This is a genomic window from Streptomyces sp. NPDC029138 (assembly GCF_055564375.1).
Genome location: NZ_JBVHWM010000078.1, coordinates 1 through 44,782, shown reverse-complemented (window position 1 = coordinate 44,782; position 44,782 = coordinate 1). Strand labels below are relative to the sequence as shown.

General features: G+C 71.2%; 36 protein-coding genes and 1 tRNA gene. 20 read left to right on the top strand and 17 right to left on the bottom strand.

Annotation, left to right across the window (positions count from 1 at the left end; all coding sequences use genetic code 11):
* Positions 1-155: 155 nt before the first annotated feature.
* The 5 genes from ACZ4WH_RS38060 to ACZ4WH_RS38040 all read right to left on the bottom strand — a co-directional run bounded on the left by ACZ4WH_RS38060 (position 156) and on the right by ACZ4WH_RS38040 (position 8,097).
* Complete coding sequence (locus tag ACZ4WH_RS38060; protein WP_468189611.1) at positions 156-1,571, bottom strand: S28 family serine protease; 1,416 nt, start codon at positions 1,569-1,571, stop codon at positions 156-158.
* 110 nt (positions 1,572-1,681) lie between these two features.
* On the bottom strand, positions 1,682-2,086 hold the full coding sequence (locus ACZ4WH_RS38055) for a hypothetical protein (RefSeq protein ID WP_468189609.1): 405 nt from the start codon (positions 2,084-2,086) through the stop codon (positions 1,682-1,684).
* 136 nt (positions 2,087-2,222) lie between these two features.
* On the bottom strand, positions 2,223-5,942 hold the full coding sequence (locus ACZ4WH_RS38050; RefSeq protein ID WP_468189607.1) for an ABC transporter ATP-binding protein: 3,720 nt from the start codon (positions 5,940-5,942) through the stop codon (positions 2,223-2,225).
* A gap of 149 nt (positions 5,943-6,091) precedes the next feature.
* Complete coding sequence (locus ACZ4WH_RS38045) at positions 6,092-7,120, bottom strand: esterase-like activity of phytase family protein (RefSeq protein ID WP_468189605.1); 1,029 nt, start codon at positions 7,118-7,120, stop codon at positions 6,092-6,094.
* Between the two features lie 53 nt (positions 7,121-7,173).
* Entirely contained in the window at positions 7,174-8,097 is a 924-nt protein-coding gene (locus tag ACZ4WH_RS38040) for a serine hydrolase (RefSeq protein WP_468189603.1), read from the bottom strand.
* Positions 8,098-8,407: 310 nt separating this feature from the next.
* Here ACZ4WH_RS38040 and ACZ4WH_RS38035 point away from each other — a divergent pair, with 310 nt between their 5' ends.
* Positions 8,408-8,767 (top strand): peptidase inhibitor family I36 protein, encoded by a 360-nt coding sequence (locus ACZ4WH_RS38035; RefSeq protein WP_468189601.1) that lies wholly within the window; start codon positions 8,408-8,410, stop codon positions 8,765-8,767.
* Positions 8,768-8,792: 25 nt separating this feature from the next.
* Here ACZ4WH_RS38035 and ACZ4WH_RS38030 read toward each other — a convergent pair whose 3' ends face one another.
* The 3 genes from ACZ4WH_RS38030 to ACZ4WH_RS38020 are packed head-to-tail and all read right to left on the bottom strand — an operon-like array spanning position 8,793 to position 12,975.
* Positions 8,793-10,481 (bottom strand): thiamine pyrophosphate-binding protein, encoded by a 1,689-nt coding sequence (locus ACZ4WH_RS38030; RefSeq protein WP_468189599.1) that lies wholly within the window; start codon positions 10,479-10,481, stop codon positions 8,793-8,795.
* On the bottom strand, positions 10,478-11,458 hold the full coding sequence (gene speB / locus ACZ4WH_RS38025; RefSeq protein ID WP_468189598.1) for an agmatinase: 981 nt from the start codon (positions 11,456-11,458) through the stop codon (positions 10,478-10,480). The genes ACZ4WH_RS38030 and speB overlap by 4 nt, the downstream gene beginning before the upstream one ends.
* Before the next feature lie 56 nt (positions 11,459-11,514).
* The gene (locus ACZ4WH_RS38020; RefSeq protein WP_468189597.1) at positions 11,515-12,975 is read right to left on the bottom strand and encodes a sodium:solute symporter family protein; all 1,461 of its coding nucleotides are present in this window, start codon (positions 12,973-12,975) and stop codon (positions 11,515-11,517) included.
* A 190-nt stretch (positions 12,976-13,165) separates the two neighbouring features.
* On the opposite strand from ACZ4WH_RS38020, the gene ACZ4WH_RS38015 reads away from it, so the two are divergent.
* Complete coding sequence (locus tag ACZ4WH_RS38015) at positions 13,166-14,875, top strand: PucR family transcriptional regulator ligand-binding domain-containing protein (RefSeq protein WP_468189596.1); 1,710 nt, start codon at positions 13,166-13,168, stop codon at positions 14,873-14,875.
* A gap of 78 nt (positions 14,876-14,953) precedes the next feature.
* Positions 14,954-15,742: a phosphatase gene (locus tag ACZ4WH_RS38010; protein ID WP_468189595.1), complete on the top strand. Its 789-nt coding sequence runs from the start codon at positions 14,954-14,956 to the stop codon at positions 15,740-15,742.
* A 174-nt stretch (positions 15,743-15,916) separates the two neighbouring features.
* On the opposite strand, the gene ACZ4WH_RS38005 is transcribed toward ACZ4WH_RS38010, so the two are convergent.
* The 4 genes from ACZ4WH_RS38005 to ACZ4WH_RS37990 all read right to left on the bottom strand — a co-directional run bounded on the left by ACZ4WH_RS38005 (position 15,917) and on the right by ACZ4WH_RS37990 (position 19,460).
* On the bottom strand, positions 15,917-16,312 hold the full coding sequence (locus ACZ4WH_RS38005; RefSeq protein ID WP_468189594.1) for a hypothetical protein: 396 nt from the start codon (positions 16,310-16,312) through the stop codon (positions 15,917-15,919).
* A gap of 246 nt (positions 16,313-16,558) precedes the next feature.
* Positions 16,559-17,440 (bottom strand): acyl-CoA thioesterase, encoded by an 882-nt coding sequence (locus ACZ4WH_RS38000; RefSeq protein ID WP_468189592.1) that lies wholly within the window; start codon positions 17,438-17,440, stop codon positions 16,559-16,561.
* A 47-nt stretch (positions 17,441-17,487) separates the two neighbouring features.
* The gene (locus ACZ4WH_RS37995) at positions 17,488-18,645 is read right to left on the bottom strand and encodes an acyl-CoA dehydrogenase family protein (RefSeq protein WP_468189590.1); all 1,158 of its coding nucleotides are present in this window, start codon (positions 18,643-18,645) and stop codon (positions 17,488-17,490) included.
* A 218-nt stretch (positions 18,646-18,863) separates the two neighbouring features.
* On the bottom strand, positions 18,864-19,460 hold the full coding sequence (locus ACZ4WH_RS37990; RefSeq protein WP_468189588.1) for an SACE_7040 family transcriptional regulator: 597 nt from the start codon (positions 19,458-19,460) through the stop codon (positions 18,864-18,866).
* Positions 19,461-19,557: 97 nt separating this feature from the next.
* Between ACZ4WH_RS37990 and ACZ4WH_RS37985 the strand changes: the two genes are divergently transcribed.
* The 10 genes from ACZ4WH_RS37985 (at position 19,558) to ACZ4WH_RS37940 (ending at position 32,516) form a co-directional block, all read left to right on the top strand.
* The gene (locus ACZ4WH_RS37985; RefSeq protein WP_468189586.1) at positions 19,558-21,174 is read left to right on the top strand and encodes a carboxyl transferase domain-containing protein; all 1,617 of its coding nucleotides are present in this window, start codon (positions 19,558-19,560) and stop codon (positions 21,172-21,174) included.
* An 11-nt stretch (positions 21,175-21,185) separates the two neighbouring features.
* Positions 21,186-23,099 (top strand): acetyl/propionyl/methylcrotonyl-CoA carboxylase subunit alpha, encoded by a 1,914-nt coding sequence (locus ACZ4WH_RS37980; protein WP_468189584.1) that lies wholly within the window; start codon positions 21,186-21,188, stop codon positions 23,097-23,099.
* Positions 23,096-24,040, top strand: coding sequence for a hydroxymethylglutaryl-CoA lyase (locus tag ACZ4WH_RS37975; RefSeq protein ID WP_468189582.1), 945 nt, complete (start codon positions 23,096-23,098; stop codon positions 24,038-24,040). The genes ACZ4WH_RS37980 and ACZ4WH_RS37975 overlap by 4 nt, the downstream gene beginning before the upstream one ends.
* 5 nt (positions 24,041-24,045) lie before the next feature.
* Positions 24,046-25,206: an acyl-CoA dehydrogenase family protein gene (locus ACZ4WH_RS37970; RefSeq protein ID WP_468189581.1), complete on the top strand. Its 1,161-nt coding sequence runs from the start codon at positions 24,046-24,048 to the stop codon at positions 25,204-25,206.
* 151 nt (positions 25,207-25,357) lie between these two features.
* Positions 25,358-26,404 (top strand): ABC transporter substrate-binding protein, encoded by a 1,047-nt coding sequence (locus ACZ4WH_RS37965; RefSeq protein WP_468189579.1) that lies wholly within the window; start codon positions 25,358-25,360, stop codon positions 26,402-26,404.
* Between the two features lie 143 nt (positions 26,405-26,547).
* Positions 26,548-27,390, top strand: coding sequence for a siderophore-interacting protein (locus tag ACZ4WH_RS37960; protein WP_468189577.1), 843 nt, complete (start codon positions 26,548-26,550; stop codon positions 27,388-27,390).
* Positions 27,391-27,501: 111 nt separating this feature from the next.
* Entirely contained in the window at positions 27,502-28,944 is a 1,443-nt protein-coding gene (desA, locus tag ACZ4WH_RS37955) for a lysine decarboxylase DesA (protein WP_468189575.1), read from the top strand.
* Positions 28,928-30,214 (top strand): lysine N(6)-hydroxylase/L-ornithine N(5)-oxygenase family protein, encoded by a 1,287-nt coding sequence (locus tag ACZ4WH_RS37950; RefSeq protein WP_468189573.1) that lies wholly within the window; start codon positions 28,928-28,930, stop codon positions 30,212-30,214. Before desA ends, ACZ4WH_RS37950 begins: the two co-directional genes overlap by 17 nt.
* Positions 30,211-30,750, top strand: coding sequence for a GNAT family N-acetyltransferase (locus tag ACZ4WH_RS37945; RefSeq protein ID WP_468189571.1), 540 nt, complete (start codon positions 30,211-30,213; stop codon positions 30,748-30,750). The genes ACZ4WH_RS37950 and ACZ4WH_RS37945 overlap by 4 nt, the downstream gene beginning before the upstream one ends.
* Positions 30,747-32,516, top strand: coding sequence for an IucA/IucC family protein (locus tag ACZ4WH_RS37940; protein ID WP_468189569.1), 1,770 nt, complete (start codon positions 30,747-30,749; stop codon positions 32,514-32,516). Before ACZ4WH_RS37945 ends, ACZ4WH_RS37940 begins: the two co-directional genes overlap by 4 nt.
* Before the next feature lie 64 nt (positions 32,517-32,580).
* Here ACZ4WH_RS37940 and ACZ4WH_RS37935 read toward each other — a convergent pair whose 3' ends face one another.
* Complete coding sequence (locus ACZ4WH_RS37935; RefSeq protein ID WP_468189567.1) at positions 32,581-34,182, bottom strand: beta-N-acetylhexosaminidase; 1,602 nt, start codon at positions 34,180-34,182, stop codon at positions 32,581-32,583.
* A 79-nt stretch (positions 34,183-34,261) separates the two neighbouring features.
* Between ACZ4WH_RS37935 and ACZ4WH_RS37930 the strand changes: the two genes are divergently transcribed.
* Positions 34,262-35,131: a DUF4429 domain-containing protein gene (locus ACZ4WH_RS37930; RefSeq protein WP_468189566.1), complete on the top strand. Its 870-nt coding sequence runs from the start codon at positions 34,262-34,264 to the stop codon at positions 35,129-35,131.
* Between the two features lie 22 nt (positions 35,132-35,153).
* Here ACZ4WH_RS37930 and ACZ4WH_RS37925 read toward each other — a convergent pair whose 3' ends face one another.
* Positions 35,154-36,719: a purple acid phosphatase family protein gene (locus ACZ4WH_RS37925; protein WP_468189564.1), complete on the bottom strand. Its 1,566-nt coding sequence runs from the start codon at positions 36,717-36,719 to the stop codon at positions 35,154-35,156.
* Positions 36,720-36,884: 165 nt separating this feature from the next.
* Here ACZ4WH_RS37925 and ACZ4WH_RS37920 point away from each other — a divergent pair, with 165 nt between their 5' ends.
* Positions 36,885-37,142, top strand: a complete 258-nt coding sequence (locus ACZ4WH_RS37920) for a hypothetical protein (protein ID WP_468189562.1) — start codon at positions 36,885-36,887, stop codon at positions 37,140-37,142.
* 62 nt (positions 37,143-37,204) lie between these two features.
* Positions 37,205-39,022, top strand: coding sequence for a glutamine--fructose-6-phosphate transaminase (isomerizing) (gene glmS / locus ACZ4WH_RS37915; RefSeq protein WP_468189560.1), 1,818 nt, complete (start codon positions 37,205-37,207; stop codon positions 39,020-39,022).
* 122 nt (positions 39,023-39,144) lie between these two features.
* On the opposite strand, the gene ACZ4WH_RS37910 is transcribed toward glmS, so the two are convergent.
* On the bottom strand, positions 39,145-39,699 hold the full coding sequence (locus ACZ4WH_RS37910; RefSeq protein ID WP_468189558.1) for a hypothetical protein: 555 nt from the start codon (positions 39,697-39,699) through the stop codon (positions 39,145-39,147).
* A gap of 140 nt (positions 39,700-39,839) precedes the next feature.
* Positions 39,840-40,367: a universal stress protein gene (locus ACZ4WH_RS37905; RefSeq protein WP_468189556.1), complete on the bottom strand. Its 528-nt coding sequence runs from the start codon at positions 40,365-40,367 to the stop codon at positions 39,840-39,842.
* Between the two features lie 326 nt (positions 40,368-40,693).
* Between ACZ4WH_RS37905 and ACZ4WH_RS37900 the strand changes: the two genes are divergently transcribed.
* The 4 genes from ACZ4WH_RS37900 (at position 40,694) to ACZ4WH_RS37885 (ending at position 43,472) form a co-directional block, all read left to right on the top strand.
* Entirely contained in the window at positions 40,694-40,963 is a 270-nt protein-coding gene (locus ACZ4WH_RS37900) for a hypothetical protein (protein ID WP_468189555.1), read from the top strand.
* Positions 40,964-41,341: 378 nt separating this feature from the next.
* Positions 41,342-42,559, top strand: a complete 1,218-nt coding sequence (locus tag ACZ4WH_RS37895) for a helix-turn-helix domain-containing protein (protein WP_468189553.1) — start codon at positions 41,342-41,344, stop codon at positions 42,557-42,559.
* 134 nt (positions 42,560-42,693) lie between these two features.
* On the top strand, positions 42,694-43,296 hold the full coding sequence (orn, locus tag ACZ4WH_RS37890) for an oligoribonuclease (RefSeq protein WP_468189551.1): 603 nt from the start codon (positions 42,694-42,696) through the stop codon (positions 43,294-43,296).
* A 103-nt stretch (positions 43,297-43,399) separates the two neighbouring features.
* Positions 43,400-43,472: transfer RNA gene (locus tag ACZ4WH_RS37885), tRNA-His, on the top strand.
* Positions 43,473-43,542: 70 nt separating this feature from the next.
* Here ACZ4WH_RS37885 and ACZ4WH_RS37880 read toward each other — a convergent pair.
* The gene (locus tag ACZ4WH_RS37880) at positions 43,543-44,598 is read right to left on the bottom strand and encodes a LacI family DNA-binding transcriptional regulator (protein WP_468189549.1); all 1,056 of its coding nucleotides are present in this window, start codon (positions 44,596-44,598) and stop codon (positions 43,543-43,545) included.
* Positions 44,599-44,782: the final 184 nt, after the last annotated feature.

Here is a 44,782-nt window from a genome sequence, read left to right as displayed (position 1 = left end):
CCGCCCACTGTTCGTCAGAAAGATCCCCTCGCCCCACATCGAGATCATCACGGCACGGGACGAGGAACGGAGCCGACTTTCAAAACACGGCCTAGAGGCGCCGCCCGCCCGCAGGGCCGGTCAGCGGACCCCGTCTGCTGACCGGCCGCTCATGCTCACGGCCGCAGCGCCGGCTCCCTCTCCGTGTCCCGCGCGTCCAGCTTCGCGTCGTACTTCGCCAGGGGCTTCCCCTGGGCCACCATGGACGAGGAAGCGCCTGCCCACTTCAGGATGCGGGACGTGGCCAGGGACTTCTCCTCGGGGACCAGGCCCGCCACGTTGGCGCCGTGGTTCGCTCCCGGGGCCGTGAAGACGTACGCGTCACGGGCGCCCGCGCCGAGGCGGAAGCGTTCCGAGCCCCAGGGGTCGTTCTGGCCGTAGACGAAGAGCATGTGGTCGGCGTGGTGGCGGACCCATGTGTCCACGTCCCGCATCGCGTCGGGCCGGAAGCGCATCGGGATGGAGCGGGGGACGAAGTTGCGCGGGGGCTGGTAGCCGTAGCGGATCAACTTCCGTTCGATGTGGGGGAAGTGGATCGTCGGGGCACCCAGCTGCGTGCCCGCCTGGTAGTAGTACGGCGTGTACGTCTCCAGGCCCTGGTCGGTGTAGGCGGAGAAACCGGAGATCGTGTCGACCGAGTTCCAGATCTCCTCGTCGGTCGCGGTCGCCGCGTCCGCCGGGACGGTGTCACAGTCCTTCAGGAGGCTGTACTGCCAGAAGCCCCACACGTAGTCGAGGACGACCGCCTCGTACGCCTTGTCGAGGCTGCCGATGGTGGTGAAGGTGTAGCCGTTCTCGGCGGCGTACGCCGCGTACTTCTTCTCCAGCGGCTCGCGCCGCACCAGCGCCTCCCGCTGGACCGCGTTCAGCCGGTCCCGGCACTCCTTGGTGCCGACCCGCTCGAAGAAGCGGTCGTACGCCGAGTCCTCCTTGTTCACGACGTCGTTGGGGGCGACGTAGGCCACCACGCCGTCCATGTCGCGGGGGTAGAAGCGCTCGTAGTACGTGGCCGTCATGCCGCCCTTGGAGCCGCCGGTGGCCAGCCAGTTGGCGGAGTAGACCGGCTTCAGGGCCTCGTACACGCGGTGCTGGTCGCTGGCCGCCTGCCAGATGTCGAGCTTGGACCAGTCGGCCGGGGCCGGGCGGGACGGGGTGAAGAAGCGGTATTCCAGGGAGACCTGGTTGCCGTCCACGATCTGGGTGGGCTCGCGGCGCGAGGGGGTCGTGGAGACGTTGTAGCCGCTGGTGTAGAAGACCGTGGGGCGGGTCGTGTCCCTGTGCAGCACGGTGATGCGCTGCTGGAAGGTGCCCCGGTCGGGGTGGCGGTGGTCGACCGGCTGGGTGTAGTTCAGGACGAAGTACCGGTAGCCGGGGTACGGCTTCTCCTGGACGAGGCTCATGCCGGGTATCGACAGGAGCCGGTCCTTGATGTCGGTGGGCTCGGACTCGGCGGCGGTGGCCGCGCCGACCGCCGTGCTCAGGGTTCCTATGAACACCGTGAGCGCCAGCAGCCATCTGAGCGCCTTGCGCATGCGCACTCTCCCCTGTGAGACAGATGTGCGCCGGAAGCTATCCCAGCAACTGCTGTCCCACCAGAGGGAATTGAGCGCTCCGCATCACCGACCGGGCGCTGGGGCCGCGTTCAGCACAGGATCCAGCCGGAGCTGATCGAGTACCTGCCCACCGAGCCCTTGATCCACACGCAGCGGTGGCCGGCGTGCACGGTCACCGGGCCGGCGTGGTGCTTGTAGCGGCCCTTGTCGACGACCGGCCGGTTGCCGCGGGCCTGCACGCTGACGGACATGGTCCGGGCGGGGCCGGGCTGTCTGGCGACGGTGACGGCGCAGACGTAGCCGTCGCGCTTGTAGACGTGGGTGACGCCGGACTTGAACGGCAGCGTCCGCACCTCGCGCCCGGCGCAGCCGCTCGCCGACGCGGCCTGCGCGGTCCCCGTCGCCGTGAGCCCGAGCACCCCGGACGCGGCCAGCACGGCCGCGGCGAGCGCCAGTCGCCTGCGCGGTCGCCGGCGTATCGCACCACTGTCCACTGTTGTCCTCCCCGTCCCGGTCACACACCCCCGTGTCCGTACTGATGTACGGACGCACGGGTGTGTCGGATGGTTGCACGACCGTCAGCGAGACAAACCAACCGGGAGCCTCGGCGGGCCGGCCCGACCGCGAGCCTCAGCGGGAGACGCCGACCGGCTCCTCCGGTTCGGACTGGCCGACGAAGGTCCGCCACAGCTCGGCGTACCGGCCGCCGCGGGCCAGCAGCTCCTCGTGGGTGCCGTCCTCCGCGACCCGGCCGTGGTCCATCACCACCACCCGGTCCGCGCGGGCGGCGGTGGTCAGGCGGTGGGCGACCACGAGCGTCGTACGGCGGCCCGCCAGGCGGTCGGTGGCCTGGTTGACCTGGGCCTCCGTGGCGAGGTCCAGGGCCGCCGTGGCCTCGTCCAGGAGCAGGATGTCCGGGTCGACGAGTTCCGCGCGGGCGAGGGCGATCAGCTGGCGCTGGCCCGCCGAGAGGTTGCGGCCGCGCTCGGCGACCTCGTGCAGATAGCCGCCCTCCAGCGTGGCGATCATCTCGTGGGCGCCGACCGCGCGGGCCGCGGCCTCCACCTCGGCGTCGGTCGCGTCGGGCCGGCCGTAGGCGATGGCGTCGCGGACGGTGCCCGGGAAGAGGTAGGCCTCCTGCGGGACGACCCCGAGCCGGTGGCGGTACGACGTGAGGTCCAGGGCGCGCAGATCCGTGCCGTCGACCGTGACCCGGCCCTGCGTCGGGTCGTAGAACCGGGCCACCAGCTTGACCAGCGTCGACTTGCCGGCGCCGGTCTCGCCGACGAACGCCACCGTCTGCCCGGCCGGGATCGTCAGGTCGATGCCGGACAGCGCCTCCTCCTCGTCGCCGTACGCGAAGCGCACGCCCTCGAAGGCGATGTCACCGCGCAGGGACAGCACGTCGAGGGGTTCGTCGGCGGTCCGCGTGGACGTCGGCTCGCGCAGCAGCTCCTGGATGCGGCCCAGCGAGACCGTGGCCTGCTGGTAGCCGTCGAAGACCTGGGAGAGCTGCTGGACGGGCGCGAAGAACAGGTCGATGTAGAGCAGGTACGCCACCAGGGCGCCGGTGCTCAGCGTGGCCGCCTCCACCCGGCCCGCGCCCGCGATCAGCACGGCCGCCGCGGCGACCGAGGACAGCAGCTGCACGAACGGGAAGTAGACGGATATCAGCCGCTGGCCGCGGATGCGGGCGCTGCGGTAGGCGTCGCTGCGCTCGGCGAACCGCCGCCCGCCGTCCCGCTCCCGCCGGAAGGCCTGCACGATCCGCAGCCCGGCCACGGTCTCCTGGAGGTCGGCGTTCACCGTCGACACCCGCTCACGGGCGAGTTCGTACGCCTTCACGCTCGCCCGGCGGAAGAAGAAGGTGGCCACGATCAGCGGGGGCAGGGTGGCGAAGACGACGAGCGCGAGCCGGAGGTCGAGCACCAGCAGCGCGACCATGATCCCGAAGAAGGTGACGACCGAGACGAACGCGGTGACCAGGCCGGTCTGGAGGAAGGTGGAGAGGGCGTCGACGTCCGTCGTCATCCGGGTCATGATCCGGCCGGTCAGCTCGCGCTCGTAGTAGTCCAGGCCGAGCCGCTGGAGCTGGGCGAAGATCTTCAGCCGCAGCGTGTACAGCACGCGTTCGCCGGTACGGCCGGTCATCCGGGTCTCGCCGATCTGCGCGGCCCACTGGACGAACACGGTCAGCACGCCGAGCAGGGCCGCCGACCAGACCGCGCCGATCGCCATCTTCGTCACGCCCGAGTCGATGCCGTGCCGGATCAGCACCGGCAGCAGCAGACCGGCGCCGGCGTCGACGGCGACCAGCAGCAGGCTGACGAGGAGGGGCAGGCGGAAGCCGCGCAGGAGGCGGCGCAGGCCGTAGGAGTCCTCGGGCAGGACGGCGCGGGCCTCGTCGATGTCCGGTGTGTCGGTGGCCGGGGGCAGCGCCTCGACCTGGGCGAGCAGTCCCGGGGTGGCCGGGGCGCCGGTCAGGGCTGTGTCCTTGGGCTCCCGATCACCGGTCCACAGCCGGGGGGTGACGCCCCGCTCGGCGTCGAACTCGGCCTCCAGCTCGTCACGGACGGAGGTGTCCTCCTGCGGCTCGGCCGGCACGGCGCGGCCCGGCGACATGCCGCCCAGTTCGTCCGGGTCGGTGAGCAGCCGGCGGTAGAGGGCCGAGCGCTCCTGGAGTTCCTCGTGGGTGCCGAGGTCGGTGAGCCGGCCGCCGTCGAGCACGGCGATGCGGTCGGCGAGGTTCAGGGTGGAGCGGCGGTGGGCGATGAGCAGGGTCGTACGGCCCTCCATCACGCGCCCCAGCGCCTCGTGGATCTCGTGCTCGACGCGGGCGTCCACGGCCGAGGTGGCGTCGTCCAGGACCAGCAGGCGCGGGTCGGTGAGCAGGGCGCGGGCGAGCGCGACGCGCTGGCGCTGGCCGCCGGAGAGGGTCAGGCCCTGCTCGCCGACCGTGGTGTCGTAGCCGTCGGGCAGCTCCCGGATGAAGCGGTCCGCCTGGGCGGCGCGGGCGGCGGCCTCGATCTCTTCCTCGGTGGCGTCCGGGCGGCCGTAGGCGATGTTGTTGCGGACGGTGTCGGAGAAGAGGAACGAATCTTCCGGGACCAGTCCGATCGCGGCCCGCAGCGAGTCCAGTGTCAGCTCGCGGACGTCGTGGCCGCCGATGAGGACGGCGCCGTGGGTGACGTCGTAGAAGCGCGGCAGGAGCAGGGAGAGGGTGGACTTGCCGGAGCCGGAGGAGCCGACGACGGCGAGGGTCTCGCCGGACCGGATCTCGAAGCTCAGCCCGTCCAGCACGGGACGCTCGTCGTCGTAGCCGAAGGACACGTCGTCGAACTCGACGGTCGCGGGCGCGTCGGCGGGGAGGGTCTTGGTGCCGTCCTTCAGGGTCGGCTCGGTGTCGATCAGCTCCAGGACGCGTTCGGTCCCGGCGCGGGCCTGCTGGCCGACCGTGAGGACCATCGCGAGCATGCGGACCGGGCCGACCAGCTGAGCCAGGTAGGTGGAGAAGGCCACGAAGGTGCCGAGCGTGATGTGCCCGCGTACGGCGAGCCAGCCGCCGAGGGCCAGCATGGCGACCTGGCCGAGCGCGGGCACGGCCTGGAGGGCCGGGGTGTACGTGCTGTTCAGGCGGATCGTGCGCAGCCGGCCCGCGAAGAGCCGGCGGCCGACCTCGCGCAGCTTGCCGGTCTCCTGGTCCTCCTGCCCGAAGCCCTTCACCACGCGGACGCCGCTCACCGCGCCGTCCACCACGCCGGCCACGGCGGCGGCCTGGGCCTGGGCGTACCAGGTGGCCGGGTGCAGCTTGCTGCGGCTGCGCTTGGCGATCCAGCCCAGGGCGGGCGCGACGGCCAGGGCGACCAGGGTCAGAGGCAGCGACAGCCACGCCATGATCACCAGGGAGATCACGAAGAGCAGGACGTTCCCGATGGTCATCGGGAGCATGAAGAGCAGGCCCTGGATCAGCTGGAGGTCGCTGGTGGCGCGGCCGACGACCTGCCCGGTGGACAGCTCGTCCTGGCGGCGGCCGTCCAGCCGGGTGATCGTGCCGTACATCTCGGTCCGCAGGTCGTGCTGGACGTCGAGGGCGAGCCGGCCGCCGTAGAAGCGGCGTATGTAGGTGAGGGCGTAGACGAGGACGGCGGCGCCTATGAGGGCGCCGGCCCAGGGGGCCATGGCGCGGGTGTGGCCGCCGATCACGTCGTCGATGATCACCTTGGTGAACAGCGGGACGACGGCCAGGACGGCCATGCCGGCGAGCGAGGAGCCGAGGGCGAGGACGACGTCCTTCGGATACCGCCAGGCGTACGCCGCCAGACGTCGTGCCCATCCCCGTTGCGCTGCCACGCCGGTGCCTCCTGGTTTTGGCCATGCTCTACCAGTAGGCACCAACGCGTTCAGGGTGTGATTTCATCCCGCCGCAACAATTGCCGGGTGCGGATGGTTCGGCGGCCGCGGGTGCGTTTGTGGCTGGTCGCGCAGTTCCCCGCGCCCCTTCAGGGCGTTGTCCGTACCCCCAGGTAATAGAACCGGGTCGTCTGGGCCGCGTTCTGGTTGTCGTCGCTCACCAGGAGGACCTTCAGGCGGCCCTTGCCGTCACGGCCCGTGACCGTCATGCCCTCGATGTTGTCCAGGAGGGGATTCGGCTGGGGCTGCTTCGCCGTGGCGCCGAGGGAGGGGCAGGCGGCGATGTCGGCCAGGAGCGTCTTCTCGACCAGGTGGACCCCCGGCTGACCGGTGAGGTTCTCGGTGCCGCTGGTGTCCGTGGCGTGGCGGAGGTCGGCCAGGTAGAGGCGGACCGTGTTGCCGACGCCCGCGGTGAAGCCGCGCTCCAGGACGAGGAGGCGCCCGTCGGGGGTCGCCTGGACCTCGGGGACGCCGAGGCCGGCGTCGGTGCGGTAGGCGTACTGGGCGCCGAGCGTGAAGCGGCCGTGGTGGCGGGTCCACGTCTGGAAGCGGACGATGCCGGCGGAGTCGCCCGAGAGCGCGTACTCCATGGACGCCAGGAGCGTGTGGCCGCCGGGCAGCAGGGTCAGGCCCTCGAAGGTCTGGTTGGCGGTGGCCCGGCCGGCCGGGGCGACCTGGAGGGCGGACGGCACCGGGAGGCGGTCGAGGATCTTGCCGTCGCGGGAGTAGCGGCGGACGGACGGCTCGGTCTCGGAGGAGATCAGCCGGGTGCCGTCCCGGTCGATGACGAGGCCCTCGGAGTCGAGGTCGGCGCCCTTCTCGTCGGCGAGGCGGACGGCCGCCTCCGGCCGGAGCGTACGGGCGTCCAGACGGAACAGCGACGAGCGGTCGGCCAGGGCCGCGAGCGAACCGTCCCGGTCCACGGCGAGGGCGGAGAAGTTGCCGACGAAGGTGCCGTCGTACGTCGTCTTGTCGAGCGCGTCGGAGAAGCGGTCGATCGACACGGTGGCCGAACAGGCGTCGCGCGCTTCCGTGCCGGCGGCGGACCCGGCGGCGGTCAGACAGGTGGCCGCCGCCAGGCCGGCGGTGAGGGTGGCGAGTACGGTTCTCAGGCGCATGACCGTCACCGTAGGACCCCTCGGTGACGCGCGCGAGACCGCCTCGTGAAGGGTCAGCCCCGCGGCGGTACGGCGACGAACGCCTCGCGCGGCTGGCTGGTCGGGGTGTAGCGGGTGACGCCGGTGGTGGTCGGCACCAGGTCCTTGTGGATCGCCTTCGCGACGTTCTGGATGGTGGTGACGCCGTAGCTCATGGTGCTGTTGTCCTGCGTCAGCACGGTGATCATGTAGTCGCGGCCGGCGCCCTTGAAGGTGCCCAGGCTGTGCACCCGCCAGCCGTGCGTGGAGCGCTGCAACCAGCCGTTCTTGACGTGCACGGAGACGGAGGACGGCGCGCCGGCCGGGGTGCCCCAGCGCTGCGAGGAGACGACCTGGCCCATCAGCTTCAGGATGTAGGCGCGGGAGTTGTCGCTCAGCACACTGTTCTTGGCGGTGATCAGCTTGAGGAGCTTCTGCTCGTCGGTGACGTTCTCCTGGGTCAGACCCCAGTAGCCGTTCGCGCCCGGCACGGTCTTGGTCATGCCGGCGGCGGACAGGAAGCCCTTGATCTTCGTCATGCCGAGCTGCTTCCAGAGCTTGCTGGTCGCGTTGTTGTCGGACTGGGTGATCATGGCCTTGGCGAGCGACTGCTCGGTGCTCGTCAGGTACCGGTTGTGCTTCTTCGCGTCCCACAGCAGCGTGGCGAGCACGGTGACCTTGACGGTGCTGGCCGAGTCGTAGGCGCTGGTGGCCCGCAGCGTGCAGGTGGTCTTGGTGCTGCGGTCGTACAGGCCGATGGCGACCGTGCCCTTGCGGTTGGTGAGGGCCGCCGTGATGTCCTTCTTCAGCTTGGCCGCCAGGCCCGCCTTGGCGGACGTACAGGTCACGGTGGGCGTGGCCGCGGCGGCCGGGGTGGCGGCGGTGACCGCCGGTATGAGCAGCGCGGCACTGACGGCGGCAGCGAGCACGCCGGCCCGGCCGGATGTCCGGTAAGTCATGAAAAGTCCCCTTGAACGTCGTACGGGCGTCCCCCTGAACGCCGTTGAGCGCACCCGTGCGCTGCATGACAGGACTCGCCAGGGCGGTCGAAAGTTGTACGCGCGTTCGGCGAAGGCGAGTTCCTTGCCTGTATTGGCAGGAACATGACCAGTTGGGGTACTAGGGGCCCCTGCGGTCCTACTAGTCCCACTTCTTCCCTCACACCAGCGAAGGCGATCTCGCCTCCGGGCGTGTCCCGTCGGGCGGCCCCCACCATGGCGGTGCCCGGCGCGCTGCCGGGCAACCCAACTCCCCTTTCTGGAGAGCCACATGAAGCAGCAGCTCCGCACATGGACGCTGGCCGCCGCCCTCGCCCTGACCGCCGTACTCGTGCCCGCCGAGACCGCGACGGCCCGCGCCGCCCAGCCCTCCTGTCCCGACGGCTCCGTCTGTTTCTGGAGCGGCGAGGGCTTCGGCGGCTCGTACTGGGAGTGGACGGCCCGCAGCGGCTACCGCGACCTGCCGCCGAGCCTCCACGACCACGTGGGCTCCTTCGTCGCCTCGACCCGCGCCTGCTTCATCAACTGGGGCCCGGTGGAGAAGCGGGACGTCTTCAACGGCGACTGGCGCTCCCGCTACCGCGGCGACTTCGGCGGCCGGATGGACGCGGTGGGGCCGGGCGGCTGCTGACCCCCGCCGGAACCGGTGAGGCGCGTCAGTCGCCCAGATGCGTCGGCGCGAACATGCGGAGCAGGGCCGGGAGTACGACCACCGACGGGCCCGGGGTCCCGAGCGCCTTCGTCAGGTCCTGTTCCAGCGTCTCCGGGGTGGTGCGGACGCCGGGTACGCCGAAGGACTCGGCGAGGGCGACATAGTCCGGGCGGGTGAGTTCCGTCGCCGTCGCCTGGCCGAAGGCGTCCGTCATGTACTCGCGGAGGATGCCGTAGCCGCCGTCGTCGATGATCAGCCAGGTGACGTTCGCGTCGTACTGCTTCGCCGTCGCCAGCTCGGCGATCGAGTACAGGGCTCCGCCGTCGCCCGACACCGCCAGCACCGGCCGCGTCGGGTCCGCCGCCGCCGCGCCCAGGGCCGCCGGGAAGCCGTAGCCGAGGCCGCCCGCGCCCTGGGCCGAGTGCATGGTGTTGGGGCCCTGCGCGTCGAAGGCGGACCAGGCCCAGTACGCCAGGATCGTCATGTCCCAGAAGGACGGGGAGTCGGCGGGCAGGGCGCGGCGGACCGCCGCCAGGACGTTCTGCTCCAGGGTCAGGTCCTGGGAGGCGATGCGGTCGGACACGCGGGTCAGCAGGTCCCGTACGCGCTGCGGCGCCGTGTCGTCCTTCCGCTCCTCCACCGTCTCCAGCAGCGCCTGGAGGGCGAGGCGGGCGTCCGCGTGGATGCCGAGGGCCGGGTGGTTGGACTCCAGTTTGCCGAGGTCCGCCTCGATCTGGATCACTCGGCCCCGGGGCTTGAACGTGTGGTAGTTCGAGGAGAGTTCGCCCAGGCCCGAGCCGACCACCAGCAGGACGTCCGCGTCCTCCAGGAAGTCCGTCGTGTGCCGGTCCTCCAGCCAGGACTGCAACGACAGGGGGTGGTTCCAGGGGAACGCGCCCTTGCCGCCGAAGGTCGTCACCACCGGTGCCTGAAGCTTCTCGGCCAACGCCTTCAGCTTGCCCGACGCGTCCGCGCGGACCACCCCGCCGCCCGCGATGACCGCCGGGCGGGCGGCGCGGGACAGCAGGTCGGCCGCCACCGCCGTCAGTTCGGGGCGCGGGACCAGGTCGTCGGGGGTCGCGTCCATCGCCGTCACCACGGGCAGCGAGGTCTCGGCCAGCAGGACGTCCTGCGGGATCTCCACCCACACCGGGCCGTGCGGGGCCGTCAGGGCCGACTTCCAGGCCGCCGCGAGGGCGGAGGGGATCTGGGACGGGGTGCGGACCGTGTGAACCGACTTGACCACGCCCCGGAACGAGGCCGCCTGGTCCGGGAGTTCGTGGAGGTAGCCGTGCCGGCCGCCGCCCAGGCCCGCCGTCGGGATCTGGCTGCTGATCGCCAGCACCGGCGCGCTGGCCGCCGCCGCCTCCTGGAGCGCGGCCAGTGACGTCAGCGCGCCCGGGCCCGTCGAGAGCAGCAGCGGGGCCGCCTCGCCCGTGATCCTGCCGTACGCGTCCGCCGCGAAGCCCGCGTTGTTCTCCACCCGCAGGCCCACGTACCGCAGGGAGGAGCGGCGCAGCGCGTCGAACATGCCGAGGGCGTGCTGGCCGGGGAGGCCGAAGACGGTCGTCGCGCCCAGCCCGGCCAGCGTCTCCACGACCAGGTCTCCGCCGTTGCGCCCCGGGGGAGGGTTCAGGGCGGCGGTGATCTGCGCCGGCGTCGGGCGGAGTACCAGGTCGTGGTCGTGAGTCACTTCGCTTCCGCGTCCTTCCGGGCCGCCGCGATCTGGCGGCTCATGATGGTGGTCAGTTCGTACGCCGTGTGGGAGGCCGCGACCGAGGTGATCTCTGCGTGGTCGTACGCCGGGGCCACCTCGACGACGTCCGCCGAGACCAGGTTGCAGCCGGCCAGCCCGCGCAGGATCTCCAGCAGCTCGCGGGAGGTCATGCCGCCCGCCTCCGGCGTGCCGGTGCCGGGCGCGTGGGCCGGGTCGAGGCAGTCGATGTCGATGGAGATGTACAGCGGGCGGTCGCCGATGCGCTGGCGCAGCTGGTCGGCCACCTCGTCGGCGCCCCGGCGGTAGATGTCGGCGGACGTGACGATGCCGAAGCCCATCTTCTCGTCGTCCGTCAGGTCCTGCTTGCCGTACAGCGGGCCGCGGGTGCCGACGTGGGACAGGGCGGAGGTGTCGAGGATGCCCTCCTCGACCGCGCGGCGGAACGGGGTGCCGTGCGTGTACTCGGCGCCGAAGTAGGTGTCCCAGGTGTCCAGGTGGGCGTCGAAGTGCAGCAGGGCGACCGGGCCGTGCTTCTTCGCGACCGAGCGCAGGAGGGGCAGCGCGATGGTGTGGTCGCCACCCAGCGTCATCAGCCGGGCGCCCGTGCCGAGCAGTTCGTCGGCGGCGGCCTCGACGGTCTCCACGGCCTCGTTGATGTTGAACGGGTTCACGGCGATGTCGCCGCCGTCCGCGACCTGGGCGAGGGCGAACGGGGAGGCGTCCTGCGCCGGGTTGTACGGGCGCAGCAGCCGGGACGCCTCGCGGATGGCGTTGCCGCCGAAGCGGGCGCCCGGCCGGTACGAGACGCCGGAGTCGAACGGCACGCCCACGACGGCGACGTCGGCGGTGCCGACCTCGTCCAGGCGGGGCAGCCGGGCGAAGGTCGCGGGTCCGGCGTACCGCGGGATGCGGGAGGAGTCGACGGGGCCGCGGGGCGTCTCGTTGCTGCTCATAGTGAAATGCCTTCTTTCCTGCGCTTCGTCGCGCATGTACTGCTTTCTCTACGACTCTACTGGGGAGCCGGGACCGGTTCGGACGGGAGTTCGGGGGATCGTCCGGCGAGGCGCTCGCGCCAGGTGGCGAGGACCGTCTCGTCGGTGGGCCTCGTGGCCAGGGAGACGGCGACGTAGGCCGCTAGGGAGGCCAGCAGGCCGTAGTAGACGGGCTCGTTGGCGAGGATGCCGTAGCCGGCCATCAGGCCGATGACGGCGAGGCCGCCGACGACGACGGAGGCCAGCGCGCCCTGGACCGTGCCGCGCTTCCACAGCAGGCCGCCGAGGATGGGCACGAGCAGGCCGCCGACGAGGAGGTTGTAGGCCACGGTGAGCGCTTCGACGACGTTGTTCAGGGCGATCGCCGTGCCGATCACCGCCAGGCCCATGACCAGGATGAACACGCGGTTGCCCGTGACCTCGTCGTGGTCCTCGCCGTCCCGTCGCACGGCCCCGCGCAGGCGGGACCAGATGTCGTTGTTGGCGACCGTGGCGCAGGCGATCAGGGCGCCGGAGGACGTCGACATCACGGCGGCGAGGGCGGCGGCCAGGACCAGTCCGCGCACGCCGACGGGGAGTTCGTCCTTGACGATGGTGGCGAAGGCGTCGTCGGGGCTGCCCAGCTTGGGGTAGAGCACCTTGGCGGCCGTGCCGATCACCGCGCCGGCCAGGGCGTAGGCCAGGCAGTAGGTTCCGGCCACCGTGCCGCCCCACTTGGCGGTCCTGTCGCTGCGGGCGGTGAACACGCGCTGCCAGATGTCCTGGCCGATCAGCATGCCGAACGTGTAGATCAGGACGTAGGTGAAGATGGTCTCGCCGCCGATGCCCAGCGGGTCGAAGTACCCGGTCGGCAGCTTGGCCTTCATCTCCGAGAAGCCGCCCGCCTTGACGACCGCGATCGGCAGGAGCAGGAGCAGCACGCCGATCGTCTTGACGACGAACTGGACCATGTCCGTCAGGGTGATGGACCACATGCCGCCGAGGGTCGAGTACGCGACGACGATCGAGCCGCCGAGGATGATCGCGACCGTGCGGTTCATGTCGAAGAGCACGTCGAAGATCGTGGCGTAGGCGATGGTGGAGGTCACCGCGAGCATGAGGGTGTACGCCCACATGACCACGCCCGAGATCACGCCGGCCCGGCCGCCGTAGCGCAGGTCGAGCATCTCGGAGACCGTGTACACCTTCAGGCGGGCGATCCGGGCCGAGAAGAACACCGACAGGGCGAGCAGGCCGAGGCCGATGGTGAAGACCATCCAGGCGCCGGAGAGGCCGTACTGGTAGCCGAGGCCCACGCCGCCGATGGTGGAGGCGCCGCCGAGGACGATCGCCGCCATGGTGCCGGAGTACATGGCGGGCCCGAGGCGGCGGCCGGCCACCAGGAACTCGCTCTTGGACTTGGCGCGGCGCATGCCCCACCAGCCCATGGCGAGCATGCCGGCGAGATAGACGACGATCACTGTGTAGTCGACGGCCATGGGGGCCCTCCTTCGCGCACTGTCCGGTGGCGTGTCGTGCAGATGCTTCGGGGATGTGCCGGCAGCGGCTCGCGGGGACATCCGCCCGTACCCGCGGCTGCCGTGCCCCTTGAGGCTAGGTGGCCGGAAAGCGACTGCGAAGTGTACGTTTCATCCATATGAACGGGGCGGGATGGAGGGAACGCACACCATGCCGGAGACGATCGCCCCAGCGGTCCCACCGACCCCACCGGTCACACTCCAGGCGCTGCTGGCCCGGGACGACCTCGCCCTGCGGCAGATCGCCGGGCCGACGGACCCGGGGATCGTGATCCACTGGGCGCACACCTCGGAGATGGCCGACCCGTACCCCTATCTCCTGGGCGGCGAGCTGTTGCTCACGGCCGGGGTGCACATCCCGGAGGCGGCCGGATCGGGCACCTACTTCGACGACTACGTCTCCCGGATCGTGGCGGCGGGCGGCGCGGCCCTCGGTTTCGGGCTGGCCCCCGTGCACGACACGGTCCCGCGCGCCCTGGTCGCCGCCTGCGACCGGTACGGCCTGCCGCTGCTGGAGGTCCCGCCGCGGACCACGTTCTCCGGGGTGGCCCGTGCGGTCTGGCAGCTGATGGCGCAGGCCCGGCTGGCCGAGCTGCGCCGGGTCACCGAGGCCCAGCAGAGTCTCGCGGCCGCCGCCTCCCGGCCGGACCCGGTCCCGTCGGTCCTGCGTCAGCTGGCCCAGCGCCTTGGCGGCCGGGCGGTGCTCTACGGGCCCGACGGCACGGAGGTCGCGGGGGCGGGCCGGGAGACACCTGAGGGCGCGCGGACGGCACTGGCGGAGCTGGCCGGGGTGGTCAGACAACCCACCGCCTCAGCACCGACCACCGCCCCCAGCCGCCCGCACCCCACCCCTTCCGCGCCGACCACCGCCCCCAGCCGCCCGCACCCCACCCCTTCCCCGACGACCACTCCCCCCAGCCGCCCGCACCCCACCCCTTCCCCGACGACCACTCCCCCCAGCCGCCCGCACCCCACCCCTTCCCCGACGACCACTCCCCCCGCCCGCCCGCACCCCACCCCGTCCGCGACGAGCGCTCCGGCCACCCGACCGCACCCCACCTCCGCCACCGACACCCACGGCGCCACCCATCTCGCCGTCTACGCCCTGGGAGCCGGTGAAGGCTTCGTGCTCGGGGTGGCCGCGCCCCGGCGTGACCCGGGTGATCACACCATCGCCTCCGTCGCCGCCGTCCTGCTGGCCCTGCTGACCGGTGAGCACCAGAGCGGGGCCGGGGCGGCCCGGTCCTCCGCGCTCGTCCGGCTGCTGCTGGGCGCCCCGCCCGAGGAGGTGGCCCCGCTGCTCGGCACCGGGCAGTGGCTGGTGGTGCACGCGCGGCCGGAGGCGCAGGCCCCGGACGCGGTCGCCGCCTCCGCGCTCGGCGCCGCCCTGGGCTCGCCGCTGGTGGACCTCGCCCGTGACGTCGTACGGGTGCTGGTGCCGGCGGACCGGGAACCGGAGCCGCAGCCCGGCTGGACGCTCGGGGTGAGCGCCACGGCCGGGCCCCGGGAGTGGCCGGCCGCGGACACCCAGGCCGCCCGTGCCCTCGCCCGGGCCCGCGCCACCCGCGCTCCGCTGGTCCGGCACGCGGCCCGGCCGGCGCTGGCGGACCTGGTGCCGCCGGCGGACGCCGAGACACACGCCCGTACGCTGCTCGCTCCCCTCGCGGGGCAGGCGGCGCTCGCCGAGACCCTGCGCACCTGGCTGTCCCTGCACGGCAGTTGGGACCGTACGGCGGTGGCGCTGGACGTGCACCGCAACACCGTGCGGCAGCGGATCGCCCGCTGCGCCGCCCTGTTGGCCGCCGACCTGGACGATCCGGACGTGCGAATGGAGCTGTGGTTCGCGCTGCGCCGTGACTGACGGCGACCGTGCGTGACCCCCGTCCCAGCGGGCGATATGCCGAGGACGCGCGCCGCGCACTGCCCCACAATGGGAGGCATGCCGATACCCGGGACACCCAGCCGCGCCCAGCTCGTCGACCATCTGGTGCGCACGCGTATCGCGGGGGACGTCGCCACGCCCCGCGAGAACAACCTCTCCCACTACCGTCAGCTCGCCAACGGTGTCCGCAACTTCTGGCTCGGCCTGGAGCTGGGCGACCGCTGGACGGACGAGCAGGACGTGCTCGCGGTCATGGCCGAGCGGGTGGGTGTCAACGACGACCCGGAGTACCGGTACGGGCAGGACACCATCGACCCCGAGCTGACGGTGGACGCCCTCGACCGCATGGCGGCCCGGCTGCGCAAGGCGGCCGAGGACCGGCAGCGGGTGCTGTTCGCGACCGGGCACCCGGGCGGCCTGCTGGACGTCCACCGGTCCACGGCCGCCGCGCTGCGCGCCGCCGGCTGCGAGATCGTCGTCATCCCCGACGGGCTCCAGACGGACGAGGGGTACGTGATGCAGTTCGCGGACGTGGCCGTTCTGGAGCACGGGGCGACGCTGTGGCACACCCACTCCGGTGAGCCGATGCGGGCCATTCTCACGGCACTTGAGCGGGACGGGCGCCCGCTGCCGGACCTGGTGGTCGCCGACCACGGCTGGGCCGGGTACGCCGGTCAGCACGGCGTCGACTCCGTGGGATACGCCGACTGCAACGACCCGGCGCTGTTCCTCGCCGAGTCGGAGGGCACCGTGCAGGTCGTCGTCCCGCTGGACGACCACGTGGTGAGCCCGCGTCACTACGACCCGATGACGGCGTATCTGCTCACCGCGGCGGGTCTGGACTGACGCTCCATGGGGGTTTTCGCCTGACGCTCCTTCAAAGCCGAGGTGGGGGGGGGGGGGGGGGGGGGGGGGGGGGGGGGGGTGGGGGGGGGGGGGGGGGGGGTCCCCCCCCCCCCCCCCCCACCCCCCCCCCCCCCCCCCCCCCCCCCCCCCCCACTTCGTCAGTTCGTGGTCGGCTCAGTGACCGCCGCCACCTCCTCCGTGGCCGCCGCCGCCACCGCCGCCGTGGCCACCGCCACCGCCGCCGTGGCCGCCACCGCCGCCGCCGTGGCCACCACCACCGTGGCCGCCACCGTTGCCGTGGCCGCCACCGTTGCCGTGGCCGCCACCGTTGCCGTGGTCGCCGCCGTTGCCACCGTGGTCACCGCCGTAGCCGCCGTTGCCGCCGTGGTCGCCGCCGTAGCCGCCGTCGCCATAGTCGTCGTCATCGTCGCCCCAGTTCGAGCTGTAGGAACTGTGGCTGTTGTAGTCCGAGGCAGAGGCGGTTCCGGCCGTGCCGATCGCGGCTCCGCCGGCCAGCAGCAGGCCGCTGGCGGAAATCGCGACAAGACGCCTCGCGCGCTGTGATCGCATGGGAATACCTTCCATCTCCATCGTCTCTCGCCGCTCCCGAGGGAGGCACGAGGTGGATGGCCGTCGCCGCTGCGAAAGGGGAAGAACGCGGCGCGGTCTTCAGGTGTCACCGCAGCCAGTTGAAACCGAAACGGCGCTCGCTGGGCACCTCATACACCGGGTCTGCCGGGCATGCCGTTCACTGCGGCCTTCACTCTGAGAGCCTAATCCCACATTTGTCACGCGTCATCTCGAAGAGCGCCCCTGTCACGGCCGTCTCGGCACGCGGACAACACCCTCCTGGATGACCGAGATGGCGAGCCGCCCGTCCTGCGTGTAGATGCGGGCCTGGCCCAGGCCCCGGCCGCCGTGCGCGGACGGTGATTCCTGGTCGTACAGCAGCCACTCGTCGGCCCGGAAGGGGCGGTGGAACCACATCGCGTGGTCCAGGGAGGCCCCGACGACGTCCCCGACGGCCCAGCCGCCGCGCCCGTGCGCGAGCAGCACGGAGTCGAGCAGGGTCATGTCGGAGACGTAGGTGGCGAGGACGACGTGCAGCAGGGGTTCGTCGACGGCGCCGCCGAGCTTGCCGTTGGTGCGGAACCACACCTGGGAATGGGGCTCGCGCGGCGCGCCGTACTGCCCGTACGGCGGCTCGTCCACGTATCTGAGGTCGATCGCCTCGCGCGCCTCCAGGAACCGCTCCACCACGTCGGGGGCGAGGTGGCCGTAGCCGCGCAGTCGCTCGTGGGAGGTCGGCAGGGTCACCGGGTCGGGCGCGGCGGGCATGGGCGCCTGGTGCTCCAGGCCGTCCTCGTACGTCTGGAAGGACGCCGACAGGTGGAAGATCGGCTTGCCGTGCTGGACGGCGACCACCCGGCGGGTGGTGAAGGACCGGCCGTCACGGATGCGGTCCACCGTGTAGACGATCGGGGCGCCCGGGTCGCCGGGGCGCAGGAAGTACGCGTGCAGGGAGTGGGCGGGCCGGTCCGCGGGGACCGTCCGCCCGGCGGCGACCAGCGCCTGCGCCGCGACCTGCCCGCCGAAGACGCGGGGGACGACGGCGGAGCGGGACCGGCCGCGGAAGATGTTCTCCTCGATCTGCTCGAGGTCGAGCAGATCGAGGAGATCCTGGAGTGCCTGGCTCATGGTCTGTAGTTGTACCGGCCAGTGATCGCGTGTCGGTGTCCGGGGCCTTACAGGCCCATGTCCTTGGCGATGATCGTCTTCATGATCTCGCTGGTGCCGCCGTAGATGCGGTTGACGCGGTTGTCCGCGTACAGGCGGGCGATCGGGTACTCGTTCATGTAGCCGTAGCCGCCGTGCAGCTGGAGGCAGCGGTCGATCACGCGGTGGGCGACCTCGGTGCAGAAGAGCTTCGCGGAGGCGGCCTCGGCGGGGGTCAGCTCGCCGGCGTCCAGGGCCTCCAGGGCGCGGTCGGCGACCGCCTCGGCGGCGTCCACCTCGGCCTGGCAGGCGGCCAGCTCGAACTTGGTGTTCTGGAAGTGGGCGACCGGCTTGCCGAAGACGGTGCGCTCCTGCACGTACTGCTTGGCGAACCGGACGGCGGCCTTGGCCTGGGCGTAGGCGCCGAAGGCGATGCCCCAGCGCTCGGAGGCCAGGTTGTGGCCGAGGTAGGAGAAGCCCTTGTTCTCCTCGCCGAGCAGGTCCTCGACCGGGACCTTGACGTCCACGAAGGCCAGCTCGGCGGTGTCGGAGGTGCGCAGGCCCAGCTTGTCCAGCTTGCGGCCGATGGAGTAGCCCTCGGACTTGGTGTCCACGGCGAACAGGGAGATGCCGTGACGGCGGTCCTCGGCGGTGGGCGCGGCGGTACGGGCGCAGACGATCACCTTGTCGGCGTGCACACCGCCGGTGATGAAGGTCTTGGCGCCGTTGAGGACGTAGTGCGTGCCGTCCTCGGAGAGCTTGGCGGTGGTCTTCATGCCCGCGAGGTCGGAGCCGGTGCCCGGCTCGGTCATCGCGATGGCCCACATCTCCTCGCCGGTGACGAACTTCGGCAGGTAGCGCTTCTTCTGCTCGTCGGTGGCGAGCATCTTGATGTAGGGCAGGGCGAGCAGCACGTGCACGCCGGAGCCGCCGAACTGCACGCCCGCGCGCGCGGTCTCCTCGTAGAGGACGGCCTCGAACTTGTGGGTCTCCAGGCCCGCGCCGCCGAACTCCTCGGGCACGCTGATGCCGAAGATGCCCAGCTCGCCGAGCTTGTAGTAGAAGTCGCGCGGCGCCTGGCCGGCGGCGAACCACTCGTCGTAGACCGGCACGACCTCGGCCTCGATGAAGGCGCGAAGGGTCTCCCGGAACGCCTCGTGATCCTCGTTGAACACCGTACGGCGCACGCCGCCACCTCCACGTACCTGACATCGGGCATGTCTAAGCGCTTGCTCACTCAACCGTACCGGCGAGTACGGAATCCCGTCCAGGGGGGTCCCGCCGTAACGCTCGTCACGCTTCCGGCACGGAGATCGCCGGCGACCCCGATGCCGTAGCCGCCGGCCTGCTGGAGCGTGACGGCTCCGTACCGCACACCGTCACCTGCGCGGACAGCTCGGCCGGGCTACTCCTCGCCCGCCGCCTCGAACGCGCCCCGGGCCATGCGGTGGAGCAGGGACGCCGTCGTGCCCCGGCCGGGGAGCGTGCCGGCGCGGCCGAGGTGGGGGGTGGAGTTGAGCAGGCCGAAGACCGAGTGGACGGCCGAGCGGGCGGCCGGTTCGGTCAGGCCCGGATAGACCTCGCGGACCACCTCCACCCACAGCTCCACGTACTGCCGCTGGAGCTGCCGCACCAGCTTGCGGTCACTGTCCCGCAGGCGGTCCAGCTCGCGGTCGTGCAGGGTGATCAGCGGGCGGTCGTCCAGGGCGAAGTCGATGTGGCCCTCGATCAGGGAGTCGAGGATGCGGGTCGCGGGGACCCCGTCGGCCTCCGCCAGGCGCCGCTTGGCCCCGGTCAGCAGCTGCCCGCTGATGCCGACCAGCAGCTCGGCGAGCATCGCGTCCTTGCCCGGGAAGTGCCGGTAGAGCCCGGGGCCGCTGATGCCGACGGCGGCGCCTATCTCGTCGACACCGACGCCGTGGAACCCGCGCTCGGCGAACAGCCGGGCGGCCTCCTTGAGGATCTGCTCACGGCGGGTGGGGGCGTCGGTTCTGGTCACCATGCGGCCAATTCTAGACAGCGAGGTTAGCGGTCGTTAACCTGGTGGCGATGGTTAACGCTCATTAACAGGTTCGATCACCGGTGAGGGGAACCGCAGGATGCAGGAGGCACCGGAGCTTCACAGCGCGGCAGATCCCGCGTCGGAGGCCTGGCGGGCCAACGAACAGGCTCATCTCGCCCTCGTGGAGGAGCTGCGCGCCAAGCTGGCCGCGGCGGCCCTCGGCGGTGGCGAGAAGGCGCGGGCGCGGCACACCGCGCGCGGCAAGCTGCTGCCGAGGGACAGGGTGGACACACTGCTCGACCCGGGCTCGCCCTTCCTGGAGCTGGCCCCGCTCGCGGCCGACGGGATGTACGACGGACAGGCCCCGGCCGCCGGGGTGATCGCCGGGATCGGCCGGGTCAGCGGGCGCGAGTGCGTGATCGTCGCGAACGACGCCACGGTCAAGGGCGGCACGTACTACCCGATGACGGTGAAGAAGCACCTGCGCGCCCAGGAGGTGGCCCTCGACAACCGGCTGCCGTGCGTCTATCTGGTCGACTCGGGCGGGGCCTTCCTGCCGATGCAGGACGAGGTCTTCCCGGACCGGGACCACTTCGGGCGGATCTTCTACAACCAGGCCCGGATGTCCGGCGCGGGCATCCCGCAGATCGCGGCCGTGCTCGGCTCCTGCACGGCCGGCGGGGCGTACGTCCCGGCGATGAGCGACGAGGCCGTGATCGTCCGCGACCAGGGCACGATCTTCCTCGGCGGGCCCCCGCTGGTGAAGGCCGCCACCGGTGAGGTCGTGACGGCGGAGGAGCTGGGCGGCGGCGAGGTCCACTCCCGGGTCTCCGGAGTCACCGACCACCTCGCCGAGGACGACGCGCACGCCCTCAGGATCGTCCGCAACATCGTCGCCACGCTCCCGGCCCGGCAGTCCCCGCCCTGGGAGGTCGCGCCCGTCACCGAGCCGAAGGTCGACCCGTACGGCCTCTACGGCGCGGTCCCCGTCGACTCCCGCACCCCCTACGACGTCCGCGAGATCATCGCGCGCGTGGTCGACGGCTCCCGGTTCGCCGAGTTCAAGAGCGAGTTCGGGCAGACCCTGGTCACCGGCTTCGCCCGCATCCACGGCCACCCGGTCGGGATCGTCGCCAACAACGGCATCCTGTTCTCCGAGTCGGCCCAGAAGGGCGCCCACTTCATCGAGCTGTGCGACCAGCGCGGCATCCCGCTGGTGTTCCTCCAGAACATCTCCGGCTTCATGGTCGGCAAGGCCTACGAGGCCGGCGGCATCGCCAAGCACGGCGCCAAGATGGTGACCGCGGTCGCCTGCACGCGCGTGCCGAAGCTGACGGTCGTCGTCGGCGGCTCGTACGGCGCGGGCAACTACTCGATGTGCGGCCGGGCCTACTCCCCCCGCTTCCTGTGGATGTGGCCGGGCGCCAAGATCTCCGTCATGGGCGGCGAGCAGGCCGCGTCCGTGCTGGCGACCGTCAAGCGGGACCAGCTGGAGGGGCGCGGCGAGTCCTGGCCCGCCGAGGACGAGGAGGCGTTCAAGGCGCCCATCCGCGCGCAGTACGAACGCCAGGGCAACGCCTACTACGCCACCGCCCGGCTCTGGGACGACGGCGTCATCGACCCGCTGGAGACTCGTCAGGTGCTGGGCCTCGCCCTGACGGCCTGTGCCAACGCGCCCCTGGGAGACCCCCAGTTCGGCGTCTTCCGGATGTGAGGAGGGGAACCGTGTTCGACACAGTGCTGGTGGCCAACCGGGGCGAGATCGCCGTACGCGTCATCCGTACGCTCCGCTCGCTGGGCGTGCGCTCGGTGGCGGTCTTCTCCGACGCCGACGCCGACGCGCGGCACGTCCGGGAGGCCGACACGGCGGTACGGATCGGTCCGGCGCCGGCCGCCGAGAGCTATCTGTCGGTGGAGCGGCTGCTCGATGCCGCCGCCCGCACCGGCGCCCAGGCCGTCCACCCGGGATACGGCTTCCTCGCGGAGAACGCGGGCTTCGCGCGCGCCTGCGAGGAGGCGGGACTGGTCTTCATCGGCCCGCCGGCGGACGCGATCGCGCTGATGGGCGACAAGATCCGGGCCAAGGAGACGGTGCGGGCGGCCGGAGTGCCGGTGGTGCCGGGAGGCCGGGACCCCGACCTCGCCGAGGCGGCCCGCGCACTGGGCGCGCCCGTGCTGCTCAAGCCCTCCGCCGGGGGCGGCGGCAAGGGCATGCGGCTGGTGCGGGACATGACCGTGCTGGAGGAGGAGATCGCCGCCGCCCGCCGCGAGGCCCGCGTCTCCTTCGGCGACGACACCCTGCTGGTGGAGCGGTGGGTGGACCGCCCCCGGCACATCGAGATCCAGGTGCTGGCCGACGGCCACGGGAACGTCGTCCACCTGGGCGAGCGCGAGTGCTCCCTCCAGCGGCGCCACCAGAAGATCATCGAGGAGGCGCCGAGCGTGCTCCTCGACGAGAGGACCCGGGCCGCGATGGGCGAGGCGGCCGTGCAGGCGGCCCGCTCGTGCGGGTACCGGGGCGCGGGCACGGTGGAGTTCATCGTCCCGGGCGGCGATCCTTCGCAGTACTACTTCATGGAGATGAACACCCGCCTCCAGGTCGAGCATCCGGTCACCGAACTCGTCGCCGGGATGGACCTGGTGGAGTGGCAGCTGCGGGTGGCCGCCGGGGAACGGCTGGGGTTCGCCCAGGAGGACCTGCGGCTGACCGGCCACGCGGTGGAGGCCCGGATCTGCGCGGAGGACCCCGCGCGCGGGTTCCTGCCGACCGGTGGCACGGTCCTGCTGCTGAACGAACCGCAGGGCGACGGCGTCCGCACCGACTCCGGGCTCACCGAGGGCACCGAGGTGGGCAGCCTGTACGACCCGATGCTGTCCAAGGTGATCGCGTACGGCCCCGACCGCGAGACGGCGCTCAGGAAGCTGCGGGCGGCACTCGCGCAGACGGTCACGCTGGGCGTGCAGACCAACGCGGGCTTCCTGCGCCGGCTGCTCGCGCATCCGGCGGTCGTCGCGGGCGAGTTGGACACGGGCCTGGTCGAGCGGGTCGTGGACGAGCTGGTCTCCACGGACGTGCCCGAGGAGGTGTACGAGGCGGCGGCGGCCGTACGCCTGGAGCGGCTGAAGCCGCGTACGGAGGGCTGGGTCGACCCCTTCTCGGTGCCGAGCGGCTGGCGCCTCGGCGGCACCCCGAAGCCGCCCGCCTTCCACCTGCGGGCGCAGGACCCGGTGACGTACACCCCGCGCGGCACCCACACCGTCACCGGCGACCGCGTGACCGTCACCCTCGACGGCGTCCGGCACACCTTCCACCGGGCCGGTGACTGGATCGGCCGCGACGGGGACGCCTGGCAGGTGCGCGACCACGACCCGGTGGCCGCGTCGCTGAACCGCGCGGCCCACGCGGGTGCCGACTCGCTCACCGCGCCCATGCCCGGCACGGTGACGGTGGTCAAGGTGGCCGTCGGCGACGAAGTGGCCGCCGGGCAGAGCCTGCTGGTGGTGGAGGCGATGAAGATGGAGCACGTCATCTCCGCCCCGCACGCCGGCACGGTCGCCGAGCTGGACGTGACGCCCGGTACGACGGTCGCCATGGACCAGGTGCTGGCCGTCATCGCCCCCAAGGAGGCCGCGGAATGAGCGTCGACGGTCTGCCCATGGTCGTACCGGCCCCCGAGCTGCCCGCGCGGGTGCGCATCCACGAGGTCGGCGCGCGGGACGGCCTCCAGAACGAGAAGACGGCCGTGCCGACGGAGGTGAAGGCGGAGTTCATCCGGCGGCTGGCCGACGCGGGCCTGACGACGATCGAGGCGACGAGCTTCGTGCACCCCAAGTGGGTGCCCCAACTGGCGGACGCCGAGCAGCTGTTCCCGCAGGTGAGCGACCTTCCCGGGGTGGCCCTGCCGGTGCTGGTCCCCAACCGGCGCGGCCTGGACCGGGCGCTGGCCCTCGGTGCCGAGCGCGTCGCCGTGTTCGCCAGCGCCACCGAGTCCTTCGCGAAGGCCAACCTCAACCGCACGCTGGACGAGTCGCTGGCGGTGTTCGAGCCGGTGGTGCGGCAGGCCAAGGACCGGGGCGTGCACGTGCGCGGCTATGTGTCGATGTGCTTCGGCGACCCGTGGGAGGGCGCGGTGCCGCCCCGGCAGGTGGCCCGGGTCTGCACGGCCCTGCGGGACATGGGCTGCGACGAGCTGAGCCTCGGCGACACGATCGGCGTGGCCACGGCCGGTCAGGTGCGCGAGCTGCTCGGCCTGCTGAACGAGCGGGGCGTGCCGACGGACGTGATCGGCGTGCACTTCCACGACACCTACGGCCAGGCGCTCGCCAACACGCTGGCGGCCCTGCAACACGGCGTCACCACGGTGGACGCCTCCGCCGGTGGCCTCGGCGGCTGCCCGTACGCCAGGTCCGCCACCGGCAACCTCGCCACCGAAGACCTCGTCTGGATGCTGCACGGGCTCGGCATCGAGACGGGGGTCGACCTCGGCCGTCTGACCGCCACGAGCGTGTGGATGGCCGAACAGCTGGGCCGGCCCAGCCCGTCCCGTACCGTCCGCGCTCTCTCCCACAAGGACCAGTGATCAGCATGGACCACCGTCTCAGCCCCGAGCTGGAGGACCTCCGCCGCACGGTGGAGGAGTTCGCGCACGATGTCGTGGCGCCGAAGATCGGCGACTTCTACGAGCGGCACGAGTTCCCGTACGAGATCGTCCGGGAGATGGGCCGCATGGGCCTGTTCGGGCTGCCGTTCCCGGAGGAGTACGGCGGTATGGGCGGCGACTATCTGGCCCTCGGCATCGCCCTGGAGGAGCTGGCCCGCGTCGACTCGTCGGTGGCCATCACCCTGGAGGCGGGGGTCTCGCTGGGCGCGATGCCGCTGCACCTGTTCGGCACGGAGGAGCAGAAGCGCCAGTGGCTGCCCCGGCTGTGCGCGGGCGAGATCCTGGGCGCGTTCGGCCTCACGGAACCCGACGGCGGCAGCGACGCGGGGGCGACCCGTACGACGGCCCGGCTGGACCCGGACACGGACGAGTGGGTGATCAACGGCACGAAGTGCTTCATCACCAACTCGGGCACGGACATCACGGGACTGGTGACCGTCACCGCCGTCACCGGGCGCAAGCCGGACGGCCGGCCGGAGATCTCGGCGATCATCGTCCCGTCGGGCACACCGGGCTTCACGGTGGCGGCGCCCTACTCGAAGGTCGGCTGGAACGCGTCGGACACCCGTGAGCTGTCGTTCAGCGACGTCCGGGTCCCGTCCGCCAACCTCCTGGGTGAACAGGGCCGTGGCTACGCCCAGTTCCTGCGCATCCTGGACGAGGGCCGCATCGCCATCGCGGCCCTGGCGACGGGTCTGGCCCAGGGCTGCGTGGACGAGTCGGTCAAGTACGCCAAGGAACGCCGCGCCTTCGGCAAGCCCATCGGCGCCAACCAGGCGATCCAGTTCAAGATCGCCGACATGGAGATGAAGGCCCACACGGCCCGCCTCGCCTGGCGCGACGCGGCCAGCCGTCTGGTGGCCGGCGAGCCGTTCAAGAAGGAGGCGGCACTGGCCAAGCTCTACTCCTCCACGGTCGCCGTCGACAACGCCCGCGAGGCCACCCAGATCCACGGCGGCTACGGCTTCATGAACGAGTATCCGGTGGCCCGCATGTGGCGCGACTCCAAGATCCTGGAGATCGGCGAGGGCACGAGCGAGGTCCAACGGATGCTGATCGCCCGCGAACTGGGCCTGGTGAGCTGACCCCCGCACGGGACCGGTGACGCACGGCTGCCGGTCCCGTGTCATCGCGGACGGGTGGTCACCCGCCCCCTGGACATCAGCTGAGGTTAGGCTAACCTACCTTCGAACTTGTCCGGCGGGCGCTTCGCCCCGTTCGAAAGCAGTCATACCCATGCCCCATGCCCGTGTCACCCACCTCACTCGCCGTGGCCTGCTCGCCGCCGGCGGCGCCCTCGGACTCGGTGCCGCGCTCGCCGCCTGCGGGGACGACAAGGGCAAAGACAGCGGCTCGGGCACGGAGGCGAAGGCCGGCAAGTCCGGGCCCTGGTCCTTCAAGGACGACCGCGGCACGACGGTGAAGCTGGACAAGGTCCCCGCGAACATCGTCGCGTTCACCGGTGTCGGCGCCGCCCTGTACGACTACGGCATCCAGGTGAAGGGCGTGTTCGGCCCGACCAGGACCACCGCCGGGAAGGCCGACGTCCAGGCCGGCGACATGGACATCAGCAAGGTGACGGTCCTCGGCAACACCTGGGGCCAGTTCAGCATCGAAAAGTACGCCTCCCTCGCCCCGGACGTCCTCATCACCACGATGTTCGACAACACCGGCACCCTCTGGTACGTCCCCGAGGAGTCGAAGAAGAAGATCGCCCAGCTGGCCCCCAGCGTCGGCATCTCCGTCTACGACCGCCAGCTCACCCAGCCGCTCCAGCGCATGTGGGACCTCGCCGAGTCGCTCGGCGCGGACATGAAGGCCGCGAAGGTGACGGACGCCAAGAAGCGGTTCGAGGACGCCGCCGCCCGGCTGCGCGCCGCCGCCAAGGCCAAGCCCGACATCAAGGTGATGGCCGGCAGCGCCAGCGACCAGCTGTTCTACGTCTCCGGCACCAACCTCTCCATCGACCTGGAGTACTTCAAGGCCCTCGGCGTGAACTTCGTGGAGCCGCCGGAGAGCGCCAAGAAGCAGGGCGGTGGCTGGTACGAGTCGCTGAGCTGGGAGAACGTCGACAAGTACGAGGCCGACATCATCATGATGGACGACCGCTCCTCGGCGATCCAGCCCGCCGACATCACCAAGGCCACCTGGAAGAAGCTGCCCGCGGTGAAGGCGGGTCAGGTCATCGCCCGGTCGCCCGAACCGATCCTGTCGTACGACAAGTGCGTGCCGCTGCTGACGAATCTGGCGGAGGCCCTGGAGAAGGCCAAGAAGGTCAGCTAGGCGCTCCGCTGCGAGGGCCGACGCAGCGCCGTGGGGCCCCTCGCAGTCGGTGAACTGCCGGCCGTCCGTGGCTGGTCGCGCAGTTCCCCGCGCCCCTTCGGGGCGCGAACCACAGCCCCCTGAAACAGACTCAGGAGCCACATATGACGACGGCCGTAGCCGCCCCGTTCCGTTTCTTCTCCCTCCAGGTCGTACGGACGAGGCGGCTCGGGCCGTCTCTGGTCCGGGTCACCTTCGGCGGAGCCGATCTGCACGCCTTCCACTCGGACGGACGGGACCAGTCCCTGTCGCTCTTCCTCCCGCACCCCGGGCAGACCGAACCCGTCGTCCCGCTGGAGCTGGGCGAGGGCTGGTGGCAGGGGTGGCGGGAACTGCCGGACGACGTGCGGGCCGTGATGCGGTCGTACACCCTGCGGTCCCTGCGCCGCGACCCCGACGAGATAGACATCGACTTCGCCCTGCACGGCGTGGAGCCGGGCGCGGCCACGCCCGCCGGCCCCGCCTCCCGCTGGGCCGCCCGCGCCGGTGCCGGTGACCGGGTGCTGCTGCTCGGCCCGGCCGTCGCCGACAACCGGGCGATCCGGTTCCGCCCGCCCGAGGACACCGGTCTCGTCGTGCTGTGCGGCGACGAGACCGCCGTACCCGCCGCGACCGCGATCCTCGAATCCCTCCCCGCCGGCACCCGGGCGCGGGCCTGGCTGGAGGTGCCGCACGCCGGTGACATCCAGGACGTGCGCACGGCGGCGGACGCGGAGATCACGTGGCTCGTACGGCACGACGGGTCCCCCATGGCCGTCGATGCCGTACGAGCCGCCCCCCTGCCGGACGTCGAGCGGGCGTATGTCTGGATCGCCGGCGAGTCGGGTCAGGTGAAGGCGCTGCGGCGGCACTTCGTCGGTGAGCGCGGGGTGGACCGACGGCGCGTCACCTTCGTCGGCTACTGGCGGCAGGGCATGACGGAGGAACAACTCCGAGCAGCGCAATAAACCTGACCTTTCGTGACATCGGCCACGGGGCCAGGCATGCCTCGACTCCCGAGACTTAGGTTAGGCTTACCTAAGTTGATCTCGCACGGACTCCCCTCGGAGGACCCCCACATGCGCTCGCACCTGCTCAATGGCCTCACCGCGGAGCACTACCGCCGCTCCGTGACCCAAGGAGTCGAGCGGGTGGCGGCCAAACTCGCCACCACCGACCGTCCGTTCACCGGCGTCACCGTGGACGCCCTCTCCCCCACCATCGACGCGATCGACCTCGACCGTCCGCTGGGCGACACCACCGCCGCGCTGGACGAACTGGAGGACGTCTACCTCCGGGACGCGATCTACTTCCACCACCCCCGCTACCTCGCCCACCTCAACTGCCCGGTCGTCATCCCGGCGGTGCTGGCCGAGGCCGTGCTCTCCGCGGTCAACTCCTCGCTGGACACCTGGGACCAGTCGGCCGGCGGCACCCTCATCGAGCGCAAGCTGATCGACTGGACGACCGCCCGCATCGGCCTCGGCCCGGCCGCCGACGGCATCTTCACCTCCGGCGGCACCCAGTCCAACCTCCAGGCGCTGCTGCTGGCCCGGGAGGAGGCCAAGGGCGACTCACTCGGGCGCCTGCGCGTCTTCGCCTCCGAGGTCAGCCACTTCAGCGTCAAGAAGTCCGCGAAACTGCTCGGCCTCGGGCCGGACGCCGTCGTCGCCGTTCCCGTCGGCCACGACAAGCGCATGCAGACGGTCGCCCTCGCCCACGAGCTGGAGCGCTGCACGCAGGACGGCCTGATCCCCATGGCCGTCGTCGCCACCGCAGGCACCACCGACTTCGGCTCCATCGACCCGCTCCCGGAGATCGCCGAGCTGTGCGCCCAGTACGGCGTCTGGATGCACGTCGACGCCGCCTACGGCTGCGGGCTGCTCGCCTCCCTGAAGTACCGGGACCGCATCGACGGCATCGAGCGTGCCGACTCGGTCACCGTCGACTACCACAAGTCCTTCTTCCAGCCGGTCAGTTCGTCCGCCGTGCTGGTCCGGGACGCGGCCACGCTGCGGCACGCCACCTACCACGCGGAGTACCTCAACCCGCGCCGCATGGTGCAGGAACGTATCCCTAACCAGGTCGACAAGTCCCTCCAGACCACCCGCCGCTTCGACGCCCTGAAGCTGTGGCTCACCCTTCGCACGATGGGTGCCGACGGCATCGGGCAGCTCTTCGACGAGGTCTGCGACCTGGCTCAGGAGGGCTGGCGGCTGCTCGCGGCCGATCCCCGCTACGACGTCGTCGTCGAGCCCACGCTCTCCACCCTCGTCTTCCGCTACATCCCGGCGGCCGTCACCGACCCGGCCGAGATCGACCGCGCCAACCTCTACGCCCGCAAGGCCCTGTTCGCCTCCGGTGACGCCGTGGTCGCGGGCACCAAGGTGGGCGGCCGTCACTACCTGAAGTTCACCCTGCTCAACCCCGAGACCCGGGCGGCCGACATCGCCGCCGTCCTCGATCTGATCGCCGGCCACGCCGAGCAGTACCTGGGAGAGTCCCTTGACCGCGCGTCCTGAAGCCCACAGCACGACCTACGACTTCGTGGGGATCGGGCTCGGCCCCTTCAACCTCGGCCTCGCCTGCCTCACCGAGCCGATCGCCGAGCTGGACGGCGTGTTCCTGGAGTCCAAGCCCGATTTCGAGTGGCACGCCGGCATGTTCCTGGACGGCGCCCACCTCCAGACCCCGTTCATGTCGGACCTGGTCACCCTGGCCGACCCGACCTCGCCGTACTCCTTCCTGAACTACCTGAAGGAGAAGGGCAGACTGTACTCGTTCTACATCCGCGAGAACTTCTACCCGCTGCGGATCGAGTACGACGACTACTGCCGCTGGGCGGCGAACAAACTGAGCAGCGTCCGCTTCGGCACCACCGTCACCGAGGTGACGTACGAGGACGAGCGGTACGTCGTCCGCACCAAGGCCGGGGAAACCTACCGGGCCCGGCACCTGGTCCTGGGCACCGGCACGGTCCCCTTCGTGCCGGAGGCCTGCCAGGGGCTCGGCGGGGACTTCCTGCACAACTCCCAGTACATGCACCGCAAGGCGGAGCTGCTGAGGAAGAAGTCCATCACGATCGTCGGCAGCGGCCAGAGCGCGGCCGAGATCTATCACGAGCTGCTCGCCGAGATCGACGTCCACGGCTACCAGCTCAACTGGGTCACCCGCTCCCCGCGGTTCTTCCCGCTGGAGTACACCAAACTGACCCTGGAGATGACCTCCCCGGACTACGTCGACTACTTCCGCGCGCTGCCCGAGGAGACCCGCTACCGGCTGGAGAAGCAGCAGAAGGGCCTGTTCAAGGGCATCAACTCGGACCTCATCAACGCGATCTTCGACCTGCTGTACCAGAAGAACGTCGAGAGCGGCGACCGCCCGGTCCCCACCCGGCTGCTCACCAACTCCACGCTGCGCACGGCGGCCCACGAGGACGGCACGTACACCCTCGGCTTCCACCAGGACGAGCAGGGCAAGGACTTCGAGATCCGCAGCGAGGGCCTGGTCCTCGCCACCGGCTACCACTACACCCCGCCGGCCTTCCTCGCCCCGGTCCAGGGCCGGCTCCGCTTCGACGGCCACGGCCGCTTCGACGTCGCCCGCAACTACTCCATCGACACCACCGGCCGCGGGATCTTCCTCCAGAACGCCGGCGTCCACACGCACAGCATCACCAGCCCCGACCTGGGCATGGGCGCGTACCGGAACGCGTACATCATCCGTGAGCTGCTCGGCACGGAGTACTACCCGGTCGAGAAGACCATCGCCTTCCAGGAGTTCGCGGTATGACCGGCACTACCATGACCTTCACGTTCCGTCCCGTCGACCCGCTGACGGACGCCGAACTGCTGCACTCCTGGGTCACCCATCCCAAGGCGGCCTTCTGGATGATGCGGGACGCGAGACTGGAGGACGTCGAGCGCGCCTACATGGAGATCGCGGCCGACGAACACCACCACGCGCTGCTCGGGCTGCGGGACGGCACGCCCGCCTTCCTGATGGAGAAGTACGACCCCGCCCACCGGGAGCTGGCCGGGCTGTACGAGCCGCGGCCGGGCGACGTCGGGATGCACTTCCTGACCCCGGCCACCGACACCCCCGTGCACGGGTTCACCAAGGCCGTCATCACCGCCGTCATGGCCCGTCTCTTCGAGGACCCGGCGGTGGAGCGGGTCGTCGTCGAGCCGGACGTCCGCAACACGGCCGTGCACGCCCTGAACGCGGCCGTCGGGTTCGTGCCCGAACGGGAGATCGACAAGCCGGAGAAGCGGGCGCTGCTGAGCTTCTGCACCCGCGAGCAGTTCGAGAAGGCGGTGACCGCATGACCCTCGCCGACGCTGTGGCCCATCTGTCCCCCGAGCGCTGGGCGACCGCCAACCGGCTGCTGCTGCGCAAGGCGCTCGCCGAGTTCGCGCACGAGCGGCTGGTCACACCCGAGGAGGACGGCGGCCGGTACGTCGTCCGCAGCGACGACGGGCTCACCACCTATCGGTTCAGCGCCGTGCGGCGGGCCCTCGACCACTGGGAGATCGACCCCGACTCCCTCACCCGGCACCGCGAGGGCGCCGAACTCCCGCTGGCCGCAGTCGACTTCTTCATCGAGCTGAAGGAGTCGCTGGGGCTGAGCGACGAGATCCTGCCGGTCTACCTGGAGGAGATCTCCTCCACCCTCTCGGGCACCTGCTACAAGCTCACCAAGCCCCGCGTCACCTCCGCCGAGCTGGCGCGGAGCGGCTTCCAGGCGATCGAGACCGGGATGACCGAGGGCCACCCGTGCTTCGTCGCGAACAACGGGCGGCTCGGCTTCGGCGTCCACGAGTATCTGTCGTACGCGCCGGAGACGGCGAGCCCGGTGCGGCTGGTGTGGCTGGCCGCGCACCGCTCGCGGGCCGCGTTCACGGCCGGTGCCGGGATCGAGTACGAGTCGTTCCTGCGGGACGAGCTGGGCGAGAAGACGGTGGAGCGGTTCCGTGCCGTCCTCACCGACCGGGGTCTGGACCCCGCCGACTACCTGTTCATCCCGGTCCACCCCTGGCAGTGGTGGAACAAGCTCAGCGTCACGTTCGCCGCCGAGGTGGCCCGTCAGCATCTGGTCTGCCTGGGCGAGGGCGACGACGAGTATCTGGCGCAGCAGTCGATCCGCACGTTCTTCAACACCAGCGACCCGCACAAGCACTATGTGAAGACGGCCCTGTCGGTCCTCAACATGGGCTTCATGCGGGGCCTGTCCGCCGCCTACATGGAGGCGACCCCGGCCATCAACGACTGGCTGGCCCAGCTGATCGACAGCGACCCGGTGCTGAGGGCGACCGGTCTGTCCATCATCCGGGAGCGGGCCGCCGTCGGTTACCGGCACCTGGAGTACGAGCGGGCCACCGACCGCTACTCGCCGTACCGCAAGATGCTGGCCGCGCTGTGGCGGGAGAGCCCGGTACCCTCGTTGCGGGACGGCGAGTCCCTCGCCACCATGGCGTCGTTGCTGCACGTGGACGACGAGGGCGCCTCCTTCGCGGGCGCGCTGATCGAGCGCTCGGGCCTGACCCCGGCCCAGTGGCTGCGGCAGTACCTGCGGGCCTACTACACCCCGCTGCTGCACAGCTTCTACGCCTACGACCTGGTGTTCATGCCGCACGGCGAGAACACGATCCTGGTGCTGCGGGACGGGGCCGTGCGGCGGGCGGTCTACAAGGACATCGCCGAGGAGATCGCCGTCATGGACCCGGACGCGGCCCTGCCGCCGGAGGTCCGGCGCATCCGCGTCGAGGTCCCCGAGGACAAGAAGCTGCTGTCGATCTTCACGGACGTCTTCGACTGCTTCTTCCGCTTCCTCGCCGCCCGGCTCGCCGCCGAGGGCATCCTGGAGGAGGACGACTTCTGGCGCACGGTCGCCGAGGTCACCCGGGAGTACCAGGAGGCGAACCCGGAGCTGGCCGACAGGTTCCGCCAGTACGACATGTTCGCCCCCGAGTTCGCGCTGTCCTGCCTCAACCGGCTCCAGCTGCGCGACAACAGGCAGATGGTGGACCTCGCCGATCCGTCGGGCGCGCTCCAGCTGGTCGGCACCCTGAAGAACCCCATCGCCGGGTTCTGACGGCGGCACAGACCTGACGGGCACCCCGGAGTACGGTCCTCCGGGGTGCCCGTCGGCATTCGGGTCAGCGCGCCGGCCAGGGCACCTGCGGCGACCGGTAGTAGCGGATGCCGAGGGCGTCCCAGCGCGGGCCCTGCGCCGCCAGCCGTACCCGGTAGGCGTCCCAGTCATGGGTGGCCGCCGGTGACCAGCCCAGCTCGGCCGCGCCGGCGAGCCGTGGGAACGCCATGTACTCGATGTCGGCGGAGTTCGTCACCGTCTCCGTCCACAGGGGCGCCTCGACACCCCGGACCGCCGAGGCCGGCACCCCGGCGAGATAGGCGCCCGGATTCCAGTCGTAGGACCGCTTCACCTCCACCAGGCCCGCCCAGTCCGTGCCGAGTCGGGTGTTCGGCGTGTACTTCATGTCGAGGTAGGTCCGGTCGGCCGGGGACAGGATCAGGCCCGTGCCGTTCCGGGCGGCCTGGGCGACCTGCTCCTTCTCCGCCGCGCTGGTGTCGTCCAGGCCCCAGTACTGGGCGAGGGCGCCCTTCGCCGGGTGCGCACCGGTGAGCTGGTGCCAGCCGATGACCGTCTTGCCGTAGCGGGCGACGACCGGCTGCACCCGGTCCATGAACGTCACGTAGTCCGCGTGGCTGGTGGAGTGCGCCTCGTCGCCGCCGATGTGCAGGTAGCGGCCGGGGGTGAGGGCGGCCAGCTCCCGGACGACGTCGTCCACGAAGTCGTAGGTGACCTCCTTGGGTACGCACAGCGAGCTGAAGCCGACCTCGGTGCCGGTGTACAGCGGGGGTGCCACGCCGTCGCAGTTGAGCCGCGCGTAGGAGGCGAGGGCCGCGTTGGTGTGGCCGGGCATGTCCAGCTCGGGCACGACCTCCAGATAGCGGGAGGCCGCGTACCGCACGATCTCCCGGTAGTCGGCCTTGGTGTAGTGGCCGCCCCGGCCGCCGCCGACCTCGGTGGAGCCGCCGTAGGAGGCCAGGCGCGGCCAGGAGTCGATCGCGATGCGCCAGCCCTGGTCGTCGCTGAGGTGCAGATGCAGCTCGTTGACCTTGTAGAGCGCCAACTGGTCGATGTACCGCTTGACTTGGGCGACCGTGAAGAAGTGCCGGGAGACGTCGAGCATGGCGCCCCGGTAGGCGTAGCGGGGGCGGTCCGCCACGGTGCCGCCGGCGATCCGCCAGGGGCCGGGCTGCACGGTCTTCTTCTCGACGGCCGCCGGGAGGAGCTGGCGCAGGGTCTGCACTCCGTGGAAGAGCCCGGCGGGGGTGCGCGCGGTGAGGGTGACACCGCCCGCGCCGCTGTGCAGCCGGTAGCCCTCGGCGCCGAAGTCGCCTCGTGTCAGGTGGAGTCGGATGCCGCCGGTGCCGTGCTCGGTGACCGGCAGCGGATAGCCGGTGGCCGGGCGCAGCAGGCCGGCCAGGTAGGCGCCGATGCGACGGACCTCGGCGGAGCCGTCGACGCGGACGCGGGTGTCCCGGGTGATGCGGTACGGCGTTCCGCCCGGCGTGACCGAGGCCGGGGCCGGGACCACCCGGTCCAGCGGGGTCGGGGCGGCGGCCTGCGCCGTGGGGGCCGCGCCGAGGGTGACGACGCCGGCCGCCGCGCACAGCAGCAGGGAACCGAGGATGCGGGATATGCGGGGAGTCGTGCCGTGGTTCGGTCTCACAAGCGCTCCCTTCGGATGGGGGTGACCGTCAGACATGGTCGAGACCACTGTCCCGCAGATCGGGTGGAACAATCCCCGCATGGCGGAAATCATCCAGAAGGACGGCACTTGGGCCTTCGACGGCGACGCCCTGCGCCTCACCCCGGGCCGGGACAAGAACGTGGGCCTGCTCCGCCGTGAGCTGGGCGAACTCGTCGTACCGCTCGGGGCGTTGGCCGGTGTCTCCTTCGAGCAGGGCCGGAAGTCGGGGCGGCTCAGGCTGCGGCTGCGCGACGGCGCCGACCCGCTGCTGCACGCCACCGGGGGCCGGCTCGCCGAGCCGCACGACCCGTATCAGCTGACGGTGGAGCCCGACCGGTACGGCGTCGCCGAGTACGTCGCCGACGAGGTGCGCAACGCCCTGCTGCTGGACGGGGTGTCGCCGGACCCGGTCGCCGGATATCTGCTGCCGGGCCCGTCCCTGCCGGTGTCGGCCTCGGCCGGGGACGGCACGGCGAGCTTCGACGGGGAGCGGGTGCGGCTGGAGTGGAACTGGAAGACGGAGGACGCCAAGGCCTCCGCCGGGTCTCGCACGATCCCCCTCGCGGACATCACCGGCGTCGAGTGGCAGCCGGCGGCGGGCCTGGAGAACGGGCATCTGCGGTTCCTCGTGCGCGGTGCCCCGGTCACCGCACCGCCCAAGTACGACCCGAACGCGGTGGAACTGTGGGGCTTCCGGAAGGACCCGCTGATGGCCCTGGTCGCGGCGGCGGTGCAGGCGCGCCTGCCGCACCCTTCGGCGGAGCCGGACGTGCGGCGGGACGCGCCCCGGCTGAGCGAGGAGCCCGCCGGGGACGACCACGACGTGCTGCTGCGCCGGCTGCGCGAGCTGGGCGAGCTGCACCGCGACGGCGTGCTGACGGACGAGGAGTTCGCCCTGGCCAAGCGGGCGGTCCTCAAGCGCCTGTGAGGACCGCCCGTCCGCCGGAGGCCTACTTGGCCTTGCGGGACACCGTGAAGTGGTCGATGCGGTCGCCGGTCTCGGCGATGCCCGACACCTTCAGCGTGGTCTGCCGCCCCTTGGGCGCGGGCGCGACGTCCACGCGCAGGAAGGAGTAGTTGAGGTACCGCACCCGGGACCAGGCGACGGTCTCGTCGACCTTGCCGTCCTTGGTGTTGACGAACGAGGCCACGGAGTCGGTCTCGTGCTCGTGGCCCTCGTAGGAGTCCGGGGCGGAGAAGGCGTACAGGCTGCGGCCGGCCGCGCCCGCGGTGACGTAGACCACACCGTCGGTCTCGGGGTAGGCCGTGCCGCCGATCGGCAACTTCTTGGTGACCTTGCCCGCCTTGATGACGTCGGTGCGCTCGTACTGGTGGTTGTGGCCGTTGATGACCAGGTCCACCGTGTACTTCTCGAACAGCGGCACCCACTCCTGGCGCACGCCGCCCTCCGAGGCGTGTGCGGTGGAGGTGCAGTAGGCGCAGTGGTGGAAGAAGACGACGATGAAGTCGACCTCCTTGGCGGCGCGGAACTTCTTCAGCTGACCTTCCAGCCACTTGGTCTGGGTTCCGCCGGATATGCCCAGGTTCGCCGGGATCTCGAAGGAGACGTCGTTGGCGTCGAGCGAGATGACCGCCGTGTTGCCGTAGACGAAGGAGTAGACGCCCGGCAGGTTCTTCTTGTCGGGGCCGTTGTCCGGGAGGGTCCAGCGGGCTTCCTCGCCGCCGTAGCCGTTGGGCGAGTACCAGGCCTCCATGTCGTGGTTGCCGTACGCGGGCATCCACGGGACCTGCTTGGCGACCGACTCGGTCTGGTACAGGAACTGGTCCCAGGTGCGCGAGTCGAAGCCCGTGTCGCTGGTCTTGCCCGCGCCGGCCGGGTCGCCGTAGGCGATGTCGCCGGCGTGCAGGTGGAAGGCCGGGTTCTGGCCGAGGATCAGGGCGTTGTTGGCCAGGCCGTGGTAGCTGACACCCTCGTCGCCGAAGGCGGTGAAGGTGAACGGCGCCTTGTGGGCGGGGGCGGTGGTGAACGTGCCCACCGTGCCCAGCAGGTGGGACTCGGCCGGGTCGAAGCCCTGGTGGCCGACGCCGTAGTAGTAGGTCTTGCCGGGGCGCAGGTGGGTCAGCTTGGCGTGCAGGTAGTACTGGGTGTGGTCGCCGCTCGCGCCGACACCGGCCGGGGTGTAGAGGGTGCGGACCTCGGCGTCGATCTTGCGCGAGAGGTCCCAGGGGTGGGCGCCGATGCGGATGAACGGCTTCTTGACGGCGACCGGGACCTGCCAGGAGACGGTGATCTCGGTGCGCGGGTCGTTGCCCCAGGCCAGGTGGCGGCCGAAGGGGGCGACGAGGGCGCCGTCGACGTGCTGGGTGGCGGGGGCGGTGCGCTGGGTCGGCACGGCCGCCTGGGCGGTGGCGCCCGGCACGAACGCGCCACCCGCGACGGCGCCCAGCGTGACCGCGCCGCCCCTGATCATGGTGCGCCGCGAGAATCTGGCGCGCAGGTACTCATGCTGCTCGGCCATGCTCATGCGCGCGGCCAGCTTCTCGGGTACTCCCATACGAGGAATGTCCATGGCGTCTGAAACTCGTCTGTTCGGGCAACAAGTCGCAAGACGGAGGATGGACAGCTCGCGAACAGAGCCCCATAAGAGTTTCAACAGCAGCTTGCCCGGAATCGGGCACGATTCTTGCGAAACAGGCGCCGGTACTCCAGGATCTACCGGGTGCACGACGAACTTGTTGATCACCTGACGCGATCCACGCCCCTCAGCCGGGGCGAGGCGCTGCGTGTGGTCCAGGACGTGCTCGCCTACTTCGACGAGACGGCCCAGGAGTTCGTCCGTCGCCGCCACCGCGAACTCCAGTCCCAGGGACTGGTGAACGCGGAGATCTTCGAACGGATCGAGGCGGACCTGAAGTACCGGGCGGTGGCGCCGCCGGAGCTGACGCTCAGGCAGCTGCGCCGCATGGTCTACGGCTGAAACCAGCCGGAACCCGGCCGGCGGCAGCCCGGCCCAGCGACAGCCAAGGGATACCTCTATATATGTGCGGAATTGTCGGATACATCGGGAAGCGTGACGTCGCCCCTCTCCTTCTGGAGGGCCTCCAGCGCCTGGAGTACCGCGGCTACGACTCCGCGGGCATCGTCGTCACCTCCCCGAAGACGCCCGGCCTGAAGATGGTCAAGGCCAAGGGCCGGGTGCGCGACCTGGAGGCCAAGGTCCCGGCGCGCTTCAAGGGCACCACCGGCATCGCCCACACCCGCTGGGCCACCCACGGCGCCCCCTCCGACGTCAACGCCCACCCGCACATGTCGGCCGACCACAAGGTCGCCGTCGTCCACAACGGCATCATCGACAACGCCTCCGACCTGCGCCGCAAGCTGGAGGCGGACGGCGTCGAGTTCCTCTCCGAGACCGACACCGAGGTCCTCACCCACCTGATCGCCCGCTCGCAGGCCGAGAAGCTGGAGGACAAGGTCCGCGAGACCCTGCGGGTGGTCGAGGGCACCTACGGCATCGCGGTCATGCACGCCGACTTCTCCGACCGCATCGTGGTGGCCCGCAACGGCTCCCCGGTCGTCCTCGGCATCGGCGAGAAGGAGATGTTCGTCGCATCGGACATCGCCGCCCTGGTCGCCCACACCCGGCAGATAGTGACGCTGGACGACGGCGAGATGGCCACCCTCAAGGCCGACGACTTCCGGACGTACACCACCGAGGGCACCCGCACCTCGGCCGAGCCGACCACCGTGGAGTGGGAGGCGGCGTCCTACGACATGGGCGGCCACGACACCTACATGCACAAGGAGATCCACGAGCAGGCCGACGCCGTGGACCGGGTGCTGCGCGGCCGCATCGACGACCGGTTCTCCACCGTGCACCTCGGCGGCCTCAACCTGGACGCCCGCGAGGCCCGGCAGATCCGCCGTGTGAAGATCCTGGGCTGCGGCACCTCGTACCACGCGGGCATGATCGGCGCCCAGATGATCGAGGAGCTGGCCCGCATCCCCGCCGACGCCGAGCCCGCCTCCGAGTTCCGCTACCGCAACGCGGTCGTCGACCCCGACACCCTGTACATCGCCGTCTCCCAGTCCGGTGAGACGTACGACGTCCTCGCCGCCGTGCAGGAGCTGAAGCGCAAGGGCGCGCGGGTGCTCGGCGTGGTCAACGTGGTCGGCTCCGCGATCGCCCGCGAGGCCGACGGCGGCATCTACGTGCACGCGGGCCCCGAGGTCTGCGTGGTCTCCACGAAGTGCTTCACCAACACCACGGTCGCCTTCGCGCTGCTCGCCCTGCACCTCGGCCGCACCCGCGACCTCTCCGTCCGCGACGGCAAGCGGATCATCGAGGGCCTGCGCAAGCTGCCGCGGCAGATCACCGAGATCCTGGACCAGGAGGAGGAGATCAAGAAGCTGGCGGAGAGCTACGCCGACGCCCGCTCGATGCTCTTCATCGGCCGCGTCCGGGGCTATCCGGTCGCCCGCGAGGCCTCCCTGAAGCTCAAGGAGGTCTCCTACATCCACGCCGAGGCCTACCCCGCCTCCGAGCTGAAGCACGGCCCGCTGGCCCTCATCGAGCCGGCCCTCCCCACGGTCGCGATCGTCCCCGACGACGACCTGCTGGAGAAGAACCGCGCGGCTCTGGAGGAGATCAAGGCCCGCGAGGGCAAGATCCTCGCGGTGGCCCACCAGCACCAGGAGAAGGCGGACCAGACGATCCTCGTCCCGAAGAACGAGGACGAACTGGACCCCATCCTGATGGGCATCCCCCTCCAGCTCCTGGCGTACCACACGGCGAAGGCCCTGGGCCGGGACATAGACAAGCCGAGGAACCTCGCCAAGTCGGTGACGGTGGAGTAGCGCCCCGAAGGGGCGCGGGGAACTGCCCGAACACCCCCCACGCACCCGCACAGGCGCGACAAGCGGAACGGACCCCCACGTGTGCCCCGAACACGTGGGGGTCCTTCCCATGCCGCTGAGTGTCAGCCGGTGGCCGTCACCCCCCGGCCCGCGGCACGCCCCGGAAGGGCCGTCGGCCAGTGGGCGACCGCGGCCGTCGCCGCGTACCAGGCCACCGCCCCCGAGACGACGGCCACCCAGCCCCCGGCCTTGGCGAGAGCGGAACTGTCGGCGAAGGCCGCCACGGCCAGCACCACCATCGCCAGGAACAGCAGCCCGTGCATGAGCTGACCGAGGGTGTCCCCGCCGGCGACGGTCAGCGTGAGGGCGACCAGGGCGAACAGCAGCAGGAAGAGCCCCGCCGCGTTGGCCGAGCCGTGGTCCGACACGGCCCAGGTGAACCAGAGGGCGCCGAGGGCGACGTACCCCACGCCGGAGGCTCCGTCGCGGAGGGCCAGCAGGCCGACGAGGAAGAGGGCGACCCCGCCCACGTAGTGGGCCACGGTCACGGCGTCGGAGGCACCCACGCCGTCGATGACACCGGTGGTACCGAGCCCGAATGCCAACAAGGTGATCGCCAGGGCCAGTCGGCCGACCACGGTGGTGCTCACGCTTCCCGCAGAGACGTCGTTGTCCACGGCGGGCTCCCTTCATGCATGTGCAGTTGTGCGGTGACCGGTATATGCCCTTCACAAGGGCACAAACACCTTTTACGCGCGAGTAGTTCACGCGTGCACAAAGGGAATTGACGGGGCGTGAGATACCTACGGGACGACGATCACGGAATGACGATCACGGGCCGCTGCGCCCGCTTGGCGAGCCGCCCCGCGACCGAGCCGAAGATCCGGCCGACGATGCCGTGCGTGGAGCCGACCACGATCGCGTCGGCCTCGTACTCGCGGCCGACCTCCTCCAGTTCGTGACAGATGTCCCCGCCGCGCTCGACCAGGATCCACGGGACCTCGGCCAGATAGTCCGCACAGGCCAGCTCCAGCCCCAGGACCTCCGTGCGGTGGTCCGGCACGTCCACGAAGACGGGCGGCTCGCAGCCGGCCCACACCGTGGTGGGCAGCCGGTTGGCGACATGCACGATGATCAGGCCGGAACGGGAACGGTGGGCCATGCCGATCGCGTAGGCGAGGGCGCGCTCACTGGAGGTGGAGCCGTCGAAGCCGACGACCACTCCGTGCCGGAAGGCGGGGTCGCAGGACGGGCGTGACTCTGCCGCCGCCAGGGGATCGGCCGCCGTGGGGTTGGCGACCGGCCGCTTGCGGTCCGCGGGTTCGAAGAATTCGTGACCGGCCATGGCTGTCTCGGCGTTGTGATCCTTTATGGGTGGGACGACAGTGTGCGGCGGAAGCGTGCTGCGGAGCTGTGTCCGGGAAACATCTTCCCAAGCCCATACCCCCAAGGGTACGGCGGCACGCCTCCTGAGCCCAGATCCCGCGCACGCTCCGTGAGCGGTCCCCGACGTCCGTAGGGGTTCACCGGAGCATGCACGAGCCGCGCCCGCAACGCAATGGTTGCTGCCCCGTACAGGCGGTTTGCACAGGATTCACAGATGCGCGCCCGGTGACCGACCGGTCGGACGGACGTTGAACCGGGGTGAGCCACCGCCACAGGGAGTACCAGATGCCCGGAGCCCGACCCCGCCGCGACCCGCGCCCCGCACCGGACGCGGCCGGCGATGTGATCCGCTGGGCCGCCTTCAGCTGCGCGCTCGTGCCCGTGGTCCTCCTCTGGTACGGCGCTTCACCGGCCGGCGCCACGGGCACCGCCCTGGGCCTCGCCGCCGTCACGGCGGCCTGCCGCGTGCTGCTGCGTCGCTCCGAGCGATGTGCCGAGCGTTGCGCCGCGCAAAGAGGCGGACGTCACACCCGGGAGCAGACACCGGTCGACTGACCTGTTTCCGCGCCTGCGAACGCTGCTTTTCAGCCAACTTCTGGATATCGCCCAGGAGGGGTCCGAACCACCCCCCAACCCCCGTTCCACCTGCACGGAAAGGGTCTACGGGCCGCTGCGCACCCTACGCGGTTTGGCCACTGCCACAAGGCGCACTTCCCTGCGCGCCTCGCGAGTGCAACGCTTCGTGATCGAATGCTTCACGCCAAGTTGTCATGTCGACAATGTGCCGCGTGTGGAACTGGTCACCGCCCGATCGCGGGAGCCAGTAAATTCGATCTTGACTGTCTTACGGCGGGGGACTCGTGCAGGACCGAGGGGAAACGTGCAGGAGCGACACAACCGAGGAGCCGCGACCACCGAGGGGGGCTTAGCAGTATGAGCCACGACTCCACTGCCTCGCCGGACGCCGCAGCCCGGAAACTGTCCGGGCGACGCCGCAAGGAGATCGTCGCGGTGCTGCTGTTCAGCGGCGGCCCCATCTTCGAGAGTTCCATTCCGTTGTCGGTGTTCGGGATCGACCGCCAGGACGCCGGCGTGCCGCGCTACCGCCTTCTGGTGTGTGCCGGCGAGGAAGGCCCGCTGCGGACCACAGGGGGCCTGGAACTCACCGCACCGCATGGGCTGGAGGCGATCTCACGCGCCGGGACGGTCGTCGTACCGGCCTGGCGTTCGATCACCTCGCCGCCGCCGGAGGAAGCACTGGACGCGCTGCGCCGGGCACACGAGGAGGGCGCCCGCATCGTCGGGCTGTGCACGGGCGCCTTCGTGCTCGCGGCGGCCGGACTGCTGGACGGCCGCCCGGCGACCACGCACTGGATGTACGCACCGACGCTGGCCAAGCGCTATCCGTCGGTGCACGTCGATCCACGGGAGCTGTTCGTCGACGACGGCGATGTGCTGACGAGCGCGGGCACGGCGGCCGGAATCGATCTCTGTCTCCACATCGTGCGGACGGACCACGGCAACGAGGCGGCCGGCGCGCTCGCCCGGCGCCTGGTGGTCCCGCCGCGCCGGTCGGGCGGCCAGGAGCGCTATCTCGACCGGTCTTTACCGGAGGAGATCGGCGCCGACCCGCTCGCCGAGGTCGTCGCCTGGGCGCTGGAACACCTCCACGAGCAGTTCGACGTGGAGACGCTGGCGGCACGCGCCTATATGAGCCGCCGTACGTTCGACCGCCGGTTCCGGTCGCTGACCGGCAGTGCGCCGCTGCAATGGCTGATCACGCAGCGCGTGCTCCAGGCCCAGCGCCTGCTGGAGACGTCGGACTACTCCGTGGACGAGGTGGCGGGCCGCTGCGGGTTCCGCTCGCCGGTGGCCCTGCGCGGCCACTTCCGCCGCCAGCTCGGCTCGTCCCCCGCCGCCTACCGGGCCGCCTACCGTGCCCGCCGGCCGCAGGGCGACAAGCCGGGTGAGACGGAACCGGCCGTCCCGCCATCCGGCCAGCAGGGCACGCCCACCGGCCTGCCCGGCCCCGGCCCGGTGAACCCGGCTCCCCTGCTCCACGAGCACCGGGACAGCGGTGTCCCCCTCCAGAGCCGCCGGGCCACGGCGGGCGCGGTGGGCCTGCTGCCGGGTCCGCGCAGCGGTAACTGACGCAAACGGAAGGGGGCGGGTACATCCCGCCCCCTTCTTTCTGCTCGTTCTTCTGCTCGGAGAGGGCAGCCCCCGGCGAGCCCGGCACCAGCACAGGGGCATCCAAAAGCTCAGGTCCGCTTTAGGGTGGTCGCATGAACGATCGCATGGTGTGGATCGACTGCGAGATGACCGGCCTCTCGCTGTCCGACGACGCTCTCATCGAGGTGGCCGCCCTCGTCACCGACTCCGAGCTGAACGTACTCGGCGAGGGGGTCGACATCGTCATCCGCCCGCCGGCCCGGGCGCTGGAGACGATGCCGGAGGTGGTGCGTCAGATGCACACCGCGTCCGGGCTGCTCGCCGAACTGGAGAGCGGCACGACACTGAAGGACGCCGAGGATCAGGTCCTCGCCTATGTCCGGGAGTACGTGAAGGAGCCCGGCAAGGCCCCGCTGTGCGGCAACTCGGTCGGCACCGACCGCGGCTTCCTCCTCCGGGACATGCCGACGCTGGAGGACTACCTCCACTACCGCATCGTCGACGTCTCCTCGGTCAAGGAGCTGGCCCGCCGCTGGTATCCCCGGGCGTACTTCAACAGTCCGGAGAAGAACGGCAACCACCGGGCCCTCGCCGACATCCGCGAGTCGATCGCCGAGCTGCGCTACTACCGCGAGGCCATCTTCGTGCCGCAGCCCGGGCCGGACTCCGACACCGCGAGGACGATCGCCGCCAAGCACGTCCTGCCCGCGCGGTAGCCGCCACGGCGCCGCGCGAAAACCTGTGCGCGAGCACCCCTTCGGACCCTGTAGACTTCTTCTCGGCCGGTCGGGGAGAACACTCCTCGAACAGCCGGTCGTGGTGGGTGTAGCTCAGCTGGTAGAGCACCTGGTTGTGGTCCAGGATGTCGCGGGTTCGAGTCCCGTCACTCACCCTGAGTAATCAGCCGGTGACTCCGTCGAATGACGGGTCACCGGCTGTTTCGTTGTCCGGACCCCCGTGCGTCACGACGACGCCCGGACCACCAGTTCCGTCGGCAGGACCGCCTGGTGGCGGTCGACACCACGGGACGCGACCGGGCGGCGGTCGGCGATCTCCGTGAGGAGGAGGTCGATCATCGCGCGGCCCATCTCCTCGATGGGCTGGCGGACGCTGGTGAGCGGCGGGTCCATGTGGCGGGCGATGGCGGAGTCGTCGTACCCGACCAGCGCGACGTCGTCGGGGATGCGGCGGCCCGCCTCGCGCAGCACCTGCCGGGCGCCGGCCGCCATCACGTCCGAGCCGGCGAAGACCGCGTCCAGGTCGGGATGGCGGGACAGCAGGGTCGTCATCGCCCGGCGTCCGCCCTCGTCGGTGAAGTCACCCGGCACGATGAGGAGTTCGTCCACCGGGTGGCCCGCGTCGCGCAGGGCGTCGCGGTAGCCGGCGACGCGGCGCTGGGCGCCGTAGACGTCCAGGCGGCCGGTGATGTGCGCGATCCGGCGGCGGCCCCGGCCCAGCAGGTGCTCCACCGCCGAGCGGGCGCCGCCGTAGTTGTCGGAGTCCACCGAGGGAAGCGACTCGGCCGCCGAGCGCGGGCCGCTGATCACGGCCGGGATCTCCAGCTGGGCGAGCAGGTCCGGGAGCGGGTCGTCGGCGTGGACGGAGACCAGGAGCACGCCGTCGACGCGGTGGGCCGCCAGATACTGGGCGAGGCGCTGCCTCTCGCGGTCGCTGCCGGCGAAGATCAGCAGCAACTGCATCTCCGTGTCGGAGAGTTCGGCGCCGACCCCGCGCAGCATGTCGGAGAAGTACGGCTCGGCGAAGAACCGGGTCTCCGGCTCGGGGACGACGAGCGCGATGGCGTCGGTGCGGTTGGCCGCGAGGGCGCGGGCGGCGGTGTTGGGCACGTAGCCGAGTTCGGCCACGGCCGCCTCCACCGCGGCGCGGGTGGCGTCGCTGACCCGGGGCGAGCCGTTGATCACCCGGGAGACCGTGCCCCGCCCGACCCCGGCCCGGGCGGCGACCTCTTCCAGGGTCGGCCGTCGGCCGCCCCGGCCTCTCCCACCGCTGCCTGCCATGGTCGCCGCCTTCCGTTCACCGCCGTTCAGGCCAGGAATGTAACAGCCGTGACGGGGGCACTTCGCTTCCGTCCGCCGCGGGGGGGGGGGGGGGGGGGGGGGGGGGGTGGGGCGGGGGGGGGTGGGGGGGGGGGGGGGGGGGGGGGGGGGGGGAGGGGGGGGGGGGGGGGGGGGGGGGGGGGGA

Coding starts and splice junctions, on each gene's coding strand:
- ACZ4WH_RS37880 (WP_468189549.1), bottom strand. CDS start 44,598: ATGGCAGGCAGCGGTGGGAGAGGCCGGGGCGGCCGACGGCCGACCCTG.
- ACZ4WH_RS38060 (WP_468189611.1), bottom strand. CDS start 1,571: ATGCGCAAGGCGCTCAGATGGCTGCTGGCGCTCACGGTGTTCATAGGA.
- ACZ4WH_RS37905 (WP_468189556.1), bottom strand. CDS start 40,367: ATGGCCGGTCACGAATTCTTCGAACCCGCGGACCGCAAGCGGCCGGTC.
- ACZ4WH_RS38035 (WP_468189601.1), top strand. CDS start 8,408: ATGAAGCAGCAGCTCCGCACATGGACGCTGGCCGCCGCCCTCGCCCTG.
- ACZ4WH_RS37985 (WP_468189586.1), top strand. CDS start 19,558: ATGCAGGAGGCACCGGAGCTTCACAGCGCGGCAGATCCCGCGTCGGAG.
- ACZ4WH_RS37930 (WP_468189566.1), top strand. CDS start 34,262: ATGGCGGAAATCATCCAGAAGGACGGCACTTGGGCCTTCGACGGCGAC.
- ACZ4WH_RS37970 (WP_468189581.1), top strand. CDS start 24,046: ATGGACCACCGTCTCAGCCCCGAGCTGGAGGACCTCCGCCGCACGGTG.
- ACZ4WH_RS38000 (WP_468189592.1), bottom strand. CDS start 17,440: ATGAGCCAGGCACTCCAGGATCTCCTCGATCTGCTCGACCTCGAGCAG.
- ACZ4WH_RS37925 (WP_468189564.1), bottom strand. CDS start 36,719: ATGGGAGTACCCGAGAAGCTGGCCGCGCGCATGAGCATGGCCGAGCAG.
- ACZ4WH_RS38040 (WP_468189603.1), bottom strand. CDS start 8,097: ATGACTTACCGGACATCCGGCCGGGCCGGCGTGCTCGCTGCCGCCGTC.
- ACZ4WH_RS37900 (WP_468189555.1), top strand. CDS start 40,694: ATGCCCGGAGCCCGACCCCGCCGCGACCCGCGCCCCGCACCGGACGCG.
- ACZ4WH_RS37960 (WP_468189577.1), top strand. CDS start 26,548: ATGACGACGGCCGTAGCCGCCCCGTTCCGTTTCTTCTCCCTCCAGGTC.
- desA (WP_468189575.1), top strand. CDS start 27,502: ATGCGCTCGCACCTGCTCAATGGCCTCACCGCGGAGCACTACCGCCGC.
- ACZ4WH_RS37895 (WP_468189553.1), top strand. CDS start 41,342: ATGAGCCACGACTCCACTGCCTCGCCGGACGCCGCAGCCCGGAAACTG.
- ACZ4WH_RS38015 (WP_468189596.1), top strand. CDS start 13,166: ATGCCGGAGACGATCGCCCCAGCGGTCCCACCGACCCCACCGGTCACA.
- ACZ4WH_RS37990 (WP_468189588.1), bottom strand. CDS start 19,460: ATGGTGACCAGAACCGACGCCCCCACCCGCCGTGAGCAGATCCTCAAG.
- ACZ4WH_RS38020 (WP_468189597.1), bottom strand. CDS start 12,975: ATGGCCGTCGACTACACAGTGATCGTCGTCTATCTCGCCGGCATGCTC.
- speB (WP_468189598.1), bottom strand. CDS start 11,458: ATGAGCAGCAACGAGACGCCCCGCGGCCCCGTCGACTCCTCCCGCATC.
- ACZ4WH_RS37975 (WP_468189582.1), top strand. CDS start 23,096: ATGAGCGTCGACGGTCTGCCCATGGTCGTACCGGCCCCCGAGCTGCCC.
- ACZ4WH_RS37945 (WP_468189571.1), top strand. CDS start 30,211: ATGACCGGCACTACCATGACCTTCACGTTCCGTCCCGTCGACCCGCTG.
- ACZ4WH_RS38005 (WP_468189594.1), bottom strand. CDS start 16,312: ATGCGATCACAGCGCGCGAGGCGTCTTGTCGCGATTTCCGCCAGCGGC.
- ACZ4WH_RS38010 (WP_468189595.1), top strand. CDS start 14,954: ATGCCGATACCCGGGACACCCAGCCGCGCCCAGCTCGTCGACCATCTG.
- ACZ4WH_RS38045 (WP_468189605.1), bottom strand. CDS start 7,120: ATGCGCCTGAGAACCGTACTCGCCACCCTCACCGCCGGCCTGGCGGCG.
- ACZ4WH_RS37965 (WP_468189579.1), top strand. CDS start 25,358: ATGCCCCATGCCCGTGTCACCCACCTCACTCGCCGTGGCCTGCTCGCC.
- glmS (WP_468189560.1), top strand. CDS start 37,205: ATGTGCGGAATTGTCGGATACATCGGGAAGCGTGACGTCGCCCCTCTC.
- ACZ4WH_RS37940 (WP_468189569.1), top strand. CDS start 30,747: ATGACCCTCGCCGACGCTGTGGCCCATCTGTCCCCCGAGCGCTGGGCG.
- orn (WP_468189551.1), top strand. CDS start 42,694: ATGAACGATCGCATGGTGTGGATCGACTGCGAGATGACCGGCCTCTCG.